This window comes from Aeromonas crassostreae, assembly GCF_054052445.1.
In genome coordinates this window covers 1-56292 of sequence record NZ_JBSTYM010000012.1, presented here as the reverse complement: position 1 = coordinate 56292, position 56292 = coordinate 1, and the positions used below count along the sequence as shown (strand labels likewise).

Genomic DNA, 56292 nt, shown 5'->3' with positions numbered 1-56292 from the left:
AGCCTGGCAGAAGGCAGCAAGGGCAGGCTGAAGGTCTTCCTCGGCGCGGCCCCCGGCGTAGGCAAGACCTACGCCATGTTGCAGGCGGTACGGGAGCAGGCCAGGGAGGGGGCCGACATCCTGATCGGCGTGGTGGAGACCCATGGCCGCCAGGAGACCCTGGCCCTGCTCGACAAACTGGCCATACTGCCGCGCAAGACCCACCTGCATCGCCAGCAGCGGCTCGACGAGATGGATCTGGATGGCCTGCTCGCCCGCAGGCCCGCCATCGCCGTGGTGGACGAGCTGGCCCACAGCAATGCCCCCGGCAGCCGCCACGAGAAGCGCTGGCAGGATGTGCGGGAGCTGCTCGATGCCGGTATCGACGTCTACACCACCCTCAACGTGCAGCACCTGGAGAGCCTCAACGACCTGGTGTGGCAGCTGACCGGGGTCAGGGTCAGGGAGACCCTGCCCGATCGGGTGCTGCTGGAGGCGGACAGCCTGGTGCTGATAGACCTGCCCCCCAAGGAGCTGCTCGATCGGCTGCGCGAGGGCAAGGTCTATGTGCCGCAGCAGGCCATGGCCGCCCTGCACTCCTTCTTCTCCCTCAACAATCTGACCGCATTGCGTGAGCTGGCGATGCAGACCGCCGCCAGCCATGTGGAGGGGGATCTGCAACTGCAGTGGCAGGCGGCGGGCAAGAGCACCCAGCCCCTGCGGGGCAAGCTGATGGTCTGCCTCGGCGAGCAGCATGGCTCGGCCCTGGTCCGCCACGGCCACCGCCTCGCCCAGCGCCGCCAGCTGCCCTGGCTGGTGGTCCATGTGGACAGCCGCGGCCAGCGATCCGCCGAGCTGGAACAGGCCCTGGCCCTGGCCGCCCAGCTGGGGGCCAAGGTGCTGACCCTCTCCAGCCCGGCGGTGGCCGATACCCTGCTGGAGACCGCCGCCCAGCAGCAAGCCTCGCAACTGCTGCTGGGCAAGCCCCACAAGGCGCCCTGGCGCCGCTCCCTGGTGCAGCACCTGATGCAGCGGGCCCGGGGGCTGGAGATCAGCCTGGTGGACACAGGCCCCCGGCAGCCAGGCCCCCTGCTGCGCCCATCGCCCCGGGGTCAGCTCAGCCAGAGCCTGCTGGCGGTCGCCATCATGGCGGTCACCTCCGCCATCGCCTGGGGACTCTCCCACTGGCTGCCCGCGGCCTCACTGCCGCTGCTGTTCGTGCTCGGGGTGCTGGCCACGGCCCTCTCCACCAGCCAGCTGCCGGCGATCCTGGCTGCCATCCTCGGCTTTCTCGCCCACAATCTGCTGTTCACCGTGCCCTACTTCTCCCTGACGGTACACAGCCACAGCGACCTCTTGACCCTGCTGGTGCTGCTCATCGTCGGCATGGCCGCCGGGCGGCTCGCCTCCCGTCAGCGCCAGCAGCTGATAGGGCTGCGCGAGACCCAGCAGCTCGGCACGGCCCTGCTCTCCCTCAGCCAGGAGCTGGCCAGCGCCAACAGCCCGGAGGAGGTGCTAAGGCAGGGGGCCCAGGCCATCTCCCTGGCCCTGGCCCAGCCCGCCTTCGCCATCGACAGCCTCTATCAGGGACGCGCCGGCCCGGCCCCCTCTCCGCCGGGCCAGACCGACAAGGCCGCCATCGACTGGAGCCTCTCCCGCCAGCAGAGCGCCGGGGCCCACACCGCCACCCTCAATGCCGCCCAGGCCCAGTATCACCCCCTCACCGGCGAGCTGGCCCTCGGCATCCTGCTGGCTCAGCCCCTCAGCGCCTCGGCCGAGCACCAGTTGCAGGCCCTGCTCACCGACATCCGCGCCGCCCTGGCCCGCATCGAGCTGAACGAGCGGCTGGCCCAGAGCCAGTGGCAGGCGGAGACGGACAGGATGCGGGCCGCCCTGCTCTCGTCTGTCTCCCACGATCTGAAGACGCCGCTGGCCGCCATCATGGGTGCGGGCAGCACACTGCTCGAATACGGGGACCGGATTGGCCGGGAGGACAGGGACGAACTGCTCCACTCGGTGCAGGAGGAGGCCCAGCGCCTGCACAGCTATGTGCAGAACCTGCTGGACATGACCCGGATCGGCTCCCCCGACTTCCAGCTGAAGCGGGAGTGGGTGGATCTGACCGAGCTGGTGGAGAGCGCCCGCCGCCGGCTGGATGCCTCCTGGCGCCAGCACAGCCTGCTGATCCACCTGGACCAGGCGCCGCCCCGCCTCTATGTCCACGGCGCCCTGCTCGAACAGGTGCTGGTCAATATCCTCGACAACGCCTCCCGCTATTCGCCGGCGGGCACCCCCATCGAATTTCGCGTCATGCTGGCCGAACCGGACCTCATCATGGATGTGATCGACATAGGGGTCGGCATCGCCGCCGCGGACAGGGACAAGATCTTCAACCTCTTCTATACCCAACCTGTCGGGGATAGCGGCAGCCGTGGCACCGGCCTTGGCCTCGCCATCTCCCGCGCCATGGTGGAGGCCCATGGCGGCCGCATCTGGGCCTTCGCCGGCCCCAATGGCAACGGCACCTGCATGCGCATCTCCCTGCCGCTGGCCCTCAATGCACCGGACCCGGAGGAAGAGACAGAGACGAGCGGCTCGGACCCGAGCCCCAGGAGGCCAGATGGCTCATATATTGGTCATTGATGACGAGATCCCGATCCGGCGCTTCCTGCGCATCAGCCTGGTGGCCGAGGGGCATCAGGTGAGCGAGGCGGCCAGCGTGCAGGAGGGGCTCAGCCAGTATCGTCACCTCAATCCCGACCTGGTCATCCTCGACCTCGGCCTGCCCGACGGCGATGGTCTGGCCGTGTTGCAGGCCATACGGGCCCACCACCCTCACCCGGTGCTGATCCTGTCGGCGCGGGATTCCGAGCAGGAGAAGGTACGCCTGCTGGACGCGGGAGCCAACGACTACATGAGCAAGCCGTTCGGCATCGGGGAGATGATGGCCCGCATCCGGGTGCTCTTGCGCCAGCGGGCCGGGGTCAGCAGCGGCGATCGCCGCCACTTCCCCCACTGTGGTCTGACCCTGGAGATTGGCAGCCACAAGGTGAGTCTGGCGGGAGAGGATATCTCCCTGTCCCGCAAGGAGTTCGCTCTGTTGCAGGCCCTGGTGTGTCACCCCGGCAAGCTGGTGATGCAGACCCAGCTGCTCACCGAGATCTGGGGCCCCAGTCACAAGGAGGATACCCACTACCTGCGCATCGTCATCGCCAGCCTGCGCAAGAAGCTGGGAGATAACCCCCAGCAACCCTTCCTGATCGAAACGGAACCCGGTATCGGTTATCGCTTTATCGGCAGTTGATGTTGCACAAAGAAGCTGGGCGGCAACATTCCCAGCAACCCTTCCTGATCGAGACGGAGCCCGGTATCGGTTGTCGCTTTATCGGCAGTTGATGTTGCACAAAGAAGCTGGGCGGCAACATTCCCAGCAACCCACGCTGATCGAAACGGAGCCCGGCATCGGGTATCGCTTTATCGGCAGTTGATGTTTCACGTGGAACGGCGCCGACTGCACCAGAGTGCCAGCAGGCCGCAGCCCGTGATCCTGCAAGTCGGCCGCCACAGCCAGCCCCAGGCCGAGCAGCAGGTAATAGGCCAGCCCGAACAGGGCACCGGCGCTGCCCGCCACCTCCCGATAGGCCTGCAGGGCCTGGCTGAGCACATCGGGAATGGCGATGCCGAACGCGGTGCCAGTGAAGACATAGACCACATCCTCATGAAGGAGACCGGCATGGGCTATCAAGCCTGGCGTCAGCAGTGGTGCCCGCTGCGGGTCATGGCGTTGCTGGCAGAAAGCGAGCCCATCAGCCGGGTGGCCGCTGCCCTGGCGTTCTCCAGCGACAGCGCCTTCATCGGCGTCTTCAAGCAGCATACGGGGCAGACGCCCCTGCGCCATCTCAACTCTCGGGATGAGTCGCCATGGCGGGACTCGCCTCCACCACCAGGGTATCCAGGGCCAGCGGCCTGAGGTTGCTGATGGCCTCGCGCACCAGCTCCCGGGACGCTTGCAACTGCTGCGCCCGGATCTGCTGGTGCAGGCTGGCCAGATCCAGCTCGGGTCGGCTGACCTCATCGGCCATGACGGTCAGACTCAGGGTGCTCAATATCAGGGTGGCGATCAGGCTCTTCATCTTGCATTCTCCGGTGGTGGTCCCTATGGACTCCCTGACTATTCCAATAGTCATGCCATAATCACAACACACTGATATAAAACATATTTATGTAAAACCGCGATGAAAATAGCCAAGCGAGACTCGACATCGATACGGCTTTACGCCAACAAATGGTGAATTTTGCCATGGCATCCATGAGGGGCTCGTTCCACGTGGAACAGGGGATATTTTTCATCGACACCCGCTTTTGAACTGAGCTAAGGTGCTACATCCCCGTTACAGACTCTGGATGCATTACCGAATGGAATTTTCCTTGTTCGGCGAGAAGTTCACTCGCCACGCCGGCATTACCCAACTCATGGATGACCTCAATCAGGGGCTGCTCAATCCGGACGCCATCATGCTGGGCGGCGGCAATCCGGCCCCCATCCCCGCCATGCTGGAGCGCTTTCAGACCGAGGCCAGGCAGCTGCTCGACAACGGGGAACTGATCAAGGCCATGGCCAACTACGATGGCCCGCAAGGCAAGGACAGGTTCACCAAGGCCCTGGCCGCTCTGCTCAAAAGAGAGCTGGGCTGGGACATCTCGGCCCGCAACATCGCCCTGACCAACGGCAGCCAGAACGCCTTCTTCTATCTGTTCAACCTGCTGGCCGGCGAGTTCGCCGATGGCCGCAAGAAGAAGGTGCTCTTCCCCCTGGCCCCCGAATACATCGGCTATGCCGACTCGGCCCTGGCCGAGGATCACTTCGTCGCCTACAAGCCCACCATAGAGAAGCTGGCCGACGGCCAGTTCAAATACCATGTGGATTTCGAAAGCCTGGAGGTGGGTGACGACATAGGGGTGATCTGCGTCTCCCGCCCCACCAACCCCACCGGCAACGTGCTAACCGATGAAGAGATAGAGCACCTGGATCAAATCGCCCGCGACAAGGGGATCCCGCTGCTGATCGACAACGCCTATGGCGTACCCTTCCCCGGCATCATCTTCAGCGAGGCCAAGCCGTTCTGGAATGCCAACACCATCCTCTGCATGAGCCTCTCCAAGCTGGGGCTGCCGGGCACCCGCTGCGGCATCGTCATCGCCGACGAGAAGATAGTCCAGGCCATCACCAACCTGAGCGGCATCATCAACCTGGCACCGGGCAGCCTGGGGCCGGCCATCACCATCCCCATGATAGAGAGCGGCGACATCATCGCCCTGAGCGAGCAGGTGGTGAAACCCTTCTACCAGCAGAAGGCCGACTTCGCCGTGCAGCTGCTGCGAGAAGCGATCCCTGACCCTCGCTTCCACATCCACAAGCCGGAGGGCGCCCTCTTCCTCTGGCTCTGGTTCGAAGGCTTGCCGATCCACTGCCAGGTGCTCTACGAGCGACTCAAGGAGAAGAACCTGCTGATCGTCCCGGGCCACTACTTCTTCCCCGGCATCGACGATCCCGAGTGGCGCCACAGCCAGGAGTGCATCCGCCTCAACTACGCCCAGAGCGAAGACCTGGTGCGGCGCGGCATCGCCATACTGGCGGACGAGATCAATGCCCTCTACGGCGCCGGCTAAGCCAATCCGGCGAAACAAAAACAGAAAGGCCTGCGATTGCAGGCCTTTCTCGTCTCTGGTGTCAGGCACCCCGGCCTGACATTCCCGGCTTAGCTCGGCAGCGCCAGCTGATCGGGTTTGCCGATGGGGATGGCGCGGGGCTTGAGCGCCTCCGGCAACTCCCGAGCCAGTTCTATGGTCAGCAGACCATGCTCCAGCCGGGCCCCCTGCACCTCCACGTGCTGGCTCAGTTTGAAGGCAAGCTCAAAGTCGCGCTCGGCGATCCCCTGGTGGAGGAACTGGCGTTCACCGGCCGCTGCGGCCTTGCGCCCCTTCACCTTGAGGGTGCCGTTTTCGGTCTCCAGCTCTTCGCGCTCGAAGCCAGCCACGGCGACCGTGATGCGGTAGCCGTCATGGTCCCGCTTCTCGATGTTGTAAGGGGGGTAGGCCGCCGCCTTCTGGTCGAACAGGCCTTCCAGCTCACGGGCCATCCGCTCGAAGCCGACGGCATTGGAAGAGAGGTGAGAAAAATCGAGGTTACGCATGATCCTATCCTTCTAACAAGCAACAGGTTTGACTCTCCACGGGCCCGTCATCGGCACCCGGGAAGCAGATAAAAACACTGAGAGTTCAGGCTATCAGCCGTTGATCGCAATCTTGCGCGGCTTCATCGCCTCGGGCACTTCACGGGCCAGTTCGATGTGCAGCAGGCCATTCTTGAGATCGGCCCCTTTCACCCGCACATAGTCGGCCAGCTGGAAGCGGCGCTCGAAGCCGCGTTCGGCTATGCCCTGATAGAGATAGTGACGCTCGGTGTCGGCCTGCTTGTTGCCCTTCACCGTCAGCAGATTTTCCTGGAAACTCAGCTCCAGCTCTTCCTGGGTAAAGCCCGCCACCGCCATGCTGATGCGGTAGTCGTTGTCACCCAGTTGCTCGATGTTGTAGGGGGGATAACCGGCATTGCCATTGCTGGCCGCAGATTCGATGAGATTGGCCAGACGATCGAAACCAATGGCAGAACGATAGAGCGGAGAAAAGTCGATAGAACGCATAGTATTACCCTCTTGTGAGCGATAACGGATTGTTTGCCCTCCTGATGGACGGGCGCCTGGTCGAAACCTCTGTCGAGCGTTCCGGCCTTGTTATCTATATAGGGGCTCACTTTTTCCTTTCAAGGGAAAAAATAGAAAGAAATTTTTGGTCACCCGTCAAAGCCGATGATGGCCCGATTGATGTGATATTCGGCCCACGGGCCACTCATCCCCCGATCTGCTGCGCGCCATACTGGTTGCCCCCCAATCAGAAACCGGAGCACACCATGCAAGTTACCCAGGTTCCCTCAGGCGCAGCCAGGAGTTGCTGGAATCCAGCTCCCATACCATGGAATGCATCACCGAACTGGTGGGCCTCAGGTCTGCCGCCATACTGCGCCAACACTTTCGTGCCCGCTTCGGCGCATCGCCGAGTGAATGGCGCCGATCTTTTCGTGGCAACAGGAAGTGAGCCGCTCTTCTCACCCTGTTCCGGCTCGCCCAAACATGGCACCCTAACCACAGATCCCGAGGAGTCATACCATGTCCCGTTCCGAACGCCTGCTGGCCCTGCTCCAGCTGTTGCGCGGTCACCGTTACGCCATCACCGGCACAGAGCTGGCCAGCCAGCTTGGCATCAGTCTGCGTACCCTCTATCGGGATATCGCCACCCTGCAGGCTCAAGGCGCCCATATCGAAGGTGAGCCCGGTATCGGCTATGTGCTACGCCCTGGTTTCATGCTGCCCCCGCTGATGTTCAGCGAGGAAGAGCTGGAAGCCCTGGTGCTGGGTTCACGCTGGGTCGTCGCGCACTGTGATGAAGCCTTGAGTGCATCTGCCAGCAGTGCACTGGCCAAGATTGAGGCCATGCTTCCCGCCGGACATCGCCAACAGCTCCAGGCCAATGCCCTGCTGATCGGCACCTCCCGCAGCGACAGCCCCCCTGTCGATGAGGCTCCCCTGCGCAGCGCCATCCGCCAGCAGCGCAAGGTGACCCTGAGCTATCGCGATCTGAAAGCGGAGCTATCTGAACGCACCGTCTGGCCATTTGCTCTCGGCTATTTCGAACAGGTGCGGGTACTGGTGACCTGGTGCGAGCTGCGTCAGGGCTTTCGCCACTTTCGGGTCGATCGCATCACCCGGATGCAGCAAGAGGAGAGCCGCTATCCCAAAAGCAGGGAGAGCCTGCTGAAAGCGTGGCGCACCACCCAGCAGATCCCGCAACCCAGATTCATTGCTGACAGAAACTGACAGCGGGTAGCGCCATGCTGACGGGGTCGGCGCAGATGCGCCCTACCCCAATCAAGGAGCGTCACCATGTTGTCAGTCCCACCGTTCACCATTCTCTATGTCTCCAACCCAGCCCGTAGTGCCCTCTTCTATCGCGAGCTGTTCGGTCGCCCGCCGGTAGAGGAGTCAGCCACCTTCGCCATGTTCGTGTTCGAGTCGGGGGCCAGGCTGGCGCTCTGGTCCAGCGCCACAGTCGAACCCGCCGTGACCCAGGTCGCCGGCGCCATGGAGCTGGCCTTCCCTCTGCCTGATGAAGCCAGTGTCGATACGGGCTTGGCCGAGTGGCAGGCTCGCGGCCTGACCATCATCCAGCAGCCCACCCGGATGGCGTTTGGTTACACCGCCATGGCGCTGGATCCCGATGGCCACCGCCTGCGCCTCTACTGCCTGGCACCCGAACTGGGCTGAGTCGCTACCATCAACATCAAGGCGGTTTCATGTTTCACGTGGAACGTGTCATTTCCCCGCCCCTGAAAACGAAGAAGCCGCTCACAAGGAGCGGCTTTTGACTGGCAATCAGAGGGTCTGATCAGACGTCGAGGTTGGCGACCCGCAGGGCGTTGGTCTCGATAAAGTCACGACGGGGTTCGACCGCATCACCCATCAGGGTGGAGAAGAGCTGGTCGGCGCCGACAGCGTCTTCGATGGTGACCCGCAGCATGCGACGCGCTTCCGGATCCATGGTGGTTTCCCACAGCTGATCCGGGTTCATCTCGCCCAGCCCTTTATAGCGCTGGATGTAGATGCCGCGCTTGCCTTCGCCCATCAGCCAGTCCACCGCCTCGACGAAGCTGGCCACCGGCTTCACCTTCTCGCCACGCTTGATGTAGCCGCCTTCCTCGATCAGGTTGGCGATCTCCTTGCCCAGGGAGACCAGCTGGCGGTACTCATTGGACTGCAGGAAGTCGTAGCTGATCGGATACTCGCGATCGACACCGTGCTGGCGCACCACGGCGTGGGGCACGAACAGGCTACGTTCCTCGTCGCGGCGGATCTGGATCTGGTACTGGATGCCGTGGTTGCTCTCGTTGAGCACGGCCTCCATGCCATGACACCAGGCCTGCAGATCGCTCTCGCTGGCCAGCAGGGCTTCGTTCAACTCGGGCTGATAGATCAGCTGGGTCAAGACGGCATCCGGGGCACGGCGGGACATACGGGTGATCAGGTGAGACACGGCGCGGTGCTGGTTCACCAGACGCTCCAGGGCCTCGCCACCGATGGCAGGAGCCGACTCGTTGACATGCAGGGTAGCACCGTCCAGCGCCATGGCGGTCTGGTATTGCAGCAGCGCATCTTCGTCTTTCAGATACTGCTCCTGCTTGCCCTTCTTGACCTTGTAGAGCGGCGGCTGGGCGATGAAGACATAGCCACGCTCGATGATTTCCGGCATCTGACGGTAGAAGAAGGTCAGCAGCAGGGTGCGGATGTGCGCACCATCCACATCCGCATCCGTCATGATGATGATGTTGTGATAACGCAGCTTGTCCGGGTTGTACTCGTCGCGACCTATGCCGCAACCCAGGGCGGTGATCAGGGTACCCACCTCTTGCGAGGAGATCATCTTGTCGAAACGGGCCTTCTCCACGTTCAGGATCTTGCCCTTGAGCGGCAGTATGGCCTGGTTCTTGCGGTTGCGACCCTGCTTGGCGGAACCGCCAGCAGAGTCCCCTTCCACTATGTAGAGTTCGGACAGGGCCGGGTCTTTCTCCTGACAATCCGCCAGCTTGCCGGGCAGGCCGGCGATATCCAGCGCCCCCTTGCGGCGGGTCAGCTCGCGCGCCTTGCGGGCTGCCTCACGGGCACGGGCCGCGTCGATGATCTTGTTGACCACTATCTTGGCATCGCCCGGGTTTTCCAGCAGGAACTCACCCAGCTTCTCGCCCATGGCCTGTTCGACGGCGGTCTTCACTTCGGAAGAGACTAGCTTGTCTTTGGTCTGGGAGGAGAACTTGGGATCAGGTACCTTGACCGAGATCACCGCAATCAACCCCTCACGCACGTCGTCGCCGCTGGCGGCCGACTTGGCCTTCTTGCTGTAATCCTCTTTGTCCATATAGGTGTTGAGGGTACGGGTCAGCGCGGTACGGAAGCCCACCAGGTGGGTGCCGCCATCCCGCTGGGGGATGTTGTTGGTGAAGCAGTAGACCCCTTCCTGGTAGGCGTCGTTCCACTGCATCGCCACTTCAACGCCGATACCGTCCTGCTCCGTGGTGAAGTGGAACACCTTGGGATGGATCGGGGTCTTGTTCTGGTTCAGGTATTCGACGAACGCCTTGATGCCGCCCTCGTAGCAGAAATGCACCTCGCGGCCATCCCGCTCGTCTTCGAGACGAATGGAGACACCGGAGTTGAGGAAGGAGAGCTCGCGCAGGCGCTTGGCCAGGATATCGTAGTGAAACAGGGTGTCGCTGAAGATGGTCGAGCTCGGCCAGAAACGCACCTCTGTGCCTGTTCCTGAACTGCTGTCACCAATCTGCTTGAGCGGGGCCTGGGGTTCGCCCAGATGATAGGTCTGCTCGTAGACATGGCCGTTGCGGCGAATGGTCAGCAGCAGCTTGTCAGACAGGGCATTCACCACAGAGACGCCCACGCCGTGCAGGCCGCCGGACACCTTGTAGGAGTTGTCGTCGAATTTGCCGCCGGCGTGCAACACCGTCATGATGACTTCGGCGGCGGAACGGCCCTCTTCCGGGTGAATGTCGACCGGAATGCCCCGGCCGTTGTCACGCACCGAGACGGAGCCGTCGGAATGGATCTTGACCTGGATATCGGAACAGTAGCCAGCCAGAGCCTCGTCAATGGAGTTATCGACGACCTCGAACACCATGTGGTGCAGACCCGAGCCATCATCCGTATCGCCGATATACATCCCCGGGCGCTTGCGGACCGCATCCAGCCCCTTCAGCACCTTGATATTCGAGGAGTCGTAACTATTTTCACTCATAGCTTACTCTCTGCCTTCTCTAGCGTTTCGGAGATCTTGCCTTGTTCCACGTGGAACAACTTGCAGTCATTCGCATCCATCATGTCTGCGAGCTGACCGGTATCGATGGCGGTGATAAACACCTGGGTCGCGCATTGCTTCAGCCGGTTGGCCAACAGGCGACGCTTGTCGATATCCAGTTCAGAGGCAAAATCGTCAATTAAAAAAATACAGCCACGGCTGCTCTGTTGGTTCAAATAGAGCCCTTGGGCCAGTCGCATGGCACAGACCAGCAACTTCAATTGACCCCGGGACAGAATATCCTGTGCGGGCACCCCGTTCGCCTTGAGGCGCACATCGGCCTTCTGGGGGCCGACGCCGGTATAACCCAGGTTCTGATCCCGTTCGAACCCCGCCTCCAGCAAGTCGCCGAGAGGGGTGTCCTTCTCCCAGCCCCGATAGAAACCGAGACTGATGTCGAATTCCGGTAGAAAATCCGCCGTCATCTCCTGGATGAGTGGCGTAATGGCCTGACAATACTTGGCGCGAAAGTCTGCCAATTCACCACCCAGCCTTGCCAGCTCCTGATCCCAGAACGCCAGCTGACGATACTGGGTCGCCGTGCGCAGCAAGGCATTGCGCTGCTTCAGCAGCCGCCGCACCCGTCCCCACAGGGAGAAGAAGGTCGGCTCCTGATGAAACACGCCCCAGTCGAGCCAAGCGCGACGCGGTTGGGGACCGCCGGTCAGCAGGTCGAAGCCATCGGGATGGATCAACTGCACCGGCAGCAGCTCGGCCAGATCCGCCAGACGCTGGGCCTGTGCCCCGGCAATCTTGAGCTGGGTGTCGCCATTCTTCTCCTTGGCGAGGCCGATGGGAACCGTACGCCCCTCGAGCTCGCACTGGGCGAACAGGACGAATCCCTTCTCGCCCTGGCGAACGACTCTCCCGGTAAGATGAGTGCGAAAGGAGCGGCCCAGGCCAAGGTAGTGAATGGCTTCCAGCACGTTGGTCTTGCCGCTGCCATTGCTGCCGACCAGGATATTGAGGCCGGGCGACAGTTGCAGGCTGGCGTGCTGGATGTTGCGAAAGTCGTTGAGCTGGAGTTTGACCAGGGACACGACTAGATCCGCATCGGCATGACCACGTATTGAGCGTCCTGACTGTCAAAATCCTCAATAATGGCACTGCTGATGGAATCGCTCAGGCTGACCCGGATCTGGTCACATTTTAACGTATTCAGCACGTCGAGCACATACGAGACGTTGAAGCCTATCTCCAGCTCGCTGGCGTCATATTGTACGTCAAGCAGCTCCTCGGCTTCTTCCTGTTCCGGGTTGTTGGCGGTGATCCGCAGTAAATTTTGCTGCAGATTGAGACGCACCCCACGGAATTTCTCGTTGGAGAGAATGGCGGCACGGGAGAACGCCTGACGCATGTCTTCCCGCCCGGCGATCAGCGCCTTGTCGCTGCCACGGGGGATGACGCGGCGCCAATCGGGGAAGCGACCGTCCACCAGTTTGGAGGTGAAGATGAAGCCATCGAGGGCGGCGCGCAGGTTGCTGCGGCCCACTTGCAGCCGCACCGGCTTGTCCTCCGCCTCCAGCAGGCGCACCAGCTCCAGCACCCCCTTACGGGGCAGGATGACCTGATGATCCGGCAGCGAGTCCTGCACCACCTCTCGGCGGCAGGTGGCCAGGCGGTGGCCATCGGTCGCCACGGTACGCAGGCCATGGCCTTCGCTCTCGAACAGCATGCCGTTCAGGTAATAGCGCACGTCCTGGCTGGCCATGGAGAACTGGGTCGCCTCGATGAGTTTTTTAAGCTCCAGCTGGCTGATGTCGAACTCGAGTACGGATTCCCAGTCTTCGATGTTCGGGTACTCGGTCGCCGGCAGGGTCGACAGGTTGAAGCGGGAGCGGCCGGAGCGGATGATCAACCGCTCCCCCTCGGTGTTGAGGCGGATGTCGGCCCCTTCCGGCAGGCCACGACAGATATCCAGCAGCTTGCGTGCCGGTACCGTGGTGCGTCCGTCCTGGCTGGCGCCCTCGAGATGGACCTGGCCTATCATCTCCACTTCGAGATCGGTTCCGGTCAGCGACAGCAGGCCATGGTTCACATCGAGCAGGACGTTGCCGAGGATGGGCAGTGTCGGTCGGCCACCCAGGGCGCCCGACACCAGTTGCAGGGGACGTAACAGGGCCTCGCGGCTAATTTCGAGCTGCATCTGTGCTCTCCGTTGCTAGTAGGAGGAAAGGGTTGGCGTATTCGAGCTGCATCTGTGCACTCCGTTCCGTAATCAGGACGAAAGGGTACGGATCAGGTTGGAATAGTCTTCCTTGATGTCGTGACTCTCCTCCTTCAGCTGCTCTATCTTGCGACAGGCATGAAGAACGGTCGTGTGGTCACGGCCACCGAAGGCATCCCCTATTTCCGGCAAACTGTGGTTGGTCAGCTCCTTGGCCAGGGCCATGGCCAGCTGACGCGGGCGGGCAACGGAGCGGGAACGCCGTTTGGACAGCAGGTCCGCCAGCTTGATCTTGTAGTACTCCGCCACCGTCTTCTGGATGTTGTCGATGGTGACCAGCTTCTCCTGCAAGGCCAAGAGGTCCCGCAGCGCCTCGCGCACGAAGTCGATGTTGATGGCACGACCGGTGAAGTTGGCGTTGGCGATGACCCGGTTGAGGGCCCCTTCCAGTTCACGGACGTTGGATCGCAGCCGCTTGGCGATGAAGAAGGCCACCTCGTCCGGCAGGTGGATCTGGTTCTCGTCCGCTTTGCGCATCAGGATGGCGACCCGGGTCTCCAGCTCAGGCGGTTCGATCGCCACCGTCAGGCCCCAGCCGAAGCGGGACTTGAGGCGATCCTCGACACCGTTGATCTCCTTCGGGTAACGGTCCGAGGTCAGGATGATCTGCTGGTTGCCTTCAAGCAGGGCGTTGAAGGTATGGAAGAACTCCTCCTGGGAGCGCTCCTTGTTGGCGAAGAACTGGATGTCATCGATGAGCAGGGCATCGACGCTACGGTAATAACGCTTGAACTCTTCAATGGCGTTATTCTGCAGCGCCTTCACCATGTCTTGCACGAACCGTTCGGAGTGCATGTAGATGACCTTGGCGTCCTTCTTGCGATCCTTGATGGCATTGCCGACCGCATGGAGCAGGTGGGTCTTGCCCAGACCGGTACCGCCATAGAGGAACAGGGGGTTGTAGGCACCACCCGGATTGTCGGCCACCTGACGGGCCGCCGCACGAGCCAACTGGTTGGACTTGCCCTCGACGAAATTCTCGAAGGTATAGTTCACGTTGGTGTTGCTCTTGTGGTTCGGCTCCGGCTTGGCTTCGTCCTTGCTTTCCCAGCTCTTCTGCAAGTTATTCACAGGCGCGGCGCCGCGCACCGGTGCTCTGGCAACGGCGACGGGGTGGGGACGATTTCCTATATCAAAACGCAAGGCGGGGCCATCAACGCCACAGATCTCGTTGATGATGCCGTTGACCCGGAGCAGGTACTTGTCACGTACCCAGTCCAGGACGAAGCGATTCGGTGCATACAGGGTCAGAGTATTGTCACTCAACTCCGCTTGAAGCGGCCGGATCCACATGCTGAATTCTGCCGAGGGCAATTCATCTTGCAGCCGGTTAAGGCACTGCTGCCATAGCGAAGCAGTCACTCTAGACTCCCGTTTATTGATTAGCTAAAGACCGGCTATTCTACGTTTTTAACCGCTGGATCTCTAGCCGCCAGCTCGTGGATCCAGCAAATAAGATCCTTGACTTTCAAGGATCCAACGGCTCAGGATCCCATTTCATCCCCAAACTTACCCACAGCATGAGCGCGGCTGGATCCGGGGTGATTCAGGGTTATTTGATATAACCAAATAAGATTTATTTTTCAGACTTTATTCCAATAAAATTCACCCAACGTCAGTCATTAAAACTAAAAGTACAGAACAACAGAGAGAGGTAACCCATGTCTTCATCCATCAAGCTGGTGTCCGGCGCCGCCATACTGCTGGCCATGCTCAGTGGCCAGGCCGTCGCCCAGGAGACCATCAAGGTCGGTATGTCTGGCAAATATTTCCCGTTCACCTTCGTCAAGCAGGACAAGCTGCAGGGCTTTGAGGTGGACATGTGGAACCAGATTGGCGAGCGCACCGGTTACAAGGTCGAGTTCGTCACCGCCAGCTTCTCCGGCCTGTTCGGCATGCTGGAAACGGGCCGGGTCGATACCATCTCCAACCAGATCACCATCACCGACGAGCGCAAGGCCAAGTACGACTTCTCCCAGCCCTACGTCTATGACGGTGCCCAGATAGTGGTGCGCAAGGGCAACAGCACCATCCATGGTATCAAGGACCTGGAAGGCAAGAAGGTCGCGGTGAACCTGGGTTCCAACTTCGAGGAGCTGCTGCGCAAGAACGATCCGGACAACAAGATGGACATCCGCACCTATGACTCCGCCTTCGAGCAGGATGTCGCCCTGGGTCGCATCGATGCCTTCGTGATGGACCGCGTCTCCACCGCCCAGCTGATCAAGGAATCCAAGCTGCCGCTGCAACAGGCAGGCAAGCCGTTCGAAACCATAGAGAACGCCCTGCCCTTCCTGAAGACCCCCAAGCAGCAGGCGCTGCTGGCCAAGGTTGACGAGGCGCTGACCGCCATGCGCAAGGACGGCTCTCTCAAGCAGATCTCCGAGAAGTGGTTCGCGGCGGACATCACCAGCAAATAAATGATGGAATTCGATCTCGCGTACACGCTGGGGCTGTTTCCGATCCTGCTCAAATACCTGGGCACGACCATGGAAATGGCCCTGTGGGGCTTCGTACTGGCACTCGTGCTGTCGCTGATGTTGGCGATAGTGCGGGTGTTTCGCGTTCCCGTCATTCACTGGCTGGCGATCCTCTATATCTCGTTCTTTCGAGGTACTCCGCTGCTCGTCCAGCTGTTCCTGCTCTATTACGGTCTGCCGCAACTCTTCCCCATCTTCGTGGGAATGGATGCCTTTACCGCCGCCATCGTCGGCTTGACCCTGCACTTCGCCGCCTACATGGCGGAATCCATCCGTGCCGCCATCCTGGGTATCCACAAGAGCCAGATGGAAGCGGCCCTCAGCATCGGCATGAGCAAGCTGCAGGCCATGCAGCGCATCATACTGCCCCAGGCAGCCCGCATCGCGACACCGTCCCTGATGAACTACTTCATCGACATGATCAAGAGCACCTCCCTGGCGTTTACCCTGGGGGTAGCCGAGATCATGGGCAAGGCGCAGATGGAGGCCTCCTCCTCCTTCAAGTTCTTCGAGAGCTTCATGGCGGTGGCCCTGGTCTACTGGGTGGTGGTCATCTTCTTCACCCGCTTGCAGCACCTGCTGGAAGTCCGTCTCAATCGTGCCTACTGAGGAACAACTCATGATCAAACTGAGCGGCCTCACCAAGGCATTCGATGACAATGTTGTGCTCAACAACATAGATCTGGAGATAAAGAAGGGGGAGATTGTCGTCATCATAGGGCCGTCCGGTACCGGAAAATCGACCCTGTTGCGCTGTCTCAACCTGCTGGAAACCCCGGATGCGGGTCGGCTGGCCATCGACGATATCCAACTCGATCTGGCCAATGCCAGCGAACGGGAGGCCATTGAGTTGCGCAAGCGGGCCTCCTTCGTGTTCCAGAACTATGCCCTGTTCGCCAACAAGACGGCGCTGGACAACATCGCCGAGGGGCTGATCACCGTCTGGAAGCAGCCCAAGGCGGAGGCCCGCGCCACGGCGCTCGGCATCCTCAAGGACATAGGTCTCGCCGAGAAGCAGGATGCCTACCCGGCGTCCCTGTCCGGCGGCCAGCAGCAGCGGGTCGGCATCGGCCGTGCCATGGCGGCCCACTCCAAGGTGATCCTGTTCGACGAGCCCACCTCGGCCCTCGACCCCGAGTGGGTGGACGAGGTGCTGGGGCTGATGAAACAGCTCGCCCGCCAGCACCAGACCATGGTGGTGGTCACCCATGAGATCGAGTTCGCCCGCGACGTCGCGGATCGGGTGATCTTCATGGAGGGAGGCAGGATCGTGGAGCAGGGCCCACCGGATCAGATACTGGTCAATCCGGTGGATCCTCGCACCCGGGCGTTCCTGCGCAAGGTGCTGAAATCCTGAGATCTGGGCGGCCTGGCCGCCTTTTTTCATGGAGGATCCTTGTTAAACCCGGGCGGGCCAGTATAATCCGGAGCCCGCGATCCTCTGGATCCTGTGCCGGCCTTAGACTTATTTCACGGTCGATGACCGATACCGGCTTCGGCGGATTGACTAAAAGCCGAACTCTGTTTAGAATTCGGCCTCTTTTGCTAGTCGTCACACGCTATAGCTGGCGCGTCGGCTAAGTGTGACAATCAAAACTGTACAGTTATACGGAATCGAATCATGAAACGTACTTTTCAACCGTCCAACCTGAAGCGCAAGCGCTCTCACGGTTTCCGCGCCCGCATGGCTACTGCCAACGGTCGTAAAGTTCTGGCCGCTCGTCGTGCCAAGGGTCGTGCCCGTCTGGTAGTTTAATGCCAACGCCGCACACCTTCTCTCGGGAGTTACGTCTGTTAACTCCCGAACACTTCAAACGCGTTTTCGCCGAGCCTGTCCGGGCCGCTTCCCCGCAAATAACGCTTCTCGCCTGTCCCAATACGCTCGAACATCCCCGTCTCGGTCTCGCCGTGCCCAAAAAAGCACTCAAGCGTGCCGTCTGGCGTAATCGTGTCAAACGAGTGGTTCGGGAAAGTTTCCGCCTCAATCAAGCCAACCTGCCCGCTATCGACATCGTCGTGATCGCCAAGGCCGGCGTGAAGGAGATGGATAACGAGGAACTGTTCAAGTTACTGGAAAAGCTATGGCGCACTCTGTCACGCCGTTGCAATGGGTAGCTATCAAACTGATACGCCTGTATCAGCTAATCATTAGTCCCCTGCTCGGGCCACGCTGCCGTTTCACCCCGACTTGTTCCCAATTTGCGATAGAAGCAATCCGACTTCACGGTTTCATAAAAGGCGTTTGGTTAGCCAGCAAACGTCTATTAAAATGCCATCCCTTATCCGAGGGTGGTTATGACCCGGTTCCGCAACCAAAGCGAAGAAACTGAAGACTATGCAATCACAACGCAATCTACTCCTGATCGGTTTGCTGTTCGTGAGCTTCCTGCTCTGGCAACAGTGGGAGTCCGACAAGGCTCCGAAGCCGGCCCCAGTGGCCCAAACCGAACATTTCGTGCCTGAAGCCGGTCAGACCGGTGATATTCCTCAGGTTTCCGAGCAAGCCACCACTGCCAATGCCGCCCGCAAGCTGGTCACCGTCTCCTCCGACGTGCTCAAGCTGACCCTGGACACCCAGGGTGGCGACATCGTCTCTGCCGAACTGCTGTCCCACAAGCTGGTAGAAGGCAAGGAGCAGCCGTTCGTGCTGCTGACCAGCCAGCCCCAGCATATCTATGTCGCCCAGAGCGGTCTGGTGGGTCGCGATGGCCCGGACAGCCGTGCCGAAGGCCGTCCCACCTATGAAGCCGCCCAGACCAGCTACCAGCTGGCCGACGGTCAGGATCAGATCCTGGTTCCCATGACCTGGACCGACAGCAAGGGCGTGGTCTTCACCAAGGAGTTCGTGCTCAAGCGCGGTGACTACGCGGTGGGCGTCGATTACAAGATCGACAACAAGTCTGCCGATCCGGTCCAGGTGCAGTTCTACGGTCAGCTCAAGCAGACCATGACCACGCCCAAGGATCAGGAAGGTCATGCCATGGTGGCCAGTGCCTACCGCGGTGGCGCCTTCTCCAGCGAAGATACCCGCTACAAGAAGTACACCTTCGACGAGATGAAGGATGCCGACCTGAACAAGACCACCCAGGGTGGTTGGGTCGCCATGCTGCAACACTACTTCGTCTCCGCCTGGACCCCCAACGCCAACGAGGCCAACAGCTTCTACAGCCGCGTGATCCCGGGCAAGGACCAGGCCATCATCGGCTACAAGGCCCCCATGGTTGACGTGGCAGCCGGCCAGCAGGCCGAAGTGACCAGCAAGCTGTGGGTAGGTCCCAAGCTGCAGGATCAGATGGCCAAGGTGGCAAACCACCTCGACCTGACCGTCGACTACGGCTGGCTCTGGTTCATCGCCCAGCCCCTGCACTGGCTGCTGACCGTGTTCCACGGCTTCGTCGGCAACTGGGGTGTGGCCATCATCATGCTGACCCTGCTGGTGCGCGGCATCATGTTCCCGCTGACCAAGGCCCAGTACACCTCCATGGCCAAGATGCGCATGCTCCAGCCCAAGCTGGCCGCGCTCAAGGAACGCTTCGGCGACGATCGCCAGAAGATGTCCCAGGGTATGATGGAGCTGTACAAGAAGGAGAAGGTCAACCCGCTGGGTGGCTGCCTGCCGATCCTGGTGCAGATGCCTATCTTCATCGCCCTGTACTGGGCACTGATGGAGTCCGTCGAGCTGCGTCACGCGCCGTTCGCCCTGTGGATCACCGACCTGTCGGTGAAGGACCCCTTCTTCGTGCTGCCGATCCTCATGGGTGCCTCCATGTGGTATCTGCAGAAGATGAGCCCGACCACCATCACGGACCCCATGCAGCAGAAGGTGATGCAATTCATGCCGATCATCTTCACCTTCATGTTCCTCTGGTTCCCGGCAGGCCTGACCCTGTACTGGCTGGTGAGCAACGTCATCTCCATTACCCAGCAGACCATCATCTATCGTCAGCTGGAGAAGAAAGGGCTGCACACTCGCACCTGATCTCCCCCCTGATGACAAAAGAGGCGGCCTTCGGGCCGCCTTTTTTATTACAATGTCCCCCAATTACCGAACAGACGAGTCAAGCAAGATGACAACAGATACGATCGTGGCCCAGGCCACCGCCCCCGGCCGGGGTGGCGTCGGCATAGTCCGCGTCTCAGGCCCCGCCGCCGAACGAGTCGCCGAAATCGTGCTCGGTCGACTGCCCAGGGTGCGTTATGCCGAATATCTGCCGTTCAAGGACGAGCAGGGCCAGCCCCTGGATCAGGGCATAGCCCTGCTGTTCAAGGCCCCCAACAGCTTCACCGGCGAGGATGTGCTGGAGCTGCAAGGCCACGGCGGCCCCGTCATCCTGGACATGCTGATACGCCGTATCCTGCAGATCGACGGCATACGCCCCGCCCGTCCCGGCGAGTTCAGCGAACGCGCCTTCCTCAACGACAAGCTGGATCTGGCCCAGGCCGAGGCCATCGCCGATCTGATCGAAGCCTCCAGCGAGCAGGCCGCCCGCAGCGCCATGCACTCCCTGCAGGGCCAGTTCTCCGGCAAGATCCAGCAGCTGGTGGAGAGTCTCACCAGATTGAGGATCTATGTGGAAGCGGCCATCGACTTTCCGGACGAGGAGATCGACTTTCTCTCCGACGGCAAGGTGGCGGGGGATCTCTACGCCATCATGGCGGAGCTCGACGGTGTGCGCGGCGAGGCCAAGCAGGGCGCCCTGCTGCGGGAAGGGATGAAGGTGGTGATCGCCGGCCGTCCCAACGCCGGCAAGTCCAGCCTGCTCAACGCCCTGGCCGGGCGCGAGTCCGCCATCGTCACCGAAATCGCCGGCACCACCCGCGACGTGCTGCGCGAGCACATCCACCTGGACGGCATGCCGCTGCACATCATCGACACCGCGGGCCTGCGCGATACCCAGGACAAGGTGGAGCAGATCGGCATAGAGCGGGCCTGGGCCGAGATAGAGCAGGCTGATCGGGTGCTGTTCATGGTGGATGGCACCACCACGGATGCGGTCGACCCGCGGGAGATCTGGCCGGAATTCGTCGATCGGTTGCCAAAAAACATCGGCCTCACCGTCATTCGCAACAAGGCCGACCTGACAGGCGAGGATCTGGAACCTAGCCAGGAACTGGGCCACGCCGTCTACCGCATCTCAGCCAAGACGGAGCTGGGGCTGCCCGCCCTGCGCGAGCACCTGAAGGCCTGCATGGGCTTCCAGGGCAACACCGAGGGAGGCTTCATGGCCCGCCGCCGTCACCTGGATGCCCTGGAGCGCGCCGCCGAGCGGCTGCTGGTGGCCAGGGAGCAGCTGGAAGTCTATGTGGCTGGCGAGCTGGTGGCCGAGGAACTGCGCCTTGCGCAGGAGTCCCTGTCCGAGATCACCGGCGAGTTCAGCTCGGACGATCTGCTGGGCCGCATCTTCTCGAGTTTTTGCATCGGCAAATAAACCTGCACGGCAGGCAATGAAAAGCCCGGGATGATCCCGGGCTTTTTTTTGTGCATTTTTTCACCTAAAAGCTAGAGGCGGCGCAGGCACCACATGAAGTAAGCGCCCCCTAACAGGGTGGAGACCAGACCGACCGGCACCTCCTGGGGGAACAGGACTTGCTGGCCGACCCAGTCCGCCAACACCATCAGCAGGGCTCCGCACCCCGCCGCGCCGAGCAGGTGCCAGCGGGCCCGCACCAGCCCCATCAGCTTGGCCATGTGGGGGGCCAGCAGGCCGGCGAAGGAGAGCGGCCCTATCACCATGGTGGCGCTGGCGGTGAGCACGGCCACCAGCAGCAGTATGATGAGCTGGGCCCGGCTCAGGCGAATGCCGAGCGCCGTCGCCACCGCAGGCCCCATGGGCATGAGATCGAGCCAGCGGCTCACCAGCAGGCAGGCCGCTAGCATCAGCAGCGCCAGCCCTGTCAGGCCATAGGCCACCGGCAGGGTGACATAATAGGTGGAGCCGGACATCCAGGAGAGCAGCTGCTGCACTCGCAGATCGCCGTTGGCCAGGGCGATGGCCTGCAGCGGCTCGAACAGCGCCGTGATGGCGATGCCGGAGAGCAGGATCCGCTCAGGCTGGAAGCCGTGCTTGCGGTTGACCAGCACCAGCAGCAGCAGGCAGCCGAAGGCGCCTATCACTCCCCCCAGCAGCATCATGGGCAGCGGCAAAGCGGGCAGCAGCAAGGCCGTCGCTATCACCCCCATGAAGGTACCGCCGCTCACCCCCAGCAGCTCGGGGCTCGCCATGGGGTTGTTGCTGACCCGCTGCAGCAGGGTGCCCGCCAGGGCCAGCAAGACCCCGGCCGCCCCCGCCGCCAGGGTGCGCGGCAGGCGCCACTCCAGCTGGGCCTGCCACCGCAGCCAGCTCGGCCAGCTCCAGCCGTGCATCCCCTGCCCGACCAGCAGGGACGCAACCACCGCCAATATCAGCCCCATCAACAGCAGGCCGATAAGGCGAGCAGGTGCGCCATGGCGTGCCACCGTCAGGCCGCTGGCGGCCTTGGGGGCCCCCGACTTGAAGGCAAGCCGAGGGATCAGCCAGAGCAGCAGCGGCGCCCCCAGCAGCGCCGTCATGGCCCCGGTCGGGATCAGCACAGGCCAGAAGCGGCTCAGGGATTGCAGCAGCAGATCCGTGGCCGCCAGCAGCAGGGCGCCCAGGATCGGCGCCCACAGCAGGCGCTGGCCGAGCTTTCTGACCCCCAGCAGCCGCACCATGGCCGGCGCCGCCAGCCCGATAAAACCTATCAGCCCCACCACGCTCACCACGCAGGCGGTGACGAAGACCGCGAGCCCCAGGCCCGCGAAGCGCAGCTGCTTGAGGGAGACCCCCAGGCTGCGGGCGCTGGCATCGTCCAGCTCCAGCACGCCAAGGGGGCGGACCAGCAGGGCGGCCAGGGCCCCGGCCAGCAGCAGCCGCGGCAGCAGGTAGAGGACGCCGCTCCAGCTGTTCTGGGCCAGGGAGCCGCTGCCCCACACCAGCAGGCCCTTGAGCTCCTCCTGGAAGAAGAGCAGCAGCCCCATGCTGATGGCCGCCAGATAGAGGTTGATCACCAGCCCGGCGAAGACGATGACCACGGGATTGAGCTGGCGCCGCCAGGCCAGGGCAAACACCAGCCCCATGGCGAGGCTCCCCCCCGCCATGGCGATCCACTCGCGCCCGATCAACAGCCAGGAGGGGGCGAACAGGGTCACCATCATCAGCGCCAGCTGGGCGCCGGAGGCCACCCCGAGCGTGGTGGGGGACGCCAGGGGATTGCGCAGCACCTGTTGCATCAGGGTACCGGCCAGGCCGAGGGCGGCCCCGGCCAGCAGGCAGACCAACAGCCGCGGCAACCAGCTGAAGTGGACGACAGCCTGGCGGGCGTCGTCCAGCCTGGGAGAGAAGAGCGCTTGCCACCAGAGGGCGCCCGGCAGCTGGCGCGCCAGCTCGGCGCAGGCCAGCACCAGGGTCAGCGCCAGCAGGCACAGACCCGGGCGCAGCAGGGGAGAGGAGACGAAAGGGTTCATTGGGCTTCCCCCTTGAGGGCCACCTTGGCCTGATCCTGCAGGGCCGCGCCGAGCAGGGTGGCGAAACGACGGGCGGCCAACATGCCACCGAAGCTCCAGGTGGCGGGCAGATGCAGCACGGGCGCGTTCTGTACCAGCGGCAGGTGCTGCCAGAGCCCGGGCTCCTGCAGCTTCTCGCTCACCCCCACGGGAACGGGTTCCACCACCACCAGCCTGGCCTCGGGAATGGCCAAGAACTGCTCCAGGCTGGCCACCGAGAAGCCCCAGGCATTGGTCTCCCCCTGCCAGGCATTGCGCAGGCCGAGCCGCGCCATCACCGCCTCGAACAGGCTGTGGCGGCCAAACACCCGCACATGGCGCTCGTCGATGAACTGCACCACCAGCAAGGGGGGCAGAGAGGCAGGCAGCGCCGCCTTCATCTGCGCCAGATCCCGCTCCAGGGCGGCGAGCTGGCGCTCGGCCTCGGTGGTTCTGTTCACCAGCGCGGCTATGGTCAGGGTCGCCTCCCGCAGGCGCGGCCACAGCTCGGCATCGGGCTCATAGAGGGAGATGGACTGCACCGGCGCGATGCGGGACAGGGTTGGCTCAAGCGGCGCCGCCAGCGGGGAGATGAGGATGAGATCGGGTTTGAGTTCCGCCAGCAGCTCCCGGTTGGGCTGGGCCCGCAGGCCGATGTCGATCACCTCGGCGGGGAGCCTGGGTTCGCCGACCCAGGCGCGATAGGCGTTCACATCCCCCATGGCCAGCGGGGTCACGCCGAGGGCCAGCAAGGTCTCGGCTATGGTCCAGTCCACGGTAGCGATGCGGGGCGTGGCGTCGATCGCGTCAGTGGCGGTGACAAGCTGCCCGGCCTCCCCTGCCAGGGGCAGCAGCAGACTGAGCAGGCAGGGGGCAATCTTCAGTAGACGATTCAAGAGCGGCCCCCGGTCAGGCGATGGCGTGGTCATGGGCCGGGTGGCGAATGACTTCCATCGGGATGCCATGGTGCATGGAGTGCAGGGGCTCGCCAGTCTGCAGTGATATGGGTACAAATAAACGCATCGGGATAACAAACCTTGTCTAAACGATGGCGATGGCGTGGTCATGAGCCGGGTGGCGAATGACTTCCATCGGGATGCCGTAGATGGCATGCAGGGTCTCGCTGGTCATGATGCGTGAAGGCTCGCCCTGGGTCAGCAGACGACCGCCGTGCAGCGCCACCAGCCGATCGCAGAAGCGAGATGCCATGTTGATGTCGTGGATGACGATGATGACCCCGAGGTTGAGCTGGCGGCTGAGCTGCTTGACGAGGGTGAGTACCTCCACCTGATGAGCCACGTCCAGGGCGGCCAGCGGCTCGTCCAGCAGGATGAAGCGGCTCTCCTGGGCCAGCAGCATGGCCAGCCAGACCCGGCCCCGCTCGCCGCCGGACAGGGTATCCACCAGCCGATCGGCGAAGCGTTCGGTATGGGTCAGAGCGATGGCCCGCGCCACCTGGCGGTGATCTTCCTCCCCCATGCGGCCCAGCAGGCCGCGCCAGGGATAGCGCCCCATCTCCACCAGCTCGCGGCCGAGCAGGTTCTCGGCGCTCGGCAGATGCTGGGGCAGATAGGCCACCTGACGGGCGAAGTCCCGGTTGCCCCACTCCTGCAACGGCTGGTCATCGAACAGTATCTCCCCGCCGCTGTGGGGCTGCTGGCGTGCCAGCAGCTTGAGCAGGGTGGATTTGCCCGAGCCGTTGTGGCCGATGAGGCCATAGACCCGGCCCTGCTCGAAGCGCAGGCTGGTGGGTTGCAGCAGGGTGCGGTCGTTGACCACGAAGCTGGCAGCTTTCATCTCAAACATAAAAGGTTCCTGTTGGCCGGCATCAGACCGGCACCTCGCTATCGAGATGGGCGACGGCATCCCGGCTCACCTGCTCGCGCCGCTCGCCGGTCAGCTCGGTGAGGCGGCCCTGACGCATCTCCAGCAGGCGATCCGCCAGGGAGAAATAGAGATCGTCGTGGCTGATGGCGATCACCGTCTTGCCCATCTCCTTGAGGCGCGGCAGCAGCACCTGATAGAAGATGCGGCGGAACTGGGGATCCTGATCCGCGGCCCACTCGTCAAACAGCATCACCTCGCGCTGCTCCGCCAGGGCCAGCAGCAGGGCGACCCGCTTGCGCTGGCCCTGGGAGAGGTCGATGTCGGCGATGAAGTTGTTCTCGATGGCGAGCTTGCTGCCCATCTGCAACCGCTCCAGCCACTCGGCCACCAGCTCATCCTTGGGTTCCGGCCCCAGCAGGTGCTGGAACAGGTGATAGTCGGTGAAGATCGCGGAGAAGAGCGCCAGGTAGGCGTTGCGATCGGTGACGGGCTTACCATCCAGCAGGATCCGGCCAGAGACCGGCTGATAGAGCCCGGTCAGCAGCATGGCCAGGGTCGACTTGCCGGAGCCGTTGCCGCCGATGATGAACACCTGCTCCCCCCGCTCGATCACCAGATTGATGGGCCCCACGGCGAAGCCGCCCTCCCCCTGATAGTGAAAGCTCACCTGCTCCAGCTCGATCCGTTGCCAGACACTGGGGGCCGGCGGCAGCGGGAAGGCGGGTTCCGGCTCGGCCAGGTTCAGGGTCGCTATCTTGTCGAACGCCACCTGGGCGGCGATCAGGGTCGGCAGGGCGCCAATGCCCTGCAACAGCGGGGTGCGCAGGAACAACAGGGTCAGGGCGAAGGTGGCGGCCACATTGGTGTTGGCCCAGCCGAGGCCATTGGCCAGGAAGAAGACCAGGCCGATGGCTCCCAGCATCATGATGTTCGACCAGTTCACCGCGCTCAGGTGGTAGGTATCGGCGCGGATGATGTGGCGGCGATAGTCCTGGGCGTTCTGCTCATAGAGCTGGTGATAGACGAAGTGGGCCCGCTCGCGGTTGAGGGCCAGCTCCTTGCTGCCGGCGATGATGGACTGGTAGTTCTGATAGAGCCTGTCCTCGGCCTGACGCATGTGAGACAGGTGGCGATAGACATGGTTCACCAGCAGCCAGCCCACCACCATGGTGATGGTGACCCAGAGGGCGGTGACGCCGAGCAGGGCGGGAGAGAGCAGGCCGAGGTAGATGATGGAACCCAGGGTGAGCACCAGCCCCTGCACCAGCTCCGGCAGGCGCACGAAGGCGATGGTGATCTGGCCGATGTCGCTGGAGAGGGAGGCCAGCAGCGGCCCCTGCCCCAGCTGGCGAATGCGAGCGACGTCGGTGTCCAGCAGTTGCTTGAGCAGGCGACCGCGCAGGTGATAGACGAAATGGTGACCCAGGGTGGTCAGGGCCAGCTGGGATCCCAGAGTTATCACCAGCAGCAGCAAGATGAGGCCGATCAGCTGGCCAAGCACAGGCAGTGGCTCGCCGACTGATTCGATAAGCGATTGATTTATAAAGTAAATAACACCTATCCCGCTCACTGCGCTGAGCAGGCTGAGCAGGGTAATGGCGATGAAGGGCCAACGGTATTGGCGGTAAACCAGTGACAAGAGTTCCATGACAGGCCTGTATGCGAAAAGAAGGAGGGCGGGAGCTAATGCCCCCGCCCGGCCTGGTGCTTACCAGCGGTAGTTGACGGAGCCGACTATGCTGCGCGGCTCGCCGTAGTAGCAGTAGTAGTCACAGCTTGCCACATAGGTGTCGTTCAGCAGGTTGTTGACGTTGATCTGGGCTCGCCAGTTCTTGGCAAAATCATACCCGATCATCGCATCCCATACGGTCTGGGCCGGCACCTGGGCGGAACCATAGATGGGGGTGTAGTCCGCATTCACCGCGCCTATGCCGACGCTGGAGCCGATATAGCGCACCCCGGTGCCCAGTTCCAGCCCGGAGACCGGCCCCTGCTGCACCTGGTAGTTGCCCCAGAAGGAGGCCTGGTGGCGCGGGATCAGGCTGGCACGACGGTCACCGTTGCCGGTGTCGTTGGTCTTGGCATCGGTGTAGGTATAAGCAGCGGTCAGACGCAGCGCCTCGGTGGCCTGCACGCTCCCCTCCAGTTCGACGCCCCGGGAGGTCACTTCGCCGGCCTGGGTTTGCTGACCTGAGCCTGTAGAGACCAGCGAGTTGGTCTGCTCCAGATCGAACAGCGCCAGGTTGATGTAACCATCGAGGAAGCTGGGGGCGTACTTGATGCCGGTCTCGTACAGCTTGCCTTCCAGCGGCTTGTAGGAGTTCCTGGTGTTGGGATCTATGCCCGGCAGCACCTCGAACGACTCCGCATAGGCGAAGTAGGGGGAGAGGCCGTTGTCGGCCAGGTACATCAGGCTGCCGGAGAGGGAGAGGTTGTCGTCATACTGCTTCTCGTTCTTGGCGGTGGCTTCGCTGATGTTGTGGGTCTCCACATAGTCGAAGCGGCCCCCTGCGGTCAGCAGCCAGCGATCGTCCCAACGGATCTGGTGCTGGGCATAGAAGCCGCTCTGACCCTTGGTGCTCTTCTGATGGGTGGTGGTGGACTCGTCGAAACCGGGGAAGCCGCCGTGATCCGGGTGCAGGGTATCGATGGATCCCATGCCGTAGTTGTCGGCTTCCTGACCTTCGTTCACGTGACGCTGCAGATCCATCCCCAGCAGCAGGGTCTGTTCGGTGCGGTCCGTGTTCCAGTAGCCCACCAGCTGGTTGTCCATGGTGCCACTCTTGGTGTCGCCATCACGATAGACCAGACCGCGGTAGGCGGTGGTGCCCTCATAGGTCGGGAAGATATAGGTCTGGCGCAGCAGCAGATCGTTGTAGTTGAAGCGGACGTTCTGCTTGAATTCCCAGGTCTCGTTGATCTGGTGGGCCAGCTCGTAACCGGCGGAGATCTGGGTGTTGCGATTGCGATCGTAGTCCGGCTGGCTCAGGTTGGTGCTGGGATCAATCTGGCCGCCCGAGGTGTTGAGGGTGCCATAGACAGGGAAGAAGCCGTTGGTGGGCACCCCTTCGTCGTGCAGGAAACTGGCCAGCAGGGTGAGGTTGGTGCGATCCGAGAGATCGAACGTGACGCTCGGCGCCAGATAGGCGCGCTCGTTGTAGGTACCATCCAGCACGCCGTCCCGCTCTTTATAGAGGGCCACCATGCGGTAGCGGCTGTCATCGGTCAGGGCATCGGACACATCCACCCCGATCTGGCGATGATCCCGGCTGCCCAGTTGCAGATCCAGCAGGCCCTGAGGGGTGGCGGTCGGCTTCTTGCTGATGGCATTGATCACGCCGCCGGGAGGCGCCTCGCCGTAGAGGATGGAGGCCGGGCCCTTGAGCACTTCCACGCTCTCGAGGCCGAAGGGCTCAGGGGTCCAGACGTAGTAACCGGTGCCGAACAGGCGGTTGCCGTCGAGGTAATCGGCGGCATTGAAGCCACGCACCTTGAACCAGTTGGTGTTGTTGTCGGAGCCATAGAAACCGGTGAGTACGCCGGAGCGGTAGCGCAGGGACTCGTCGAGCTGCTGCACCCCATGCTGATCCAGCTCCTCGCGGTTGACCACTGAGACGGCGCGAGGCGTCTCGGCCATGGGCACTTCCACCTTCATGGCGGTGCCGGTGACCACCATGGTTTCACTGGCCTTGGGCAGGACATCCTCCTCGGCCAGGGCAGGCAAAGTACCCAGCAGGCACGCCAGAGGCACCAGACGCCCCAGCAGGGAGAGGGCCGGGGTGAATGAATCTTCTGTTTGAACTGTCATGTTTTAAGTCTCAATTCTTCAATGAGTTGGTTTTATGTTTTTATGAGACGGGCCAGGCCCGCCTCGCCGAACGATGCGGCGAATAAAGCAGCGTCATGCTACTACAGGAGGGGATCTCAATCGATTTAATAATTGCCAATCATTCGCATCCGTATTGACAGAGAGCAAGGAGATCCCACTCAGCCGAAGAAAGTAGACACAAAAGAGTCTTTCTGGCGGGCGGCCATATATAAGGAAGAGCAGAAGAGGAAAAAGAGTGAGGATCTGCGGCGGGATCTCGACCGCCGAAAAGCGGCCGAATATCCCCAATGCTTATCCATATTTATCCACATGCTTTGGCGGTAGAATCCGGATCCTCACCGCATCAGGAATCAGATAGCCATGGCCAAATTCAACCTCATCGTCGGCTCCATGCTGGGCGCCGCCGAGTATGTCGCCGACCACCTTGCCCAGCAGATCGAACAGGGCGGCCACCAGGCCGAGATCCATAATCCCGCCCGCCTGGCGACCATCATGGCCGAGCCTGACACCATACTGCTGATCGTCACCTCGACCCATGGCGCCGGGGACGTGCCGGACAATCTCCAGCCGTTCGCAAAAGATCTTTCCGAGCAAAAACCGGATCTTGCCGCGTTTCGTTACGGGGTGGTCGCCCTGGGGGACAGCAGCTACGACACCTTCTGCGCCGGCGGCAAGACCCTGGATCGCCTGTTGCACGAGTGCGGAGCCAGCCGGATCGGCGAGCGACTGGAGATAGATGTCACCCGCTACGAGATCCCGGAAGATGCCGCCGAGGCCTGGATCCACCCCTGGCTCGCCTCGATCGCCTGATCAAGAGGGGAGATCCCCGGCCAGGAGACGATCTCCCCTTCCCCGCCTCGATTGACTATCCACCAGGTTATTCACAATTCGATCCGGCAGACTTGTTCTACATGCTTACCCACAGCAATCGGGGGTGATGTGGATAACTACAGCTCAAACCTCTGTAAAACCTATAGTTATCCTATGCGCTAGTTATCTACAGATCCGGTACTGTGTATAAACACCCTGGTTGTCCCCCGGTTCCCCGGGCCAGGATCCAAGCTTTTCCACAGGCTGGGATCGTCTTTAAGATAATGATCTTTATGATCAAAAAGTGCTTATCAACAGAAATCCTGGATCCTAATAAAAGATCCAGTAAAAGATCGATCTAAAGATCCTTAAGATCTACTAACGGATCCTGATCTCCCAAAGGCGATCAACTAGACGTTTCACTGAGCACCTGAAACAGATAGAATGTTTGCCCCCTTGATACGGGGTTCTAGACGGCAAACAAAACGATCTCAGGCGTGCAGATCAAGGTGATCCCAATGCAATACCATGAACAATTTGATGTGATCGTCGTCGGTGGCGGTCATGCAGGAACCGAGGCGGCGGCGGCTTCTGCCCGCATGGGCATGAATACCCTGCTGCTGACACACAACATCGATACCCTGGGCCACATGTCGTGCAACCCGGCGATCGGTGGGATCGGTAAGGGACACCTGGTCAAGGAAATCGATGCCCTCGGCGGGATCATGGCGCGTGCCATCGATCTTGGCGGGATCCAGTTCCGCACCCTCAACTCCTCCAAGGGCCCGGCTGTGCGTGCCACCCGCGCCCAGGCGGATCGTCTGCTCTACAAGGCGGCGGTGCGGGAGATGCTGGAGAACCAGCCGAACCTGAAGATCTTCCAGCAGGCCTGTGACGATCTCATCATGGACGGGGATCGCGTCGCCGGTGTCGTGACCCAGAGCGGGATCCGCTTTCACGGCAAGACGGTGGTACTGACCGTCGGCACCTTCCTCAACGGCCTGATCCACATCGGCATGGACAACTACAAGGGCGGTCGCGCCGGGGATCCTCCCTCGATCGCCCTCGCCCAGCGTCTGCGGGAATTGCCCCTGCGCATCGACAGGCTCAAGACAGGCACGCCGCCGCGGATCGATGCTCGCAGCGTCGATTTTTCCGTGATGCAGGCCCAGGCGGGCGACACCCCGACCCCGGTATTCTCCTTCATCGGTGATGCCAGCCAGCATCCGCGCCAGATCTCCTGCTTCGTGACCCATACCAACGAGCAGACCCATGAGGTGATCCGCAACAACCTGGATCGCAGCCCCATGTACGCCGGGGTGATCGAGGGGATCGGGCCCCGTTACTGCCCGTCGATCGAGGACAAGATCACCCGTTTCGCCGACAAGACGGCGCACCAGATCTTCGTGGAGCCGGAAGGGCTGACCACCCACGAGCTCTACCCGAACGGGATCTCCACCAGCCTGCCATTCGACGTGCAGGTGCAGATCGTCCGTTCGATCCGCGGCTTCGAGCATGCCCACATCACCCGTCCCGGCTATGCCATCGAATACGACTTCTTCGATCCGCGGGATCTCAAGGCGAACATGGAGAGCAAGTGCATCCCCAATCTGTTCTTCGCCGGCCAGATCAACGGCACCACCGGCTACGAAGAGGCCGGAGCCCAGGGCCTGCTGGCGGGGCTGAACGCCGCCCTGCGCGCCCAGGACAAGGATCCCTGGCATCCCCGTCGGGATCAGGCCTACATGGGGGTGATGATGGACGATCTCTCCACCCTGGGGACCCGCGAGCCCTATCGCATGTTCACCAGCCGCGCCGAATACCGCCTGCTGCTGCGGGAAGACAACGCTGACTTGCGTCTGACCCCGGCCGGCCGCGAACTGGGTCTGGTGGACGATGAGCGCTGGGCCAGGTTCAACAGCAAGCTGGAGTCGGTGGAGCAGGAGCGTCAGCGTCTGCGCAGCACCTGGGTCCATCCCCAGCATGTGGCCGTGCCCGGCATCAATGCCCTGGTCAACACCCCCATCAGCCGCGAACACAGCCTGGAAGAGCTGATGCGTCGCCCGGAAGTGACCTATGACGCCCTGATGGCCATCGAGGGAGTGGGTCCGGCCCTCGCGGATCCCGCCGCCGCCGATCAGGTGGAGATCCAGATCAAGTACGCCGGTTACATCGATCGTCAGCAGGACGAGGTGGAGAAGCAGCTGCGCAACGAAAACACCCTGTTGCCGCTGGATATGGACTATCGCGACGTCAACGGTCTCTCCAACGAGGTGATCGCCAAGCTCAACGATGCCAAGCCCCAGACCATAGGTCAGGCGTCCCGCATCTCCGGTATCACCCCGGCGGCCATCTCCATCCTGCTGGTTCACCTGAAGAAACACGGTTTGCTGCGTAAAACCGCCTGAGGATCCTTGCCCTTGGAAAACATGCTGGAAAGATTGAACGGCCTGCTCGCGCAGGCCGATATCGTTATAACTGAGACTCAAAAGACCCAACTTATCAAGCTGGTCGAGTTGCTGCACAAGTGGAACAAGGCTTACAATCTCACCTCGGTGCGCGAGCCTGACGCCATGCTGGTCAAGCATATCCTCGACAGCCTGGTGGTGAGCCCTCACCTGCGCGGTGAGCGTTTCATCGACGTGGGGACAGGCCCCGGTCTGCCGGGCCTGCCGCTGGCCATCATCAACCCGGACAAGCAGTTCGTGCTGCTCGACAGCCTGGGCAAGCGGATCAGCTTCATCCGCCAGGTGATCCAGGAGCTGGGACTCACCAACGTGACCCCTGTGCTGAGCCGGGTGGAAGCCTATCAGCCCGAGCAGGGCTTCGATGGCGTGCTGAGCCGGGCCTTCGCCTCCCTGGAGGACATGCTGACCTGGTGTCACCACCTGCCGTCTGCCCAGGGCAGCTTCCTGGCGCTCAAGGGACAATACCCGGCGCAGGAACTGGCCCAGTTGCCGGCCAACATCCGCCTGGTGGCCTCCCATCCCCTGGTGGTGCCCGAGCTGGAAGGCGAGCGTCACCTGCTGGAGTTTAAAACCATCTAGCCCGCTTGGGCTGCCGTTTCATTGAGGGGATAGTGTGGGAAAAGTCATCGCCATAGCCAACCAGAAGGGTGGGGTCGGAAAAACCACCACCTGCGTGAACCTGGCGGCCTCCATGGCGGCTACCCGCCGCAAGGTGCTGGTGATCGATCTGGATCCCCAGGGCAATGCCACCATGGGCAGCGGCGTCGACAAGTATGACGTCGAGCGTACCGCCTACGAGCTGCTGATCGAAGATATCCCGGTGCGGGAGGTGATCGTCACCGACACCTCCGGCGGCTATCACCTGATCGCCGCCAACGCCGACGTGACCGCGGCCGAAATCCGCCTCATGGAGTTCTTCGCCCGGGAGATCCGGCTGCGCAACGCCATCGCCTCGGTGCGCGACAAATACGATTACATCTTCATCGACTGCCCCCCCTCCCTCAACATGTTGACCGTCAACGCCATGGCCGCCGCCGACTCTGTGCTGGTGCCCATGCAGTGCGAATACTATGCCCTGGAGGGGCTGACGGCCCTGGTCGACACCATCAGCAAGCTGGCCGCCGTGGTCAATCCGGATCTCAAGATCGAGGGGGTGCTGCGCACCATGTTCGATCACCGCAACCGGCTGGCCAATGATGTGTCCGATCAGCTTAAACAGCACTTCGGGGACAAGGTCTATCGCACCATCATCCCCCGCAACGTGCGGCTGGCGGAGGCGCCGAGCTTCGGAGCCCCGGCCATGCACTATGACAAATCATCGGTGGGTGCCAAGGCCTATCTGGCTCTGGCTGGCGAGATACTGCGCCGCCAGGAGCAGGCGCCACAGGCGGCCATCGCAGATCGAGAGAGCATATGACCCCGAAAAAACGTGGGCTGGGCAAGGGCCTGGATGCCCTGCTCAGCACCAGCACGGCCGCGCGCCAGAAACAGGTGATGAGCGATCAGCGCACCGAAGAGGCCATGGCCCCCGCCCCCCAGGGGGAGCTGCGCAAGCTGCCGGTGGAGTGGCTGCGTTCGGGCAAGTACCAGCCGCGCAAGGACATGTCCCAGGACGCGCTGGACGATCTCGCCAACTCCATTCGCGCCCAGGGGGTGATCCAGCCCATAGTGGTGCGTCCCCTCGGCGAGCAATCGTTTGAGATCATCGCCGGCGAGCGGCGCTGGCGCGCCTCCCAGCTCGCCCGGCTCGAGGTGGTGCCCTGCATCGTCAAGGACGTGCCCGACGAGGCCGCCGTGGCCATCGCCCTGATCGAGAATATCCAGCGCGAAGATCTCAATGCCATCGAGGAAGCCGTCGCCCTGCAGCGGCTGCTGACCGAGTTTGAGCTGACCCACCAGCAGGTGGCCGAGGCGGTGGGCAAGTCTCGCACCACTGTCACCAACCTGCTGCGCCTCAACCAGCTCAACGACGACGTGAAGCGCTTCGTGGAGCATGGCGACCTCGACATGGGTCATGCCCGCGCCCTGCTGGCCCTGAGCGGCCCGGCCCAGTCCGAGCTGGCCAAGCTGGTGGCCCAGAAGGGCTTGACCGTGCGAGATACCGAGCGCTTGGTGCAAAAAACATTGGAACCGGCAAAAACCAGGGTTGAACCGGTTCGGGATCCGCAATTTGCTTACCTCGAGCGTCAGATTTCCGAAAAAATTGGCAATCAGGTGCAATTGCAGCAAGGCAGACAGGATAGTGGCAAGTTAGTAATAAGTTACGAGAACTTGGCCGATTTGGATCGGGTTTTGGGCTATTTTGGCCTGTCAGAATCGTGATTTTTACGCTTTGTGTAGTAATAAAACATCCATTCCTTTCGATATGAACCTAACCTTAATTTTGTGCGGAAAGCCGCAAAATTTAAGGGTTTTTGCCATGTTGCAATAGCTGTCTTCAAGGGTATAATTTGACCGGCTTTTGGGGCTGTAAATTCGTACATGCCAACATGTCGTTTTTTACAGTTCTGTAATGTTCAGGGGGCGTAGGTGAAGCAGAAATTGGCCTGGAAAGGTTTGACACTGGCCCTGGCGATGATTGCTTGCCAACTCACCCTGATCCTGGCTGTGAGTGCCGCTTGGGTTCACCTTAGGGGCATTTCGGCTGGATATGCGTCCCTCTATGGGGGAGGCATATACCTGATTCCACAACTCCTGTTCAGTCTGTTTACGTTGAACCGGAACCTCGGCCCCGGGAGTGCGGGCTGGGTATTGTGGGATTTTTATGTTGGAGCAGGGATCAAGCTGGTAAGTACCGTCGCACTCTTCGTGGCAGTGCTCTCGTACGTCGAGGTGGATCACCTTCCCCTCTATGTCACCTATTCGCTCTCCCTGTTTTTCCAATGGGTCATCACGATCGTTCTCAATAACCGCTACTAGGAAAACTCATGGCTGCAACCGGAGAAGCCCTGACTACTCAGGGATACATCTCCCACCACCTGCACCATCTGCAAGTGGGTTCGGGGTTCTGGACGGTAAATATCGACTCCATGATATTTTCCGTTATCCTCGGCGCTCTGTTTATCTGGATATTCCGCAAGGTGGCTGCTACGGCGACCAGCGGTGTACCGGGCAAGCTTCAGTGTTTTGTAGAAATGGTTGTCGAGTTTGTGGATGACACCGTCAAGGGTATCTTCCACGGTAAGAGCAAGCTGATCGCTCCGCTGGCACTGACCGTGTTCATCTGGGTTTTCCTGATGAACTTGATGGATCTCATCCCGGTTGACTACCTGCCCTACACGGCACAAGTGCTGGGCATCCCCTACTTGCGAGTAGTTCCTTCCGCCGATGTTAACATCACCATGTCCATGGCCCTGGGTGTCTTCGCCTTGATCATCATCTACAGCATCAAGATGAAGGGCGTCTCGGGTTTTGTGAAAGAGTTGACCCTCAACCCTTTCAATCACTGGGCACTGATCCCTGTTAACCTCGCGTTGGAGTTGGTTACCCTGCTGTCCAAGCCCATCTCTCTGGGTCTGCGTCTGTTTGGTAACATGTATGCCGGTGAACTGGTGTTTATCCTGATCGCTGGTCTGCTACCGTGGTGGTCCCAATGGCTCCTTAGTGTGCCCTGGGCGCTGTTCCACATTCTGGTAATTACTCTGCAAGCCTTTATCTTCATGGTATTGACCATTGTCTATTTGTCGATGGCCAGTGAAGACCATTAATCCTGTTACGTTTACTAGCTCTGTTTGGAGAATATAAAGATGGAAATGATTTACTTCGCCGCTGCAATCATGCTGGGTATGGCCGCTGTTGGTGCCGCTATCGGTATCTCTCTGCTGGGTGGCAAGTTCCTGGAAGGCGCCGCTCGCCAACCTGACCTGATGCCCATCCTGCGTACCAACTTCTTCATCGTAATGGGTCTGGTCGACGCAATCCCGATGATCGTGGTCGGTATGGCTCTGTACCTGATCTTCGGGGTTGCTGCCTGATAAGTGATGCGGTTGTTATCACTTTCTTTTTAAATTTCATATAGAGAGGTCTTGGTTGTGAGTATCAATGCCACCCTCCTCGGTCAGACACTTGCTTTCATCATTTTTGTCTGGTGCTGCATGAAGTTCGTATGGCCGCCGCTGATGGCTGCCATCGAAGCCCGTCAGAAAGCTATCTCTGACGGACTCTCTTCTGCAGAGCGTGCCAAAAAAGATCTGGACTTGGCCAAGGCCAACGCCACCGATCAGCTGAAAGAAGCCAAGCGTCAGGCTGCCGAAATCATTGAACAGGCCAACAAACGCAAGGCCCAGATCATCGATGAGGCGGCAACCGGTGCCCAGGCTGAGCGGGAGAAAATCCTGGCTCAAGGCCGTGCCGAGATCGACGCTGAACGTCATCGTGCCAAAGAAGAACTGCGCAAGCAGGTTGCTGCTCTTGCCATTGCGGGCGCAGAGAAGATCCTGGCGCGCCACATCGACCAGGCTGCCAACAGCGACATCGTCGACAAACTGGTAGCAGAACTGTAACGGGAACGGGGCCATGTCTGAACTGACTACTATCGCTCGCCCCTACGCCAAGGCTGCTTTCGAGTTTGCCGTTGAGCACAAGGCGGTTGACCAATGGCTGGAGATGCTCGATTTCGCGGCGCAAGTCGTCGAAAACGAGACCATCCACTCCATGGTACACGGCTCTGTGGCTGCCGAGTCCCTCGCAAACCTGTTTGTGAGTGTCTGCGGTGAACAACTCGACGCGCATGGCCAGAACCTGATCCGGGTGATGGCTGAGAATGGTCGCTTGGGTGTGCTGCCGGCGGTCGTGACCGAATATGTATTGCTCAAGGCTGAACTCGACAAAGAAGTTCAGGCTGACGTGATTTCGGCACACGAACTGACCGACCAGCAGAAGGCCGCTATTCAGGCTTCTCTGGAGCAACGTCTCGCACGCAAAGTGAAGCTGAATTGCAGCATGGATGCGTCCTTGATGGCCGGAGTGCTCATCAAGGCCGGAGATCTGGTTATCGACGGCACCGTCCGCGGTAAGCTGGATCGCATGGCCGACGCGCTGCAATCTTGATTGGGGTATTAGAGCATGCAACTGAATTCCACTGAAATCGCCGAGCTTATCAAGCAGCGCATCGCGCAGTTTGATGTCAAGAGCGAAGCGCGCAACGAAGGTACCATCGTCTCCGTAAGCGACGGTATCATTCGTATCCACGGTCTGGCCGATGCCATGCAGGGTGAAATGATCGAGCTGCCGGGCAACCGCTTCGCTCTGGCATTGAACCTGGAGCGTGACTCCGTCGGTGCCGTGGTCATGGGTCCCTACGCCGATCTGGCCGAAGGGATGAAAGTAAAAGGGACTGGCCGCATTCTGGAAGTGCCGGTCGGTCGTGGTCTGTTGGGCCGGGTGGTCAACACCCTGGGTCAGCCTATCGACGGTAAGGGTCCCATCGACAACGACGGCTTCTCGCCGATCGAAGTGATCGCACCGGGCGTTATCGAGCGTAAGTCTGTTGACCAGCCTGTCCAGACCGGCCTGAAAGCCATCGATGCCATGATCCCCATCGGTCGTGGCCAGCGTGAGCTGATCATCGGTGACCGTCAGGTGGGCAAGACCGCCATCGCCATCGACACCATCATCAACCAGAAAGACTCTGGTATTAAGTGTGTGTACGTCGCGATCGGCCAGAAGGCTTCCACCATCGCCAACGTGGTGCGCAAGCTGGAAGAGCACGGCGCCCTGGCCAACACCATAGTCGTGGTTGCCTCCGCGTCCGAAGCCGCTGCCCTGCAGTACCTGGCGCCCTATGCCGGTTGCTCCATGGGTGAGTACTTCCGTGACCGCGGCGAAGACGCGCTCATCATCTATGATGACCTGTCCAAGCAAGCCGTGGCCTACCGCCAGATCTCCCTGCTGCTGCGCCGTCCGCCAGGACGCGAAGCCTACCCGGGTGACGTCTTCTATCTGCACTCCCGTCTGCTCGAGCGCGCTTCCCGCGTCAACGTCGAGTACGTCGAGAAGTTCACCAAGGGTGCCGTGACTGGCCAGACCGGTTCGCTGACCGCGCTGCCGATCATCGAAACCCAGGCCGGCGACGTGTCTGCGTTCGTTCCGACCAACGTGATCTCCATCACCGACGGTCAGATCTTCCTGACCACTCAGCTGTTCAACTCCGGTATTCGTCCGGCGGTTGACCCGGGTATCTCCGTATCCCGGGTAGGTGGCGCGGCCCAGACCAAGATCGTCAAGAAGCTGTCCGGTGGTATCCGTACCGCCCTGGCCCAGTACCGCGAGCTGGCGGCCTTCGCCCAGTTCTCTTCCGATCTGGACGAGGCGACCCGCAAGCAGCTGGACCACGGTCAGAAAGTGACCGAGCTGATGAAGCAGAAACAGTACTCTCCGATGAGCGTGGCCCAGCAATCCCTGGTGCTGTTCGCCGCCGAGAAGGGTTACCTCTCCGATGTCGAAATCGCCAAGATCGTCGACTTCGAAGCCGCTCTGCTCTCTTACGCCAATACCCAGCATGGCGAGCTGATGGCTGAGATCAATGCCAAGGCCGACTACAACGATGACATCGTTGGCAAGCTGACTGCGTTGCTCGATACCTTCAAGGCAACCCAGACCTGGTAAGCGTGTGTGGCAGCGCAAGCTGCCACCTGATGGAGAGAAGAGATGGCCGGCGCAAAAGAGATACGTAACAAGATCGGGAGTGTGAAGAACACTCAGAAGATCACCGGCGCTATGGAAATGGTGGCAGCAAGCAAGATGCGCCGTGCGCAGGAACGCATGTCTGCCAGCCGTCCGTACGCTGAAACCATGCGCAAGGTGATCGGCCATATCGCCCAGGGGAACTTGGAATACAAGCACCCCTACCTCATGGAACGTGAGGTCAAGCGAGTGGGTTACATCGTCGTCTCCACCGACCGTGGCCTGTGTGGCGGCCTGAACATCAACCTGTTCAAGGCAGCCCTCAATGATATGAAGCAATGGAGCGCGAAAGGAGCCAAGGTTGACCTGGCTCTGATCGGCAACAAGGCCTCCGGCTTCTTTCAGCGGCACGGTGCCAAGGTGCAAGCCCATGTCTCCGGACTGGGTGACAACCCGAGCATCAATGACCTGATCGGTTCAGTGAAGGTCATGCTGAAGGCGTACGACAACGGTGAGATAGACAAGCTGTATCTGGTGTACAACAAGTTCGTCAACACCATGGTGCAGCAACCCCGAGTCGATCAATTGCTGCCTTTGCCCGTAACAGAAGACAGCAAGCTCGCCAAGAAGCACCACTGGGATTACCTCTATGAGCCGGATCCCAAGAAGCTGCTGGATACCCTGCTGATTCGCTATGTCGAGTCCCAGGTGTACCAGGGCGTGGTGGAAAACTTGGCCAGCGAACAGGCAGCCCGAATGGTTGCCATGCAAGCCGCGACTGACAACGCCGGCAACCTGATTAACGATCTGCAACTGGTATACAACAAGGCCCGTCAGGCCAGTATCACCCAGGAGCTGACAGAGATCGTTTCCGGTGCTGCTGCGGTGTAAGGCAAGGGTTATCAAAGGTTTAGAGGATTTGACATGAGTAATGGTTTCATCGTCCAAATCATCGGCGCTGTGGTGGACATCGAGTTCCCGCAGAATGCCGTGCCCAAGGTGTACGATGCTCTGAGCGTCGTCAGCGAAGGTCAAGGCCAGGGTCTGGTGCTGGAAGTGCAGCAGCAGATCGGTGGCGGTGTCGTACGCTGCATCACCATGGGTTCCTCCGACGGTCTGCGTCGTGGGTTGGAAGTAGTTAATACCGGCAAGGCAATCCAGGTACCGGTCGGTACCTCGACCCTGGGCCGCATCATGAACGTACTGGGCGAGCCCATCGACGAGAAGGGTCCGATCGGCGAAGAAGAGCGTTGGTCCATCCACCGCGAAGCCCCCAGCTACGAAGATCAGTCCAACAGCAACGACCTGCTGGAGACCGGCATCAAGGTTATCGACCTGGTATGCCCGTTCGCCAAGGGTGGTAAGGTCGGTCTGTTCGGTGGCGCCGGTGTCGGCAAGACCGTCAACATGATGGAACTGATCCGTAACATCGCCATCGAGCACAGCGGTTACTCCGTGTTCGCCGGTGTCGGTGAGCGTACCCGTGAGGGTAACGACTTCTACCACGAGATGATGGAGTCCAACGTACTGGACAAGGTATCTCTGGTTTACGGTCAGATGAACGAGCCGCCCGGAAACCGTCTGCGCGTGGCGCTGACCGGCCTGACCATGGCCGAGAAGTTCCGTGACGAGGGCCGTGACGTCTTGTTCTTCGTGGACAACATCTACCGTTACACCCTGGCGGGTACCGAAGTATCCGCACTGCTGGGCCGTATGCCGTCCGCAGTAGGTTACCAGCCGACCCTGGCCGAGGAGATGGGCGTTCTGCAGGAACGTATCACCTCCACCAAGACAGGTTCCATCACCTCAGTCCAGGCCGTTTACGTGCCTGCGGATGACTTGACCGACCCGTCTCCGGCGACCACCTTCGCCCACCTGGATGCGACAGTGGTACTGTCCCGTCAGATCGCGGCACTGGGTATCTACCCTGCCGTTGACCCGCTGGACTCCACCTCCCGTCAGCTGGATCCGCTGGTGGTTGGCAAGGAGCACTACGAGACTGCTCGTGGCGTTCAGACCGTGCTGCAGCGCTACAAGGAGCTGAAGGACATCATCGCCATCCTGGGTATGGATGAACTGTCAGAAGAAGACAAACTGACCGTCGCCCGTGCCCGTAAGATCGAGCGTTTCCTGTCCCAGCCGTTCTTCGTGGCCGAAGTATTTACCGGTTCTCCGGGCAAATACGTGCCGCTGAAAGAGACCATCCGTGGTTTCCAGGGCATCCTGAAAGGCGAGTATGACGATCTGCCCGAGCAGGCGTTCTACATGGTTGGCGGTATCGACGAAGTCGTCGAGAAAGCCAAGAAACTGTAAGCCTCGATAGGAGGGCCCATGGCTGAGATATCCTTTCACCTGGACGTGGTGAGCGCCGAAGGAAAGCTGTTTTCCGGTCGCGTACAATCTGCCCAGGTATCAGGCTCCGAGGGTGAGCTGGGTCTCCGCCACGGTCATGCACCGCTGCTGACGTCCATCAAGCCGGGCCTGGTCCGCTTGGTGAAGCAGAACGGTGATGAAGAGGTGATGTACATCTCCGGCGGCATGCTGGAAGTACAACCCGAAGCCGTGACTGTGCTGGCCGATACCGCGATCCGTGCCGATGACCTGGATGAGGCGAAAGCCCAGGAAGCCAAGCGTCGTGCCGAGGAGCGGATCCACAGCTCCCATGGTGACATCGATTACGCCCAGGCCGCCACCGAGCTGGCCAAGGCGATGGCCCAACTGCGGGTTATCGATATCGTCAAAAAGAATTACCGTTAATAGCGGTACTATCAAAAGCGACCTTCGGGTCGCTTTTTTTTTGCCCGTTCGATAGACTCCGCCGAGCATTTCTTCATGTTTCAAAGGCTGGCTATGTCTCTCAACGTCGTGATCCTGGCTGCGGGTAAAGGTACCCGCATGCGCTCCGTACTGCCCAAGGTGCTGCACCCTGTCGCCAACAAACCCATGGTGTCCCATGTGATCGACACCGCCCGCCAGATAGGGGCCGAGCAACTGCACCTGGTCTATGGCCACGGCGCCGAGCTGCTGAAAGAGCGGATCGCCGCCCCGGATCTGAACTGGGTGTTGCAGGCCCAGCAGCTGGGGACCGGCCATGCCGTCGCCCAGGCGATCCCGTTCTGGAAAGATGAAGACGACGTGCTGGTGCTCTACGGCGATACCCCGCTGATCCAGCCCGAGACCCTGCAACGGCTGCTGGCCGCCAAGACCGACGACGGCATGGCGCTGCTGACCGTGGTGCTGGACAACCCCACCGGCTACGGCCGCATCGTCCGTGAAAACGGCCAAGTGGTCGGCATCGTCGAGCAGAAGGATGCCAATGCCGAACAGCTCGCCATCCGCGAGGTGAATACCGGCGTGCTGGTGGCCAAGGGCGCCGATTTGCGTGGCTGGCTGTCCCGTCTGGACAACAAGAACGCCCAGGGGGAGTTCTATCTCACCGACGTCATCGCCATGGCCCATGGGGATGGCTGCCCCATCGCCGCGGTCCACCCGGACAGCGCCATGGAGGTGGAAGGGGCCAACAACCGGGTCCAGCTGGCGGCCCTCGAGCGCAGCTATCAGCAGATGCAGGCCGAGAGGCTGATGATCGCCGGCGCTACCCTGATAGACCCCGCCCGCTTCGATCTGCGCGGCACGCTCGAGATCGGGGAAGAGGTGGTGATCGACGTCAACGTCATCATCGAGGGCAGGGTCAAGCTCGGCAACCATGTGCGCATCGGTGCAGGCAGCGTCCTCAAGGATTGCGAGATTGGCGATCACAGCGAGGTGAAGCCCTACTCCGTCATCGAGGGTGCCCAGGTGGCGGATCAGTGCTCGGTCGGCCCCTTCGCCCGCCTGCGCCCGGGGGCCGTGCTGGAGCAGGATGCCCACGTCGGAAACTTCGTCGAGATGAAGAAATCCCGGCTCGGTGTGGGCTCCAAGTGTGGTCATCTGACCTATCTGGGGGATGCGGACATCGGCGCCAAGGTGAACATAGGGGCCGGTACCATTACTTGTAATTATGATGGGGTGAACAAGTTCCAGACCATCATAGAGGATGACGTCTTCGTCGGCTCAGATACCCAGCTGGTGGCGCCGGTGCGCATCGGCAAGGGGGCGACCCTGGGGGCCGGCTCCACCATCACCAAGGATGTGGCCGAGCACGAGCTGGTGATCACCCGGGTGGCCCAGCGCCACATCAAGCATTGGGCCCGTCCGGTCAAGAAGAAGTGATACCCGATCAATGAAATGCAAACCGGCGCCCTCAGGGCGCCGGTTTCGTTTTCAGCTCTCCTGGCTTGGGGAAGAGGAAGGGGGCGGGTTGCCCATCACCCCATACCAGTCCAGCTTGCGGGTCAGCACCATGATCAGCGCCAGTATGGCGAACAGCAGCAGGGCGCCGAGCAGCAGGGCTGTCTCCTCGGCCTGCAGCAGGCCGAACAGGATGGCGTAGACCAACCCCAGCAGGGCGGCGAATCCCACTCCCTGTTTCGGGCCGCCCAGCACATGGCTCAGGTAGAAGCCGTTGAGGGCCACGCTGGCGAGGGTGGCAATGAGATAGGCCCAGCCAAAGCCGAGATGCTCGGTCAGCGCCAGCAGTACCAGATAGAAGATGGCCAGCCCCATGCCCACCAGGGCGTACTGGATAGGGTGCACCCTCAGCCCCTTGAGCAGCTCGAACATGAAGAAGCTGAGGAAGGTGAGGCCGATGAACAGCAGGGCATACTTGGCCGCCCGCTCGTTTTGCTGATAGTGATCCACCGGTTGCACCAGGCTGACGCTGAAGCTGGGTAGACGTTCCGAGTCCCTCTGGATCATGTCGTGGAACTTGTTTTCCATGTCTGTGGCAAACCAGCTGGTCTGCCAATCGGCATTGAAACCTTGCTCGTTTACGGTGCGGATGGCTGGCAGGAAATCACCGAGGAAGTTGGGGTGGGGCCAGTTACCAGACAAGGCCAGCTTGCTGTCACGACCGACCGGGATCAGGGTGAATTTCTCCATGCCCTGCAGGGAAATCCTGACATCGAATTTCCCTCCTTGCAGTTGTCTGGTCGTCAGCGGGACATGCACGCCGGGCAGGGTGCCAAGCCGGGATCCGGGGGTGACGGTCAGTGGCTCGTTGCTGAGGGTGATGGTCGGGATCTGAGTAATGCCGCGCGCATCTGAGACGGCCAGGCTGAGATAGGGTTGGCCGGGAACGCTGTTGCGTGGGGGCTGCCAATCAGGGAGTGCTGGCAATTGGCCGGTGAGAGTGACGTTGGCCTGATACACCTGGGCCTGGTAGATGCCAAGCTTGCGTGGCGTGACCTCCATGTTAGCCGTGGCAGTGAGCTGTTCTGGCAACAGGTAGCGGTAGCGTGTCTCCACCTCCCTCCTGGTTTCCTTGCCATCGGTCAGGATCAGTTCGCGTGTGTACGGGAGGACGATGACGGGGCCCGTTAGGCGCTGCGGTCCACTCGTACTGGCCATTATCTGTTTGATGGCTTGTGAGCGGTAAACTTGGCGCTCCCGGTTCAGCTCCATGATGGCGTGAACCGGGATCATCATCAGCAGGCTGAGCAACGGCAGCAGCACTATCTTGTGGGTGAAAATCTGTTTGACCATGACGCCTCTCCTTGTTGTTGAACGGGAGTGTGCCGGGGTCGGGTGAAGGGAAGATGGGGCCCTGTGAAGTGGCGGTGAAGGGGGACAAAAAACCGGCGCCAGGCGCCGGTGGGAGCAATCACATCTTCTTGAGCTGCGCCGGTAGTGCGGCAAACACCTCTTCCTTCGCCTTGAGGGACGCGAACTGCTTGCCGGGCTTTTGCACGACCGTGTGGACGAAAATGAGCTTCTTGTCCTGCTTGCTGGCCCAGCCAATGAACCAGCCGATCTGCTGATCCTGATTGAGGCTGCCATCCAGCAGCTTGGGGTAGCCCATGCCGGTCTTGCCGTGGATCTGCCAGCCATCGATGTCGGGTTGACGCAGGATATTGGCCGTGTGCTGCAGCGTCTTGGCGGAGACCGGCAACTTGCCATTCACCATCTTGCCGAGGAAGCGGGCCTGCTCCTGGGGGCTGATGGTGAGGCTGGCGCTGAGCCAGGCCTGGGTCAGGCCGTCGTGCTTGCCCGGGTTGCCCGAGAGATCCCGGTTGCCGTAGTCGAAGCTGTCCACGTAGCGCTGGAAGCGCTCCATCCCCAGCCACTCGGTGAGACGCTGGGAGTACCAGACCACAGAGTAGGTGAGCCAGCGGCTCGGGGTGGTGGTCTCGCGCCAGGCTGGCAACCAGTCATCGTCGCCGGGTTTGAATGGCAGGGCGGGCAGCTGCTCATCCACCAGGAAGCCGCTGTCATAGCCCATCAGGGCCAGGGGGATCTTGAAGGTGGAGGCAGGGGGCAACTGGGCGGCGCACTCCCCCTGGCTACTGAAGGGTTTGCCGCTGCCATCGGCAAACAGCATGCAGCCGGACGCGGCGCTGGCGGGCAATGAACAGAGCAGACCGGCGGCAAGCAGGCCGGACAACAGCAGACGGGGCATATCTATCTCCTTGATTCATGGGAATGCGCATCGACGGGGAAGGTCGGCATCGAGGAGGCGCAGCTTAGTCCGGCTCTGTGTGCTTGGTGTGAAGTGCCCTCAATTGCCGGGCAGCCAGAGTTCGGCCAGCACGCCGCCTCCTGGCTGGTTGGCAAGGGTCAGTCGGCCGCCGTGTTGGCGCGCCACCTCCATGGCAAAGCTGAGCCCGAGGCCGCTGCTCTTGCCTTTGTCGGGTCTGGGCAGGGAGTAGAAGCGCTCGAAAATTCTGGGCAGCGCATAGTCGGGAATGCCTGGCCCCTGATCCCGCACCCGGAAGCTATATCCCCCTTGCTCCACGGCGCCGCTCAGCGCCAGAGTGCTGCCGATGGGAGAGAAATCGAGGGCGTTGTCCAGCAGGTTGCCGAGCGCCTGCTCCACCAGCAGGGGGTCCCACTTCTGCTTCTGGCCCTCCCCCAGCTCGGCGTGCAGGGTGATCTGGCGGCGCTGGGCCTGGATCTGGCGGGCATCGAGTACCCGTCTGCCCAGCCGGGCCGGCTCGACGGATTGCCTGTCCAGCCCCTGCCCCGATTCGAGGCGCGCCAGTTGCAGCATGCGCTCGATCAGCTGCTGCATGCGGGCCGTCTCCAGATTGATGTTGCCGATAAAGCGTTTCGCGGCGTCCGGCGGCGGCGCCTCGGCCAGGATCTCCCCCGCCCCGCGAATGGCGGCCAGCGGGCTCTTCAGCTCGTGGGTCAGGCTGTGGACATAGGCTTCGATATAGGCCTTGCCGTCCAGCTGGCGGCGCATGGTTTCCAGGGAGCGGCCGAGTCGGTCCAGCTCCGGGCTGTAGAGGCGCGGCAGGTTGGCGGGCTGCCCCTGGCTGACCGCATCGGCATAGTGAACCAGCTGGCCGATGGCGCGGGTGAGCCACCACACCAGCAGGGCGCCGATGAGCAGCGAGATGAACAGCAGCAGGGCCGCCCCTTTCAACAGCTGGTGTTCGCTGCGCTCTATCATAGGCAGCAGGGTACGGTTGGGCTTGGCGACGGTGAGGGAGCCCAGAATGTCCTTTCCTTCCCGCAAGGGGGCGGCCACGTGCATCACAGAGCTGGCGGGATCGTCGGGGTCACTGCGGGTGCTGCGGGCGCCATATTCGCCGCGCAGGGTGAGGTAGACGTCGTTCCAGCGGGAATAGTCCTTGCCCAGATCCACCCCGTCCGAGTCGTAGACCACCTTGCCCTTGGCGTCGACCACATAGATGCGGTACTCCGCCTGCTGCTTGAGGTGGCCGTCGATGAGGGCATTGATGGGGCCCTGGTTGAGGCGGGCGAAGGCGCTGGCCAGCCGACCGTCCGCCATCTTCCCCTCCTGCATGTCGTCCAGGGCCAGGGGAGCCAGCATCTGGGCCATGTCCACCAGGGTATCTTCGGTGGCGCTGCGTACCCCGGGTTTGATCTCCTCGACGAAGATCTCCAGCACGAACCAGGCCGCCAGGGCGAAGATCAGCACCAGGCCGCACAGCAGTTGCAATCCAATTCTCATCTCATCCCCCGGCCGGTGCTTGGCAACCTTGAGTTCATGCCAGCTCCAGGCTGTAGCCCAGCCCGCGATGGGTCAGGATGAGATTGGCGTCCGGATCCCGCTCCCGCAGCTTGGCGCGCAGGGTCTTGATGTGGGTGTCGACGGTGCGATCCAGGCTCTCTTCCGCGTCCTGCCACACCAGATCCATCAGCTGCTGGCGGGAGTAGACCCGGCCCGGCGCCTGCATCAGCGTCTTGAGCAGCAGGTACTCGTAGCGGGTGAGGGCCAGCGGCTGCCCCAGGAAGCAGATGCGGGCCCGCTCCTCGTCCAGAATGAGGGCCTGACTCGGCTGGGTGGCGGCCGGCTGGCTGCGGCGCAGGATGACCCGCACCCTGGCGCACACCTCCCGGGGCGAGAAGGGCTTGGCCACGTAGTCGTCGGCGCCTATTTCCAGCCCGATTAGCCTGTCTATCTCCTCGCTGCGGGCGGTGAGAAACATCAGGGGCACATCGGTCAGGGCCCGCACCCGCTTGCACAGTTCGAAACCGCCGATGTCCGGCAGCCCCACATCCAGGATCAAAAAATCCGGTCGCGTCTGTTCCAGTCGCGCCAGCAGCGGCTGGCCGAGGGGGAACCACTCCACCTCGAAGCCGTCGGTCTGCAAGGCGTAGATCAGGGTATCGGCAATGCTGGCCTCATCTTCCACCAGCCAGATGAGTCGTTTGTCCATGGCGTCCTCGTCACAAATTGGCCCTTCATTCTGGCATCGAACCACATCGGATCCTATTTGCCGTTTGATTTTTCCCGAAAAGGCATTAATATTTCGACATTCTTTCGAATCGAAACTTAAAGATGACCAAACGCAACACACAGCAGCGCCGTCACACCATAGTGAGCCTGGTGCAGGAGCAGGGGGAAGTCAGCGTCGATGCCCTGGCCAAGCACTTCTCCACCTCGGAAGTGACCATCCGCAAGGACCTGGCGGTGCTGGAGACCGGTGGCCTGCTGCTGCGCCGTTACGGTGGCGCCGTGCCGCTGCCGAGCGAGATGGTGGTGGACAGCAACCCGGATCAGGTTTCGAAACGAAAGCTGGCCATCGCCCGCGCCGCCGCCGAGCGGATCCGCGATCACAACCGCATCATCATCGACAGCGGCAGCACCACCAGCGCCATGATCCCCATGCTGGGCAACAAGCGCGGCCTCATCGTCATGACCAACTCCCTCAACGTGGCCGGTGCCCTGCGGGAGCTGGAAAACGAGCCCACCCTGCTGATGACCGGCGGCACCTGGGATCCCCACTCCGAATCCTTCCAGGGTCAGGTGGCGGAGCAGGTGCTGCGCTCCTATGACTTCGACCAGCTGTTCATCGGCGCCGATGGCATAGACCCGGAGCGGGGCACCACCACCTTTAACGAGCTGGTGGGCCTCTCCCGGGTGATGGCCGAGGTCTCCCGCGAGGTCATCGTCATGGTGGAGTCGGAGAAGATAGGCCGCAAGATCCCCAATCTCGAGCTGCCCTGGTCCGGCATCCATACCCTGGTGACCGACGAGGGGCTGGACGGCGAGGCCAGAGCACAGATCCAGGCCAGGGGGATCCAGCTTGTCTGCGCCCCCGTGGCGGTTTGACCCAAACATCCATTATCCAATCGAATTAACGTCTTACGTTTCAAGGAGAAGTCTATGTGTGGCATCGTCGGGGCCGTGGCCCAACGTGATGTGGCTGAAATTTTGGTAGAGGGCCTGCGCCGTCTGGAATACCGCGGCTATGACTCCGCCGGGGTGGCCGTGTTCAGCGCCAACCAGCCGCTGCAGCGGGTGCGTCGCCTCGGCAAGGTAGCCGAACTGGCCAAGGCGCTGGAAGAGCAGTCCGTCCACGGCGGCACCGGCATTGCCCACACCCGCTGGGCTACCCATGGCGAGCCGTCCGAGCGCAATGCCCACCCCCACGTCTCCGAGCATATAGTCGTGGTGCACAACGGCATTATCGAGAACCACGAAGCGCTGCGGGAAGAGTTGCAGGCGCTGGGCTATGTGTTCAGCTCCGACACCGACACCGAGGTGATCGCCCACCTGGTGCACCACGAGCTGAAATCCGCCCCCAGCCTGCTGGCGGCCATGCAGGTGGCGGTGAAGCAGCTGCGCGGCGCCTACGGCACAGTGGTGATGGACAGCCGTGACGACAGCCGCGTGGTGGTGGCCCGCTCCGGCTCCCCCCTGGTGATCGGCCGCGGCATCGGCGAGAACTTCATCGCCTCCGACCAGATGGCCCTGCTGCCGGTGACCCGCCGCTTCATCTTCCTGGAAGAGGGGGACGTGGCCGAGGTGACCCGTCGCGACGTGCACATCTTCGATACCGACGGGAATGCAGTGGTGCGCGAGGAGCTGGAGTCCGAGCTCTCCCACGATGCCGGTGACAAGGGTGAATATCGTCACTACATGCTCAAAGAGATCTACGAGCAACCCAAGGCCATCACCAACACCCTGGAAGGCCGCCTGGGCAGCGATCACGTGGTGGTCGAGTCCTTCGGCAACGGCGCACGCGCCATCTTCGACAAGGTCGAGCACGTCCAGATCGTGGCCTGCGGCACCTCCTACAACTCCGGCATGGTGGCCCGCTACTGGTTCGAAGAGATTGCCGGCGTCTCCTGCGACGTGGAGATCGCCTCCGAGTTCCGCTACCGCAAGTCGGTGGTGCGCCCCAACAGCCTGCTGGTGACCCTCTCCCAGAGCGGCGAGACCGCCGATACCCTGGCGGCCCTGCGTCTGGCCAAGGAGTCCGGTTACATGAGCTCGCTCGCCATCTGCAACGTGCCGGGCTCCTCCCTGGTGCGCGAATCGGATCTCGCCTTTATGACCCGCGCGGGGGCAGAAATCGGGGTGGCCTCCACCAAGGCATTCACCACCCAGTTGGCCGGCCTGCTGATGCTGGTGGCCTCCGTCGGTCACTGCCGTGGCCACCTGAGCGCCGCCGCCGAGGCCGAACTGGTCAAGGCGCTGCAAGCCCTGCCACTGCGCATCAAGGAGAGCCTGGCTCTGGCCAAGCAGATCGAGACCCTGGCCGAAGAGTTTGCCGACAAGCACCACAGCCTGTTCCTCGGTCGTGGCAGCCAGTACCCCATCGCCATGGAGGGGGCGCTCAAACTCAAGGAGATCTCCTACATCCACGCCGAGGCCTATGCCGCCGGTGAGCTCAAGCATGGCCCGCTGGCGCTGATCGATGCCGAGATGCCCATCATAGTGGTGGCGCCGAACAACGACCTGCTGGAGAAGCTCAAGTCCAACGTGGAAGAGGTGCGTGCCCGCGGCGGCATCCTCTACGTGTTCGCGGATGCCGACGCCGGCTTCAAGAGCGACGAGACCATGCGGGTGATGAGCCTGAACCACGTGGAAGAGATGATTGCGCCCATCGTCTATACCGTGCCGTTGCAGCTGCTCTCCTACCACGTCGCCCTCATCAAGGGCACAGATGTGGATCAGCCGCGCAACCTGGCGAAATCCGTGACCGTGGAATAATGCTGTCTTGAACAACAAAAAGAGCCGCATCTGCGGCTCTTTTTGTTTTGGCAAACCGGGCTATGACAGCCGCAGGTTGGTGATGGTCACGTCGGTCAGGGAGGGCACTATGATGCCGCTGGAGATCCCCTTGGCGATGGCCTGGCTGCGATTCTTGGAATCCGTCTTGTTGGTCACCTGGTTGAGGTGGAAGTTCACGGTGCGCTCGCTGATGCCGAGTATGGTAGCTATCTCCCAGGAGGTCTTGCCCTCGCTGGCCCAGAACAGGCACTCCTTCTCCCGATCCGACAGCTCGGTCAGGTACTTCATCAGGTCCGGCCTGGCCTTGATCAGGGTCAGGGCCGAATTGAAGATGTAGCTGGCGCAGAACGACAGCAAGGGAACGTTTTCAAACATCAGTTCGGAGTCGGAGCGTTCCTTGGTGATGAAGGAGAGGATGCCGTGTTCCCCTTGCGGGGTGTGCAGCGGAAAGGAGACGCCATTGCGCACGCCGAAGTCGGCGGCCAGGTTCATCACCTCCTGGCTGGCGCTGGGCAGCCAGGGGGAGGTGCAGTCGAGCTGGTTCCAGAAGATGGGCTGGGTCTGTTTCAGGCCCAGATGCACCACGGGATCCTGGGTCAGGAACTGCTTCTCCGAATAGGCATTGAACCAGCTGGTGGGGCAGTTGTTGAACAGGGCGACGTGGGATTTCTGCATGCTGATGGGAAAAATAATCAACAAACGGAAGTAATCAAACCCCATCTGGTGGCTGAAACGCTCCAGAAGCTGCTGAATGTCGCTGGTTTTCTTGGCCCTGGCAAACCTGTCTATGTGTTCCCATATGGCGTCGTTAAACATTCTATTCTCCCGTTTCGACCGCTATCTCGCTGATCGAAAAGATATTTTTTAGTTATAAATTTGGTGTTGCTTATGCCAACGCCAGTAAATCCCGTGTTTGTCTAAAAATTATCCTGCTTTTTTCCTCTCAGGCCAAGGGGGGATGTCGATTGATACTAGCGCCATCATTTGAAATAATGAGAATAGTTATCATTGTTAAGATTCATCCTATGAGCAAGTTATGGTGTCTGGCCCTGTTGCCATTATCGATCTCCCTCTCGGTTTGTGCCGACGATTTGGTCAAACCCAGCCTCAAGGCGAGCATTGCCGCCGGTCAGGCGTCTCAGCAGCGCGTTGAGAAGGCGGCAGATGCCGCCATGGCCGCACGGCAGGAGCTGCAAAATGCCGAGCTGCAGCTGCGCGATCTCGAAGCCTACAACAGCTACATGCGTTCTCTGGTCGAGGATCAACGCGGCGAGCTGACTCGCCTCGAGAGTCAGCTCGGAGCGGTGGAGGAGACCCGTCAGGGCCTGATCCCGCTGATGCTGCAGATGCAGAGCGAACTGGCCGAGCTGGTGCAACGTGACGTGCCACTGCGTAAAGAGGAGCGGTTGGCCCGGGTCGAAGGGTTGAAAGTGACCCTTTCCCGCAGCGACGTGAGCGAGGCGGAGAAGTTTCGTCAGTTGCTGCAGGCCTATCAGATCGAGGCCGAATACGGCAATCGGCTCGATGCCTACTCGGCCGAGCTGACCCTGGATGGCGCGCCGCGCCGGGTAGAGGTGCTGGCCGTGGGCCGGGTGGCTCTGCTGGCCATGACGGCGGATCACAGCCTGGCCTGGCGCTGGTCGGCACAGGAAAAGACCTGGCAGCCGCTGGATAGCCTATGGTTCGGCCCGCTCTCCGACGCCTTTGCCATGGCAAAAGACAAGGGGGTACCCCAGTTGTTGCAACTGCCGCTCTCCGTGGCCCTGCAGGAGACCCAGTCATGAAACAGCTTCCCCTCATCATTGCCCTGATGCTGGTTCAACCCGCCCTGGCCAACGAGAACTGGCAGGTCCAGGAACAACTCAGGGAGCAAGAGGCCAACCAGGAGCTCGGCGACGTCAGCAAGAGCCTGGCCAGTGCCCGCGCCAGGCTCAATGCCGCCCAGCAACAGAGCAAACAGCTGGCGAGCGAATTTGCCGACAACGAGAAACGGCTGGGTGAACTGAAAGCCCAGTGGCAGCAGGCGGCCAGCGACATGGATCAGGTCTTTGCCGTCGCGCGTCAGGGGGCCGGCGATGCGGTCAAGCTGCTCGGCGGCTCGGCCATGCAGGGACAGTTTGCCGATCGCCTGCTGCCGCTGCAGCAGATGAGCAAGGAGCAGGATGTGCCGGATCGCGCCGCCCTGGCTCAATTGCCTGCCCTGCTGATGCAGGAGATAGAAGGATCTGCCCAGGTGACCCGCTTCGAGGCGGATGTGCTCGATGGTCAGGGGGCCAGTGCCACCCAGCAGGTGACCCGCATCGGCAGCTTCATGCTGGTGGGGCAGGATGGTTTGCTGCAAGCCGGGGCCGATGGCCTGGCCCCTGTGCTCGGTCTGCCGGCCAGCCTGAACGGTACCGCCCTCGCCTATGGCGGCGCTGAGGGAGAGGCCGCCGTGATCGACCCCTCCCATGGGGTCTTGCTCGCCATGCAGACCCAGGCCCCCAGCCTCTGGCAGCAGATCCAGCAGGGTGGCAAGGTGGGCGCCATCATAGTGTTGCTGGCCGTGATTGGCCTTGGCATCGCGGCGGTGCGGCTCTGGAGCCTCTCTCGCGAGCTGGGCAGGGTGCGTCGTCAGCTTGCCAGCGGTGACTATCATGCCGACAACGCCCTCGGGCGGGTGCTGCAGGTGGCGGACAAGCACCCCGAGATCCCCATGGAAACCCTGGAGTTGAGGCTGGATGAGGCGATCCTGCAGGAGACGCCACGGCTGGAACGAGGCCTTGGCATGGTCAAGGTGATCGCCGCCCTGGCGCCCATGTTGGGGCTGCTCGGCACCGTGACCGGCATGATAGGCACCTTCCAGTCCATCACCCTGTTTGGCACGGGCGATCCCAAGATCATGGCCGGCGGCATCTCGATGGCGCTGATCACCACCGTCATGGGGCTGGTGGCGGCGATCCCGCTCATCCTCTCCCATAGCCTGTTGCAGTCGCGCTTCGTCGAGCTCTCCAACGTGCTGGAACAGCAGGTGGCCGGCATTCTGGCTGAGCGTGCGGAAGGCAAGGTTCGCACGGAGCGGGCGGCATGATGCTGGATGTCTGGCACCAGGTGCAGAGCTTCATGGGCCGAGGCGGTCCCGTGCTCTGGGTCATCCTGGCCATGCTGGCGCTGATGTGGATCCTGATCATCGAGCGCTTGCTCTATCTCAATCTGGGTTACGGCGCCCTGCGCCGCCGGCTGCAGGCGGACTGGCAGGCCAGGGCGGAACACGGCAGCTGGCATGCCCGCGCCATTCGCGGCCGCTGGCTGGCCCAGGCCGAGCTGGAGCTGGGTCGCCACCTGATCCTGATCCGTACCCTGGTGGTGCTCTGCCCCATGCTGGGGTTGCTGGGCACAGTAACCGGCATGATAGGGGTGTTCGACACCCTGGCGGCGGCCAATCGCTTTAACCCCGAGAGCATGGCGGGGGGGATCTCCCGGGCCACCATTCCCACCATGGCGGGCATGGTGGTCGCCCTGCTCGGCGTATTGTTACTCAGTCGTCTCGACAGCCAGGCCAAACGCGCCCTGGCTGCCACCCGGGACGGGCTGCGCGAAGAGAAGGTATTACCATGAGACGCCAACCCAAGCGCGTGCGTGATGAAGTGCAGATCGACATGACCCCCATGCTCGACATCGTCTTCATCATGTTGATCTTCTTTATTGTGACCACCTCCTTCGTGCGCGAGGCCGGGCTCGAGGTCAACAGACCCCAGGCGAGTCAGGCGAAGGCGCAGAAGTCCTCCAGCATCATGCTGGCAATCGGCGAGCAGGGGCAGATCTTCCTCGATCGCAAGCAGATCGACATCGAGAGGGTGCAGGCCAGCCTGGCACGCATGCTGGCGGAACAGCCCGAATCCAGTCTGGTGATCCAGGCCGACGAGCGGGTGCCCCATGGCAAGGTGGTGCGGGTGATGGACGAGGCCAAGGCCGCCGGCATCGCCAATATAGCGGTGGCGGTATCCGCGCCATGAAGTGGAAGCTGATGAGCCTGGCCCTGGGCCTGTTGTTGAGCCTGGGCATACTGCTGTTCATGGCCGCGCTGGTCGAACCGCCCAAGGAGCGGGCCCAGAGCAGCGAGCAGGCCCCCATCGTCATCCGGATGCAGGCCGAGCAGAGCGAGGTGGCGCAGCGCGAGCGCCCCATCCCGCCCAAGCCGGAGCCCCTGCCCGAGCCTCCGGCTGCCCTCTCCCTGAGCCCCATGCCGACGCCGCCAACCCCGGCCTTGCCCACGGTTCAGCCCAACCTGGATCTGGTCGCCGACCTGAGCCCGGTGCAGGTGGCGGCCCCCGGGGTGATGGCGGCGCCAGCTCCGGCAGCCGTTGCCGCGGGCAACCCTCATGGTCAGTTGGGTGGGATCGGCAGCAGCGACATACTGACCCCGTTGCAACGGATCGAACCCAGCTATCCCTACCGGGCGCAGCAGGCGGGCATCGAAGGATTCGTCACCCTGAGCTTCAGCGTGGATGCCGAAGGTCGGGTGCAGGATGTGACCGTGGTCGACGCCAAGCCAAGACGTCAGTTCGAGCGCGCCGCTATTCAGGCGGTGAGCAAGTGGCGCTATCAACCCAGACCGGGGGCGAGCGACAAGCTGCCCCAGGTGATCACCCTCAAGTTCAAGTTGGAGTCATGATTATGTTGCGGATCTGGATCTGCCTGTTGGCCCTGCTGAGTGCGAGCAGCTGGGCCATGGAGGTGAGCCCGCACTTCTCTCGTCAGCTGGCACCCGTGCTCAAGCTTTATCAGTCCGGCCAGTTCCAGCAGGCCCAGAGCCGGGCCCGCGAACTCAAACCGGGTTCCGAATCGGAACGTGCCTGGCTGGCGCAGCTCAATGCCTCCCTGGCTGCCAACTTGCAGCAGACGGCCCAGGCGAGCCGATATGTGGAACAGGCGCTCTCCTATAAAGAGTGGCCAGAGGCGCAACTGCTTCAGCTGCTGCGCCTGAAGGGGGATATCCAGGCCCAGCAGTCGGACTGGCGTGGCGCCATCAGCAGCTATCGCGCCGTATTGGCCAGGCAGCCGAGCAACGAACTCAGGCTGCGTCTGGCGGGCCTCTATTACCATGACAAGCAGTACGACGAAGCCATCCGCCAGAGCGATCAGCTGCTCAAGCAGGGTTGGCAGAAGCCGGTGGCGCTGATCCGTCTCTCGGCCCTGACCTCCCTGCAGCGCTATGCCCAGGCCGCCGATCAGGCGGGGGAGCTGATCCGCCGTGAACCGAACGAGAGCCGCTGGTGGCAACAGGCCGTCGCATTGAACATCTCGGCCAAGCGGGGCGATCAGGCCCTGGCTTTACTGCAGACTGCCCTCGATCGCGGCCTGATGGACGAAGCGTCGACCCGCACTCAGCTCATTCGCCTCTATGGTTGGCAAGGCTTGCCTTATCGCGGAGCCCGCCTGCTGGAAAATGCCATGGCGAAGGGGCAATTGAAGCAGAATGTGGAAAACCAGCGTCTGTTGGCCCAGCTGTGGGAAGGGGCGAGGGAATGGCCCAAGGCCATCGTCAGCTGGCAGACCCTGGCCAGGCAGGCAGCCCAGACAGATGCCGGATTGCGGGCGGCCGAACTGCTGCTGCTGCGGGGGGAAACCGAGGCGGCCATGACGCAATTGGCGGCGACGGGGCAACATCGCAGCGAGCAGGGGCGCAGGGTCAAGGGACAGCTGGTGCAAGCCCTGCTCAACCAGCAGCAATATCAGAAAGCCATGGTGCTGGCCCGTGAACTGAAAGCGGAAGGGGGAAGCGTCTGGCAGGTACGCGCCGAGCGCTGGCTTAGCTATATAGAAGCACGCCAGCAGGAATCGAACAAAAAGTCGGCGTAACAGGGGTTAATCAGGTTGTTTTGGTGGTTTGAGGGCAAAAAGTGAGCGGTCGCACCGTTTTGGCTAAAAATCCCTTGTCATCCCGGCCCGGCTCCCTATAATGCGCCCCTACCAGCACGGCGGAACACGCCGCACTGATGAGCCAGCTTCCTAGCGAGGTGGGCGCCGAAAGAAAAGTGAAAACAACCGCTTGACTTTCGAA

At 61.6% G+C, this 56292-nt stretch carries 53 protein-coding genes and 3 pseudogenes (1 of these 56 only partly in view); 38 read left to right on the top strand and 18 right to left on the bottom strand.

Annotated features, from left to right (window positions below; genetic code table 11):
• The 3 genes and pseudogenes from ACW5W4_RS11250 to ACW5W4_RS11240 form a co-directional block, all read left to right on the top strand.
• A pseudogene (locus tag ACW5W4_RS11250) lies at positions 1–2544 on the top strand (DUF4118 domain-containing protein); its annotated part reaches 36 nt to the left of the window's first position; the annotation flags it as partial.
• Positions 2545–2599: 55 nt separating this feature from the next.
• A complete protein-coding gene (locus ACW5W4_RS11245) occupies positions 2600–3283 on the top strand; it encodes a response regulator (protein WP_427262888.1) in 684 nt (227 codons plus the stop codon).
• Between the two features lie 327 nt (positions 3284–3610).
• Positions 3611–3949 (top strand): annotated as a pseudogene (locus ACW5W4_RS11240) (helix-turn-helix domain-containing protein); the annotation flags it as partial.
• Here the strand turns inward: ACW5W4_RS11240 and ACW5W4_RS11235 are convergent.
• Positions 3879–4112 carry a hypothetical protein gene (locus ACW5W4_RS11235; RefSeq protein WP_456689415.1) on the bottom strand — a complete coding sequence of 78 codons (234 nt, stop codon included), beginning with the start codon at positions 4110–4112 and terminating at the stop codon, positions 3879–3881. The pseudogene ACW5W4_RS11240 and the gene ACW5W4_RS11235 sit on opposite strands and share 71 nt — an antisense overlap.
• A 283-nt stretch (positions 4113–4395) precedes the next feature.
• On the opposite strand from ACW5W4_RS11235, the gene ACW5W4_RS11230 reads away from it, so the two are divergent.
• Entirely contained in the window at positions 4396–5649 is a 1254-nt protein-coding gene (locus ACW5W4_RS11230; RefSeq protein ID WP_456689414.1) for a valine--pyruvate transaminase, read from the top strand.
• Between the two features lie 89 nt (positions 5650–5738).
• Here ACW5W4_RS11230 and ACW5W4_RS11225 read toward each other — a convergent pair whose 3' ends face one another.
• Together ACW5W4_RS11225 and ACW5W4_RS11220 are read right to left on the bottom strand one after the other, a co-directional pair.
• Complete coding sequence (locus ACW5W4_RS11225) at positions 5739–6173, bottom strand: Hsp20 family protein (protein WP_456689413.1); 435 nt, start codon at positions 6171–6173, stop codon at positions 5739–5741.
• A gap of 93 nt (positions 6174–6266) precedes the next feature.
• Positions 6267–6680 (bottom strand): Hsp20 family protein, encoded by a 414-nt coding sequence (locus tag ACW5W4_RS11220; RefSeq protein WP_408795817.1) that lies wholly within the window; start codon positions 6678–6680, stop codon positions 6267–6269.
• Between the two features lie 286 nt (positions 6681–6966).
• On the opposite strand from ACW5W4_RS11220, the pseudogene ACW5W4_RS11215 reads away from it, so the two are divergent.
• The 3 genes and pseudogenes from ACW5W4_RS11215 to ACW5W4_RS11205 all read left to right on the top strand — a co-directional run.
• Positions 6967–7131, top strand: a pseudogene (locus ACW5W4_RS11215) (GlxA family transcriptional regulator); the annotation flags it as partial.
• Positions 7132–7202: 71 nt separating this feature from the next.
• Positions 7203–7910, top strand: a complete 708-nt coding sequence (locus tag ACW5W4_RS11210) for a helix-turn-helix transcriptional regulator (RefSeq protein WP_456689412.1) — start codon at positions 7203–7205, stop codon at positions 7908–7910.
• 69 nt (positions 7911–7979) lie between these two features.
• A complete protein-coding gene (locus ACW5W4_RS11205) occupies positions 7980–8357 on the top strand; it encodes a VOC family protein (RefSeq protein WP_456689455.1) in 378 nt (125 codons plus the stop codon).
• A 121-nt stretch (positions 8358–8478) separates the two neighbouring features.
• Here the strand turns inward: ACW5W4_RS11205 and gyrB are convergent, their stop codons facing one another.
• From gyrB to dnaA, 4 genes are all read right to left on the bottom strand, one after another.
• A complete protein-coding gene (gyrB, locus tag ACW5W4_RS11200; RefSeq protein WP_427262893.1) occupies positions 8479–10893 on the bottom strand; it encodes a DNA topoisomerase (ATP-hydrolyzing) subunit B in 2415 nt (804 codons plus the stop codon).
• A complete protein-coding gene (gene recF / locus ACW5W4_RS11195; RefSeq protein ID WP_456689411.1) occupies positions 10890–11993 on the bottom strand; it encodes a DNA replication/repair protein RecF in 1104 nt (367 codons plus the stop codon). The genes gyrB and recF overlap by 4 nt, the downstream gene beginning before the upstream one ends.
• Before the next feature lie 2 nt (positions 11994–11995).
• The gene (dnaN, locus tag ACW5W4_RS11190; RefSeq protein WP_408795807.1) at positions 11996–13099 is read right to left on the bottom strand and encodes a DNA polymerase III subunit beta; all 1104 of its coding nucleotides are present in this window, start codon (positions 13097–13099) and stop codon (positions 11996–11998) included.
• Between the two features lie 72 nt (positions 13100–13171).
• On the bottom strand, positions 13172–14542 hold the full coding sequence (dnaA, locus tag ACW5W4_RS11185; protein WP_042000353.1) for a chromosomal replication initiator protein DnaA: 1371 nt from the start codon (positions 14540–14542) through the stop codon (positions 13172–13174).
• Between the two features lie 299 nt (positions 14543–14841).
• Between dnaA and ACW5W4_RS11180 the strand changes: the two genes are divergently transcribed.
• From ACW5W4_RS11180 to mnmE, 8 genes are all read left to right on the top strand, one after another.
• Complete coding sequence (locus ACW5W4_RS11180) at positions 14842–15600, top strand: amino acid ABC transporter substrate-binding protein (protein WP_392443736.1); 759 nt, start codon at positions 14842–14844, stop codon at positions 15598–15600.
• Entirely contained in the window at positions 15601–16269 is a 669-nt protein-coding gene (locus ACW5W4_RS11175) for an amino acid ABC transporter permease (protein ID WP_111874393.1), read from the top strand.
• A gap of 10 nt (positions 16270–16279) precedes the next feature.
• On the top strand, positions 16280–17017 hold the full coding sequence (locus ACW5W4_RS11170; RefSeq protein WP_408795804.1) for an amino acid ABC transporter ATP-binding protein: 738 nt from the start codon (positions 16280–16282) through the stop codon (positions 17015–17017).
• Between the two features lie 264 nt (positions 17018–17281).
• Positions 17282–17416: a 50S ribosomal protein L34 gene (gene rpmH, locus ACW5W4_RS11165; protein ID WP_005307156.1), complete on the top strand. Its 135-nt coding sequence runs from the start codon at positions 17282–17284 to the stop codon at positions 17414–17416.
• Positions 17416–17775, top strand: a complete 360-nt coding sequence (gene rnpA / locus ACW5W4_RS11160; RefSeq protein ID WP_408795802.1) for a ribonuclease P protein component — start codon at positions 17416–17418, stop codon at positions 17773–17775. Before rpmH ends, rnpA begins: the two co-directional genes overlap by 1 nt.
• Positions 17742–17990 carry a membrane protein insertion efficiency factor YidD gene (gene yidD / locus ACW5W4_RS11155; RefSeq protein ID WP_010672280.1) on the top strand — a complete coding sequence of 83 codons (249 nt, stop codon included), beginning with the start codon at positions 17742–17744 and terminating at the stop codon, positions 17988–17990. Before rnpA ends, yidD begins: the two co-directional genes overlap by 34 nt.
• A gap of 5 nt (positions 17991–17995) precedes the next feature.
• Entirely contained in the window at positions 17996–19639 is a 1644-nt protein-coding gene (gene yidC / locus ACW5W4_RS11150; protein WP_456689410.1) for a membrane protein insertase YidC, read from the top strand.
• A gap of 88 nt (positions 19640–19727) precedes the next feature.
• A complete protein-coding gene (gene mnmE, locus ACW5W4_RS11145; protein ID WP_456689409.1) occupies positions 19728–21089 on the top strand; it encodes a tRNA uridine-5-carboxymethylaminomethyl(34) synthesis GTPase MnmE in 1362 nt (453 codons plus the stop codon).
• Between the two features lie 71 nt (positions 21090–21160).
• Here the strand turns inward: mnmE and fhuB are convergent, their stop codons facing one another.
• From fhuB to ACW5W4_RS11120, 5 genes are all read right to left on the bottom strand, one after another.
• Entirely contained in the window at positions 21161–23143 is a 1983-nt protein-coding gene (gene fhuB / locus ACW5W4_RS11140; protein WP_456689408.1) for a Fe(3+)-hydroxamate ABC transporter permease FhuB, read from the bottom strand.
• A complete protein-coding gene (locus ACW5W4_RS11135) occupies positions 23140–24057 on the bottom strand; it encodes an ABC transporter substrate-binding protein (RefSeq protein ID WP_456689407.1) in 918 nt (305 codons plus the stop codon). The genes fhuB and ACW5W4_RS11135 overlap by 4 nt, the downstream gene beginning before the upstream one ends.
• Positions 24058–24202: 145 nt before the next feature.
• A complete protein-coding gene (locus tag ACW5W4_RS11130) occupies positions 24203–24967 on the bottom strand; it encodes an ATP-binding cassette domain-containing protein (protein WP_427262898.1) in 765 nt (254 codons plus the stop codon).
• Between the two features lie 22 nt (positions 24968–24989).
• Complete coding sequence (locus tag ACW5W4_RS11125) at positions 24990–26636, bottom strand: multidrug ABC transporter permease/ATP-binding protein (protein ID WP_456689406.1); 1647 nt, start codon at positions 26634–26636, stop codon at positions 24990–24992.
• Between the two features lie 60 nt (positions 26637–26696).
• Entirely contained in the window at positions 26697–28796 is a 2100-nt protein-coding gene (locus ACW5W4_RS11120; protein WP_456689405.1) for a TonB-dependent siderophore receptor, read from the bottom strand.
• 381 nt (positions 28797–29177) lie between these two features.
• Here ACW5W4_RS11120 and mioC point away from each other — a divergent pair, with 381 nt between their 5' ends.
• The 15 genes from mioC to glmU all read left to right on the top strand — a co-directional run bounded on the left by mioC (position 29178) and on the right by glmU (position 42931).
• Positions 29178–29627 (top strand): FMN-binding protein MioC, encoded by a 450-nt coding sequence (gene mioC / locus ACW5W4_RS11115; RefSeq protein ID WP_408795775.1) that lies wholly within the window; start codon positions 29178–29180, stop codon positions 29625–29627.
• 518 nt (positions 29628–30145) lie between these two features.
• Positions 30146–32035: a tRNA uridine-5-carboxymethylaminomethyl(34) synthesis enzyme MnmG gene (gene mnmG, locus ACW5W4_RS11110; RefSeq protein WP_456689404.1), complete on the top strand. Its 1890-nt coding sequence runs from the start codon at positions 30146–30148 to the stop codon at positions 32033–32035.
• Between the two features lie 21 nt (positions 32036–32056).
• A complete protein-coding gene (rsmG, locus tag ACW5W4_RS11105) occupies positions 32057–32674 on the top strand; it encodes a 16S rRNA (guanine(527)-N(7))-methyltransferase RsmG (RefSeq protein WP_427262902.1) in 618 nt (205 codons plus the stop codon).
• 34 nt (positions 32675–32708) lie between these two features.
• Complete coding sequence (locus tag ACW5W4_RS11100) at positions 32709–33512, top strand: ParA family protein (RefSeq protein ID WP_427262903.1); 804 nt, start codon at positions 32709–32711, stop codon at positions 33510–33512.
• Positions 33509–34417 carry a ParB/RepB/Spo0J family partition protein gene (locus ACW5W4_RS11095; RefSeq protein ID WP_456689403.1) on the top strand — a complete coding sequence of 303 codons (909 nt, stop codon included), beginning with the start codon at positions 33509–33511 and terminating at the stop codon, positions 34415–34417. Before ACW5W4_RS11100 ends, ACW5W4_RS11095 begins: the two co-directional genes overlap by 4 nt.
• A 207-nt stretch (positions 34418–34624) precedes the next feature.
• Positions 34625–35014, top strand: coding sequence for an ATP synthase subunit I (locus tag ACW5W4_RS11090; protein WP_408795771.1), 390 nt, complete (start codon positions 34625–34627; stop codon positions 35012–35014).
• 8 nt (positions 35015–35022) lie between these two features.
• Entirely contained in the window at positions 35023–35802 is a 780-nt protein-coding gene (gene atpB, locus ACW5W4_RS11085) for a F0F1 ATP synthase subunit A (RefSeq protein WP_005319615.1), read from the top strand.
• A gap of 39 nt (positions 35803–35841) precedes the next feature.
• Entirely contained in the window at positions 35842–36069 is a 228-nt protein-coding gene (atpE, locus tag ACW5W4_RS11080; RefSeq protein ID WP_370881544.1) for a F0F1 ATP synthase subunit C, read from the top strand.
• A 57-nt stretch (positions 36070–36126) separates the two neighbouring features.
• Positions 36127–36597, top strand: coding sequence for a F0F1 ATP synthase subunit B (atpF, locus tag ACW5W4_RS11075; RefSeq protein WP_427262904.1), 471 nt, complete (start codon positions 36127–36129; stop codon positions 36595–36597).
• 13 nt (positions 36598–36610) lie between these two features.
• Positions 36611–37144 (top strand): F0F1 ATP synthase subunit delta, encoded by a 534-nt coding sequence (atpH, locus tag ACW5W4_RS11070; protein WP_042000399.1) that lies wholly within the window; start codon positions 36611–36613, stop codon positions 37142–37144.
• Positions 37145–37159: 15 nt separating this feature from the next.
• Complete coding sequence (gene atpA, locus ACW5W4_RS11065) at positions 37160–38701, top strand: F0F1 ATP synthase subunit alpha (protein ID WP_427262906.1); 1542 nt, start codon at positions 37160–37162, stop codon at positions 38699–38701.
• Positions 38702–38743: 42 nt separating this feature from the next.
• Entirely contained in the window at positions 38744–39610 is an 867-nt protein-coding gene (gene atpG / locus ACW5W4_RS11060) for a F0F1 ATP synthase subunit gamma (RefSeq protein ID WP_042000406.1), read from the top strand.
• Positions 39611–39643: 33 nt separating this feature from the next.
• Positions 39644–41032, top strand: a complete 1389-nt coding sequence (gene atpD, locus ACW5W4_RS11055; protein WP_427262907.1) for a F0F1 ATP synthase subunit beta — start codon at positions 39644–39646, stop codon at positions 41030–41032.
• Between the two features lie 18 nt (positions 41033–41050).
• A complete protein-coding gene (locus ACW5W4_RS11050; protein ID WP_042000414.1) occupies positions 41051–41476 on the top strand; it encodes a F0F1 ATP synthase subunit epsilon in 426 nt (141 codons plus the stop codon).
• A gap of 93 nt (positions 41477–41569) precedes the next feature.
• Positions 41570–42931 carry a bifunctional UDP-N-acetylglucosamine diphosphorylase/glucosamine-1-phosphate N-acetyltransferase GlmU gene (glmU, locus tag ACW5W4_RS11045; protein WP_456689402.1) on the top strand — a complete coding sequence of 454 codons (1362 nt, stop codon included), beginning with the start codon at positions 41570–41572 and terminating at the stop codon, positions 42929–42931.
• Positions 42932–42982: 51 nt separating this feature from the next.
• Here the strand turns inward: glmU and creD are convergent, their stop codons facing one another.
• From creD to blrA, 4 genes are all read right to left on the bottom strand, one after another.
• Positions 42983–44302 carry a cell envelope integrity protein CreD gene (gene creD, locus ACW5W4_RS11040; RefSeq protein ID WP_456689401.1) on the bottom strand — a complete coding sequence of 440 codons (1320 nt, stop codon included), beginning with the start codon at positions 44300–44302 and terminating at the stop codon, positions 42983–42985.
• Between the two features lie 118 nt (positions 44303–44420).
• A complete protein-coding gene (gene blaOXA, locus ACW5W4_RS11035; RefSeq protein WP_456689400.1) occupies positions 44421–45215 on the bottom strand; it encodes a class D beta-lactamase in 795 nt (264 codons plus the stop codon).
• Between the two features lie 99 nt (positions 45216–45314).
• Positions 45315–46736, bottom strand: a complete 1422-nt coding sequence (gene blrB / locus ACW5W4_RS11030; protein WP_456689399.1) for a beta-lactam sensor histidine kinase BlrB — start codon at positions 46734–46736, stop codon at positions 45315–45317.
• A gap of 34 nt (positions 46737–46770) precedes the next feature.
• Positions 46771–47445 (bottom strand): beta-lactam response regulator transcription factor BlrA, encoded by a 675-nt coding sequence (gene blrA, locus ACW5W4_RS11025; RefSeq protein ID WP_456689398.1) that lies wholly within the window; start codon positions 47443–47445, stop codon positions 46771–46773.
• Positions 47446–47567: 122 nt separating this feature from the next.
• Between blrA and ACW5W4_RS11020 the strand changes: the two genes are divergently transcribed.
• Both ACW5W4_RS11020 and glmS read left to right on the top strand, forming a co-directional pair.
• Positions 47568–48341, top strand: a complete 774-nt coding sequence (locus ACW5W4_RS11020; protein ID WP_456689397.1) for a DeoR/GlpR family DNA-binding transcription regulator — start codon at positions 47568–47570, stop codon at positions 48339–48341.
• A 54-nt stretch (positions 48342–48395) separates the two neighbouring features.
• Complete coding sequence (glmS, locus tag ACW5W4_RS11015; protein WP_427262914.1) at positions 48396–50228, top strand: glutamine--fructose-6-phosphate transaminase (isomerizing); 1833 nt, start codon at positions 48396–48398, stop codon at positions 50226–50228.
• 60 nt (positions 50229–50288) lie between these two features.
• Here glmS and ACW5W4_RS11010 read toward each other — a convergent pair whose 3' ends face one another.
• The gene (locus ACW5W4_RS11010; protein WP_042000438.1) at positions 50289–51065 is read right to left on the bottom strand and encodes a helix-turn-helix transcriptional regulator; all 777 of its coding nucleotides are present in this window, start codon (positions 51063–51065) and stop codon (positions 50289–50291) included.
• Positions 51066–51274: 209 nt separating this feature from the next.
• On the opposite strand from ACW5W4_RS11010, the gene ACW5W4_RS11005 reads away from it, so the two are divergent.
• From ACW5W4_RS11005 to ACW5W4_RS10980, 6 genes are read left to right on the top strand one after another with little or no spacing between them, the layout of a single operon-like run.
• Positions 51275–52033 carry a DUF3450 domain-containing protein gene (locus ACW5W4_RS11005; protein ID WP_456689396.1) on the top strand — a complete coding sequence of 253 codons (759 nt, stop codon included), beginning with the start codon at positions 51275–51277 and terminating at the stop codon, positions 52031–52033.
• Complete coding sequence (locus ACW5W4_RS11000; protein WP_456689395.1) at positions 52030–53319, top strand: MotA/TolQ/ExbB proton channel family protein; 1290 nt, start codon at positions 52030–52032, stop codon at positions 53317–53319. The genes ACW5W4_RS11005 and ACW5W4_RS11000 overlap by 4 nt, the downstream gene beginning before the upstream one ends.
• Positions 53316–53846: a MotA/TolQ/ExbB proton channel family protein gene (locus ACW5W4_RS10995; RefSeq protein ID WP_456689394.1), complete on the top strand. Its 531-nt coding sequence runs from the start codon at positions 53316–53318 to the stop codon at positions 53844–53846. The genes ACW5W4_RS11000 and ACW5W4_RS10995 overlap by 4 nt, the downstream gene beginning before the upstream one ends.
• The gene (locus ACW5W4_RS10990; RefSeq protein ID WP_042000449.1) at positions 53843–54244 is read left to right on the top strand and encodes an ExbD/TolR family protein; all 402 of its coding nucleotides are present in this window, start codon (positions 53843–53845) and stop codon (positions 54242–54244) included. The genes ACW5W4_RS10995 and ACW5W4_RS10990 overlap by 4 nt, the downstream gene beginning before the upstream one ends.
• A complete protein-coding gene (locus ACW5W4_RS10985; RefSeq protein WP_456689393.1) occupies positions 54241–54903 on the top strand; it encodes a TonB family protein in 663 nt (220 codons plus the stop codon). The genes ACW5W4_RS10990 and ACW5W4_RS10985 overlap by 4 nt, the downstream gene beginning before the upstream one ends.
• 2 nt (positions 54904–54905) lie before the next feature.
• Positions 54906–56090 (top strand): hypothetical protein, encoded by a 1185-nt coding sequence (locus ACW5W4_RS10980; protein ID WP_456689392.1) that lies wholly within the window; start codon positions 54906–54908, stop codon positions 56088–56090.
• Positions 56091–56100: 10 nt separating this feature from the next.
• Here ACW5W4_RS10980 and ACW5W4_RS10975 read toward each other — a convergent pair.
• On the bottom strand, positions 56101–56292 hold a 192-nt coding region (locus tag ACW5W4_RS10975), incomplete at its 5' end, for a hypothetical protein (RefSeq protein WP_456689391.1).

What these genes read in the sequence shown, in the direction of transcription:
- ACW5W4_RS11235 (WP_456689415.1), bottom strand. Translation starts at nt 4,112, where the DNA reads ATGAAGAGCCTGATCGCCACCCTGATATTGAGCACCCTGAGTCTGACC.
- ACW5W4_RS11245 (WP_427262888.1), top strand. Translation starts at nt 2,600, where the DNA reads ATGGCTCATATATTGGTCATTGATGACGAGATCCCGATCCGGCGCTTC.
- ACW5W4_RS11210 (WP_456689412.1), top strand. Translation starts at nt 7,203, where the DNA reads ATGTCCCGTTCCGAACGCCTGCTGGCCCTGCTCCAGCTGTTGCGCGGT.
- atpE (WP_370881544.1), top strand. Translation starts at nt 35,842, where the DNA reads ATGGAAATGATTTACTTCGCCGCTGCAATCATGCTGGGTATGGCCGCT.
- ACW5W4_RS10980 (WP_456689392.1), top strand. Translation starts at nt 54,906, where the DNA reads ATGTTGCGGATCTGGATCTGCCTGTTGGCCCTGCTGAGTGCGAGCAGC.
- rnpA (WP_408795802.1), top strand. Translation starts at nt 17,416, where the DNA reads ATGCCAACGCCGCACACCTTCTCTCGGGAGTTACGTCTGTTAACTCCC.
- atpH (WP_042000399.1), top strand. Translation starts at nt 36,611, where the DNA reads ATGTCTGAACTGACTACTATCGCTCGCCCCTACGCCAAGGCTGCTTTC.
- ACW5W4_RS11095 (WP_456689403.1), top strand. Translation starts at nt 33,509, where the DNA reads ATGACCCCGAAAAAACGTGGGCTGGGCAAGGGCCTGGATGCCCTGCTC.
- ACW5W4_RS11170 (WP_408795804.1), top strand. Translation starts at nt 16,280, where the DNA reads ATGATCAAACTGAGCGGCCTCACCAAGGCATTCGATGACAATGTTGTG.
- mnmG (WP_456689404.1), top strand. Translation starts at nt 30,146, where the DNA reads ATGCAATACCATGAACAATTTGATGTGATCGTCGTCGGTGGCGGTCAT.
- ACW5W4_RS11020 (WP_456689397.1), top strand. Translation starts at nt 47,568, where the DNA reads ATGACCAAACGCAACACACAGCAGCGCCGTCACACCATAGTGAGCCTG.
- rsmG (WP_427262902.1), top strand. Translation starts at nt 32,057, where the DNA reads ATGCTGGAAAGATTGAACGGCCTGCTCGCGCAGGCCGATATCGTTATA.
- ACW5W4_RS10990 (WP_042000449.1), top strand. Translation starts at nt 53,843, where the DNA reads ATGAGACGCCAACCCAAGCGCGTGCGTGATGAAGTGCAGATCGACATG.
- mioC (WP_408795775.1), top strand. Translation starts at nt 29,178, where the DNA reads ATGGCCAAATTCAACCTCATCGTCGGCTCCATGCTGGGCGCCGCCGAG.
- ACW5W4_RS11010 (WP_042000438.1), bottom strand. Translation starts at nt 51,065, where the DNA reads ATGTTTAACGACGCCATATGGGAACACATAGACAGGTTTGCCAGGGCC.
- ACW5W4_RS11125 (WP_456689406.1), bottom strand. Translation starts at nt 26,636, where the DNA reads ATGGAACTCTTGTCACTGGTTTACCGCCAATACCGTTGGCCCTTCATC.
- yidD (WP_010672280.1), top strand. Translation starts at nt 17,742, where the DNA reads ATGGCGCACTCTGTCACGCCGTTGCAATGGGTAGCTATCAAACTGATA.
- ACW5W4_RS10995 (WP_456689394.1), top strand. Translation starts at nt 53,316, where the DNA reads ATGATGCTGGATGTCTGGCACCAGGTGCAGAGCTTCATGGGCCGAGGC.
- ACW5W4_RS10985 (WP_456689393.1), top strand. Translation starts at nt 54,241, where the DNA reads ATGAAGTGGAAGCTGATGAGCCTGGCCCTGGGCCTGTTGTTGAGCCTG.
- ACW5W4_RS11005 (WP_456689396.1), top strand. Translation starts at nt 51,275, where the DNA reads ATGAGCAAGTTATGGTGTCTGGCCCTGTTGCCATTATCGATCTCCCTC.
- glmS (WP_427262914.1), top strand. Translation starts at nt 48,396, where the DNA reads ATGTGTGGCATCGTCGGGGCCGTGGCCCAACGTGATGTGGCTGAAATT.
- glmU (WP_456689402.1), top strand. Translation starts at nt 41,570, where the DNA reads ATGTCTCTCAACGTCGTGATCCTGGCTGCGGGTAAAGGTACCCGCATG.
- ACW5W4_RS11225 (WP_456689413.1), bottom strand. Translation starts at nt 6,173, where the DNA reads ATGCGTAACCTCGATTTTTCTCACCTCTCTTCCAATGCCGTCGGCTTC.
- ACW5W4_RS11050 (WP_042000414.1), top strand. Translation starts at nt 41,051, where the DNA reads ATGGCTGAGATATCCTTTCACCTGGACGTGGTGAGCGCCGAAGGAAAG.
- blrB (WP_456689399.1), bottom strand. Translation starts at nt 46,736, where the DNA reads ATGAGAATTGGATTGCAACTGCTGTGCGGCCTGGTGCTGATCTTCGCC.
- atpA (WP_427262906.1), top strand. Translation starts at nt 37,160, where the DNA reads ATGCAACTGAATTCCACTGAAATCGCCGAGCTTATCAAGCAGCGCATC.
- rpmH (WP_005307156.1), top strand. Translation starts at nt 17,282, where the DNA reads ATGAAACGTACTTTTCAACCGTCCAACCTGAAGCGCAAGCGCTCTCAC.
- ACW5W4_RS11180 (WP_392443736.1), top strand. Translation starts at nt 14,842, where the DNA reads ATGTCTTCATCCATCAAGCTGGTGTCCGGCGCCGCCATACTGCTGGCC.
- blrA (WP_456689398.1), bottom strand. Translation starts at nt 47,445, where the DNA reads ATGGACAAACGACTCATCTGGCTGGTGGAAGATGAGGCCAGCATTGCC.
- atpB (WP_005319615.1), top strand. Translation starts at nt 35,023, where the DNA reads ATGGCTGCAACCGGAGAAGCCCTGACTACTCAGGGATACATCTCCCAC.
- ACW5W4_RS11120 (WP_456689405.1), bottom strand. Translation starts at nt 28,796, where the DNA reads ATGACAGTTCAAACAGAAGATTCATTCACCCCGGCCCTCTCCCTGCTG.
- gyrB (WP_427262893.1), bottom strand. Translation starts at nt 10,893, where the DNA reads ATGAGTGAAAATAGTTACGACTCCTCGAATATCAAGGTGCTGAAGGGG.
- ACW5W4_RS11230 (WP_456689414.1), top strand. Translation starts at nt 4,396, where the DNA reads ATGGAATTTTCCTTGTTCGGCGAGAAGTTCACTCGCCACGCCGGCATT.
- yidC (WP_456689410.1), top strand. Translation starts at nt 17,996, where the DNA reads ATGCAATCACAACGCAATCTACTCCTGATCGGTTTGCTGTTCGTGAGC.
- ACW5W4_RS11000 (WP_456689395.1), top strand. Translation starts at nt 52,030, where the DNA reads ATGAAACAGCTTCCCCTCATCATTGCCCTGATGCTGGTTCAACCCGCC.
- ACW5W4_RS11175 (WP_111874393.1), top strand. Translation starts at nt 15,601, where the DNA reads ATGATGGAATTCGATCTCGCGTACACGCTGGGGCTGTTTCCGATCCTG.
- atpD (WP_427262907.1), top strand. Translation starts at nt 39,644, where the DNA reads ATGAGTAATGGTTTCATCGTCCAAATCATCGGCGCTGTGGTGGACATC.
- mnmE (WP_456689409.1), top strand. Translation starts at nt 19,728, where the DNA reads ATGACAACAGATACGATCGTGGCCCAGGCCACCGCCCCCGGCCGGGGT.
- ACW5W4_RS11220 (WP_408795817.1), bottom strand. Translation starts at nt 6,680, where the DNA reads ATGCGTTCTATCGACTTTTCTCCGCTCTATCGTTCTGCCATTGGTTTC.
- creD (WP_456689401.1), bottom strand. Translation starts at nt 44,302, where the DNA reads ATGGTCAAACAGATTTTCACCCACAAGATAGTGCTGCTGCCGTTGCTC.
- atpG (WP_042000406.1), top strand. Translation starts at nt 38,744, where the DNA reads ATGGCCGGCGCAAAAGAGATACGTAACAAGATCGGGAGTGTGAAGAAC.
- fhuB (WP_456689408.1), bottom strand. Translation starts at nt 23,143, where the DNA reads ATGAACCCTTTCGTCTCCTCTCCCCTGCTGCGCCCGGGTCTGTGCCTG.
- ACW5W4_RS11130 (WP_427262898.1), bottom strand. Translation starts at nt 24,967, where the DNA reads ATGTTTGAGATGAAAGCTGCCAGCTTCGTGGTCAACGACCGCACCCTG.
- blaOXA (WP_456689400.1), bottom strand. Translation starts at nt 45,215, where the DNA reads ATGCCCCGTCTGCTGTTGTCCGGCCTGCTTGCCGCCGGTCTGCTCTGT.
- dnaN (WP_408795807.1), bottom strand. Translation starts at nt 13,099, where the DNA reads ATGCAGCTCGAAATTAGCCGCGAGGCCCTGTTACGTCCCCTGCAACTG.